This window comes from Halobacteriovorax sp. HFRX-2_2 (assembly GCF_043196705.1).
Classification (GTDB): Bacteria; Bdellovibrionota; Bacteriovoracia; order Bacteriovoracales; family Bacteriovoracaceae; genus Halobacteriovorax_A.
Map to the genome: position 1 here is coordinate 215720 of NZ_JBEBMT010000002.1, position 57258 is coordinate 272977.

At 37.0% G+C, this 57258-nt stretch carries 62 protein-coding genes (1 of these 62 running past the window's edge); 38 read left to right on the forward strand and 24 right to left on the reverse strand.

From position 1 onward, the window contains the following. Nucleotides 1–30: 30 nt before the first annotated feature. Nucleotides 31–2331 carry a hypothetical protein gene (locus ABMA79_RS06190; protein ID WP_393091088.1) on the forward strand — a complete coding sequence of 767 codons (2301 nt, stop codon included), beginning with the start codon at nt 31–33 and terminating at the stop codon, nt 2329–2331. A 31-nt stretch (nt 2332–2362) separates the two neighbouring features. Here ABMA79_RS06190 and coaE read toward each other — a convergent pair whose 3' ends face one another. Then, complete coding sequence (gene coaE / locus ABMA79_RS06195) at nt 2363–3013, reverse strand: dephospho-CoA kinase (RefSeq protein ID WP_393091091.1); 651 nt, start codon at nt 3011–3013, stop codon at nt 2363–2365. Between the two features lie 2 nt (nt 3014–3015). Then, the gene (gene mazG / locus ABMA79_RS06200; RefSeq protein ID WP_392858422.1) at nt 3016–3822 is read right to left on the reverse strand and encodes a nucleoside triphosphate pyrophosphohydrolase; all 807 of its coding nucleotides are present in this window, start codon (nt 3820–3822) and stop codon (nt 3016–3018) included. A gap of 72 nt (nt 3823–3894) precedes the next feature. On the opposite strand from mazG, the gene ybeY reads away from it, so the two are divergent. The 16 genes from ybeY to ABMA79_RS06280 all read left to right on the forward strand — a co-directional run bounded on the left by ybeY (nt 3895) and on the right by ABMA79_RS06280 (nt 21494). Continuing rightward, nucleotides 3895–4443 (forward strand): rRNA maturation RNase YbeY, encoded by a 549-nt coding sequence (ybeY, locus tag ABMA79_RS06205; RefSeq protein ID WP_393091094.1) that lies wholly within the window; start codon nt 3895–3897, stop codon nt 4441–4443. 28 nt (nt 4444–4471) lie between these two features. After that, nucleotides 4472–5585 (forward strand): peptide chain release factor 2 gene (prfB, locus tag ABMA79_RS06210; protein ID WP_392860227.1). Its coding sequence is split into 2 segments (ribosomal slippage): nt 4472–4543 and nt 4545–5585, totalling 1113 coding nucleotides; the frame shifts between segments, so codons are not numbered across the junction. A gap of 1 nt (nt 5586) precedes the next feature. Then, nucleotides 5587–6780 carry an ABC transporter permease gene (locus ABMA79_RS06215; protein ID WP_392858426.1) on the forward strand — a complete coding sequence of 398 codons (1194 nt, stop codon included), beginning with the start codon at nt 5587–5589 and terminating at the stop codon, nt 6778–6780. Further along, nucleotides 6781–7437, forward strand: a complete 657-nt coding sequence (locus ABMA79_RS06220) for an ABC transporter ATP-binding protein (protein WP_393091096.1) — start codon at nt 6781–6783, stop codon at nt 7435–7437. 128 nt (nt 7438–7565) lie between these two features. After that, on the forward strand, nt 7566–9860 hold the full coding sequence (gene bamA, locus ABMA79_RS06225) for an outer membrane protein assembly factor BamA (RefSeq protein WP_393091099.1): 2295 nt from the start codon (nt 7566–7568) through the stop codon (nt 9858–9860). 16 nt (nt 9861–9876) lie between these two features. Continuing rightward, the gene (locus ABMA79_RS06230) at nt 9877–10377 is read left to right on the forward strand and encodes an OmpH family outer membrane protein (protein ID WP_392858433.1); all 501 of its coding nucleotides are present in this window, start codon (nt 9877–9879) and stop codon (nt 10375–10377) included. A 73-nt stretch (nt 10378–10450) separates the two neighbouring features. Next, nucleotides 10451–11467, forward strand: coding sequence for a UDP-3-O-(3-hydroxymyristoyl)glucosamine N-acyltransferase (lpxD, locus tag ABMA79_RS06235; RefSeq protein WP_393091101.1), 1017 nt, complete (start codon nt 10451–10453; stop codon nt 11465–11467). Between the two features lie 15 nt (nt 11468–11482). Then, the gene (locus ABMA79_RS06240) at nt 11483–11962 is read left to right on the forward strand and encodes a 3-hydroxyacyl-ACP dehydratase FabZ family protein (RefSeq protein WP_021268699.1); all 480 of its coding nucleotides are present in this window, start codon (nt 11483–11485) and stop codon (nt 11960–11962) included. A gap of 12 nt (nt 11963–11974) precedes the next feature. Further along, nucleotides 11975–12769: an acyl-ACP--UDP-N-acetylglucosamine O-acyltransferase gene (gene lpxA / locus ABMA79_RS06245; RefSeq protein WP_021268332.1), complete on the forward strand. Its 795-nt coding sequence runs from the start codon at nt 11975–11977 to the stop codon at nt 12767–12769. Nucleotides 12770–12781: 12 nt separating this feature from the next. Then, nucleotides 12782–13729: a Gfo/Idh/MocA family protein gene (locus ABMA79_RS06250; RefSeq protein ID WP_393057222.1), complete on the forward strand. Its 948-nt coding sequence runs from the start codon at nt 12782–12784 to the stop codon at nt 13727–13729. Further along, a complete protein-coding gene (gene lpxB / locus ABMA79_RS06255; RefSeq protein WP_393057224.1) occupies nt 13726–14856 on the forward strand; it encodes a lipid-A-disaccharide synthase in 1131 nt (376 codons plus the stop codon). Before ABMA79_RS06250 ends, lpxB begins: the two co-directional genes overlap by 4 nt. Before the next feature lie 9 nt (nt 14857–14865). Beyond that, a complete protein-coding gene (gene lpxK, locus ABMA79_RS06260; protein WP_392858443.1) occupies nt 14866–15939 on the forward strand; it encodes a tetraacyldisaccharide 4'-kinase in 1074 nt (357 codons plus the stop codon). A 1-nt stretch (nt 15940) separates the two neighbouring features. Next, on the forward strand, nt 15941–17020 hold the full coding sequence (locus tag ABMA79_RS06265) for a DUF3108 domain-containing protein (RefSeq protein WP_393091103.1): 1080 nt from the start codon (nt 15941–15943) through the stop codon (nt 17018–17020). Nucleotides 17021–17025: 5 nt separating this feature from the next. Beyond that, nucleotides 17026–18171, forward strand: a complete 1146-nt coding sequence (locus ABMA79_RS06270; protein ID WP_392858447.1) for a hypothetical protein — start codon at nt 17026–17028, stop codon at nt 18169–18171. Nucleotides 18172–18337: 166 nt separating this feature from the next. Beyond that, nucleotides 18338–20068, forward strand: coding sequence for a 30S ribosomal protein S1 (locus tag ABMA79_RS06275; RefSeq protein ID WP_392858450.1), 1731 nt, complete (start codon nt 18338–18340; stop codon nt 20066–20068). 574 nt (nt 20069–20642) lie between these two features. Beyond that, nucleotides 20643–21494, forward strand: coding sequence for a prepilin-type N-terminal cleavage/methylation domain-containing protein (locus ABMA79_RS06280; RefSeq protein WP_393057228.1), 852 nt, complete (start codon nt 20643–20645; stop codon nt 21492–21494). 7 nt (nt 21495–21501) lie between these two features. On the opposite strand, the gene ABMA79_RS06285 is transcribed toward ABMA79_RS06280, so the two are convergent. Further along, entirely contained in the window at nt 21502–21792 is a 291-nt protein-coding gene (locus ABMA79_RS06285) for a hypothetical protein (protein ID WP_392858454.1), read from the reverse strand. Nucleotides 21793–21843: 51 nt separating this feature from the next. Here ABMA79_RS06285 and ABMA79_RS06290 point away from each other — a divergent pair, with 51 nt between their 5' ends. Continuing rightward, the gene (locus ABMA79_RS06290) at nt 21844–22191 is read left to right on the forward strand and encodes a hypothetical protein (protein WP_392858456.1); all 348 of its coding nucleotides are present in this window, start codon (nt 21844–21846) and stop codon (nt 22189–22191) included. Nucleotides 22192–22290: 99 nt separating this feature from the next. Next, nucleotides 22291–22563, forward strand: coding sequence for a peptidylprolyl isomerase (locus tag ABMA79_RS06295; protein ID WP_392910354.1), 273 nt, complete (start codon nt 22291–22293; stop codon nt 22561–22563). 7 nt (nt 22564–22570) lie between these two features. Here the strand turns inward: ABMA79_RS06295 and ABMA79_RS06300 are convergent, their stop codons facing one another. Genes ABMA79_RS06300 through coaBC form a run of 4 tightly spaced genes read right to left on the reverse strand, consistent with a single transcriptional unit; the run spans nt 22571 to nt 26371 of the window. Continuing rightward, on the reverse strand, nt 22571–22924 hold the full coding sequence (locus ABMA79_RS06300; protein ID WP_392858459.1) for a hypothetical protein: 354 nt from the start codon (nt 22922–22924) through the stop codon (nt 22571–22573). Between the two features lie 42 nt (nt 22925–22966). Beyond that, the gene (hflX, locus tag ABMA79_RS06305; RefSeq protein WP_392858460.1) at nt 22967–24286 is read right to left on the reverse strand and encodes a GTPase HflX; all 1320 of its coding nucleotides are present in this window, start codon (nt 24284–24286) and stop codon (nt 22967–22969) included. Beyond that, nucleotides 24279–25148, reverse strand: coding sequence for a pantoate--beta-alanine ligase (gene panC, locus ABMA79_RS06310; protein WP_393091104.1), 870 nt, complete (start codon nt 25146–25148; stop codon nt 24279–24281). The genes hflX and panC overlap by 8 nt, the downstream gene beginning before the upstream one ends. Further along, entirely contained in the window at nt 25145–26371 is a 1227-nt protein-coding gene (gene coaBC, locus ABMA79_RS06315; RefSeq protein ID WP_393091107.1) for a bifunctional phosphopantothenoylcysteine decarboxylase/phosphopantothenate--cysteine ligase CoaBC, read from the reverse strand. Before coaBC ends, panC begins: the two co-directional genes overlap by 4 nt. Nucleotides 26372–26499: 128 nt before the next feature. Here coaBC and ABMA79_RS06320 point away from each other — a divergent pair, with 128 nt between their 5' ends. Then, nucleotides 26500–26724 (forward strand): hypothetical protein, encoded by a 225-nt coding sequence (locus ABMA79_RS06320; RefSeq protein WP_021268407.1) that lies wholly within the window; start codon nt 26500–26502, stop codon nt 26722–26724. 289 nt (nt 26725–27013) lie between these two features. On the opposite strand, the gene ABMA79_RS06325 is transcribed toward ABMA79_RS06320, so the two are convergent. The 3 genes from ABMA79_RS06325 to ABMA79_RS06335 are packed head-to-tail and all read right to left on the reverse strand — an operon-like array spanning nt 27014 to nt 29379. After that, nucleotides 27014–27652, reverse strand: a complete 639-nt coding sequence (locus ABMA79_RS06325) for a type III pantothenate kinase (RefSeq protein WP_393091110.1) — start codon at nt 27650–27652, stop codon at nt 27014–27016. After that, the gene (gene panB, locus ABMA79_RS06330; RefSeq protein WP_392858467.1) at nt 27633–28439 is read right to left on the reverse strand and encodes a 3-methyl-2-oxobutanoate hydroxymethyltransferase; all 807 of its coding nucleotides are present in this window, start codon (nt 28437–28439) and stop codon (nt 27633–27635) included. The genes ABMA79_RS06325 and panB overlap by 20 nt, the downstream gene beginning before the upstream one ends. Continuing rightward, complete coding sequence (locus tag ABMA79_RS06335) at nt 28411–29379, reverse strand: NAD(P)-binding domain-containing protein (protein WP_393091113.1); 969 nt, start codon at nt 29377–29379, stop codon at nt 28411–28413. Before ABMA79_RS06335 ends, panB begins: the two co-directional genes overlap by 29 nt. Before the next feature lie 39 nt (nt 29380–29418). Here ABMA79_RS06335 and ABMA79_RS06340 point away from each other — a divergent pair, with 39 nt between their 5' ends. From ABMA79_RS06340 to ABMA79_RS06360, 5 genes are all read left to right on the forward strand, one after another. After that, nucleotides 29419–30219, forward strand: a complete 801-nt coding sequence (locus ABMA79_RS06340) for an aminotransferase class IV (RefSeq protein ID WP_393091116.1) — start codon at nt 29419–29421, stop codon at nt 30217–30219. Further along, a complete protein-coding gene (locus ABMA79_RS06345; protein ID WP_392858471.1) occupies nt 30216–30428 on the forward strand; it encodes a DNA gyrase inhibitor YacG in 213 nt (70 codons plus the stop codon). Before ABMA79_RS06340 ends, ABMA79_RS06345 begins: the two co-directional genes overlap by 4 nt. Continuing rightward, nucleotides 30412–31254, forward strand: a complete 843-nt coding sequence (locus ABMA79_RS06350; RefSeq protein ID WP_392858472.1) for an inositol monophosphatase family protein — start codon at nt 30412–30414, stop codon at nt 31252–31254. The genes ABMA79_RS06345 and ABMA79_RS06350 overlap by 17 nt, the downstream gene beginning before the upstream one ends. 115 nt (nt 31255–31369) lie before the next feature. Further along, the gene (locus tag ABMA79_RS06355) at nt 31370–32410 is read left to right on the forward strand and encodes a hypothetical protein (RefSeq protein ID WP_393091119.1); all 1041 of its coding nucleotides are present in this window, start codon (nt 31370–31372) and stop codon (nt 32408–32410) included. 44 nt (nt 32411–32454) lie between these two features. Further along, on the forward strand, nt 32455–33219 hold the full coding sequence (locus ABMA79_RS06360) for a HEAT repeat domain-containing protein (protein WP_393091122.1): 765 nt from the start codon (nt 32455–32457) through the stop codon (nt 33217–33219). On the opposite strand, the gene ABMA79_RS06365 is transcribed toward ABMA79_RS06360, so the two are convergent. From ABMA79_RS06365 to fabF, 6 genes are all read right to left on the reverse strand, one after another. Beyond that, a complete protein-coding gene (locus ABMA79_RS06365; protein ID WP_393091125.1) occupies nt 33216–33614 on the reverse strand; it encodes a hypothetical protein in 399 nt (132 codons plus the stop codon). The two genes, ABMA79_RS06360 and ABMA79_RS06365, sit on opposite strands and share 4 nt — an antisense overlap. A gap of 8 nt (nt 33615–33622) precedes the next feature. Continuing rightward, nucleotides 33623–34102, reverse strand: coding sequence for a transcription antitermination factor NusB (nusB, locus tag ABMA79_RS06370; RefSeq protein ID WP_392858481.1), 480 nt, complete (start codon nt 34100–34102; stop codon nt 33623–33625). Next, on the reverse strand, nt 34077–34631 hold the full coding sequence (nrdR, locus tag ABMA79_RS06375; protein WP_392858482.1) for a transcriptional regulator NrdR: 555 nt from the start codon (nt 34629–34631) through the stop codon (nt 34077–34079). Before nrdR ends, nusB begins: the two co-directional genes overlap by 26 nt. A 25-nt stretch (nt 34632–34656) precedes the next feature. After that, entirely contained in the window at nt 34657–36240 is a 1584-nt protein-coding gene (locus ABMA79_RS06380) for a YiiX/YebB-like N1pC/P60 family cysteine hydrolase (protein WP_393091127.1), read from the reverse strand. A gap of 101 nt (nt 36241–36341) precedes the next feature. After that, nucleotides 36342–37592, reverse strand: a complete 1251-nt coding sequence (gene glyA, locus ABMA79_RS06385; protein WP_392858484.1) for a serine hydroxymethyltransferase — start codon at nt 37590–37592, stop codon at nt 36342–36344. Nucleotides 37593–37595: 3 nt separating this feature from the next. Beyond that, nucleotides 37596–38855, reverse strand: a complete 1260-nt coding sequence (gene fabF, locus ABMA79_RS06390) for a beta-ketoacyl-ACP synthase II (protein WP_392858485.1) — start codon at nt 38853–38855, stop codon at nt 37596–37598. 224 nt (nt 38856–39079) lie between these two features. Between fabF and ABMA79_RS06395 the strand changes: the two genes are divergently transcribed. Together ABMA79_RS06395 and ABMA79_RS06400 are read left to right on the forward strand one after the other, a co-directional pair. Continuing rightward, a complete protein-coding gene (locus ABMA79_RS06395) occupies nt 39080–40669 on the forward strand; it encodes a protein-glutamine glutaminase family protein (protein WP_393091128.1) in 1590 nt (529 codons plus the stop codon). Between the two features lie 11 nt (nt 40670–40680). After that, nucleotides 40681–40938, forward strand: a complete 258-nt coding sequence (locus tag ABMA79_RS06400) for a hypothetical protein (RefSeq protein ID WP_392858489.1) — start codon at nt 40681–40683, stop codon at nt 40936–40938. Nucleotides 40939–40988: 50 nt separating this feature from the next. On the opposite strand, the gene acpP is transcribed toward ABMA79_RS06400, so the two are convergent. From acpP to ABMA79_RS06435, 7 genes are all read right to left on the reverse strand, one after another. Then, nucleotides 40989–41213, reverse strand: a complete 225-nt coding sequence (acpP, locus tag ABMA79_RS06405; RefSeq protein ID WP_021268262.1) for an acyl carrier protein — start codon at nt 41211–41213, stop codon at nt 40989–40991. Nucleotides 41214–41298: 85 nt separating this feature from the next. Beyond that, nucleotides 41299–42063, reverse strand: a complete 765-nt coding sequence (fabG, locus tag ABMA79_RS06410; protein ID WP_392858491.1) for a 3-oxoacyl-ACP reductase FabG — start codon at nt 42061–42063, stop codon at nt 41299–41301. Between the two features lie 8 nt (nt 42064–42071). After that, a complete protein-coding gene (gene fabD, locus ABMA79_RS06415) occupies nt 42072–43025 on the reverse strand; it encodes an ACP S-malonyltransferase (protein ID WP_393091130.1) in 954 nt (317 codons plus the stop codon). 15 nt (nt 43026–43040) lie between these two features. Then, nucleotides 43041–44039 (reverse strand): beta-ketoacyl-ACP synthase III, encoded by a 999-nt coding sequence (locus ABMA79_RS06420; RefSeq protein WP_392858494.1) that lies wholly within the window; start codon nt 44037–44039, stop codon nt 43041–43043. Nucleotides 44040–44182: 143 nt separating this feature from the next. Continuing rightward, a complete protein-coding gene (locus tag ABMA79_RS06425) occupies nt 44183–45493 on the reverse strand; it encodes a cytochrome-c peroxidase (protein WP_393091131.1) in 1311 nt (436 codons plus the stop codon). A gap of 151 nt (nt 45494–45644) precedes the next feature. Continuing rightward, nucleotides 45645–45851, reverse strand: a complete 207-nt coding sequence (gene rpmF / locus ABMA79_RS06430; protein WP_103217831.1) for a 50S ribosomal protein L32 — start codon at nt 45849–45851, stop codon at nt 45645–45647. Between the two features lie 101 nt (nt 45852–45952). Continuing rightward, the gene (locus ABMA79_RS06435; RefSeq protein ID WP_392858499.1) at nt 45953–46540 is read right to left on the reverse strand and encodes a YceD family protein; all 588 of its coding nucleotides are present in this window, start codon (nt 46538–46540) and stop codon (nt 45953–45955) included. An 82-nt stretch (nt 46541–46622) separates the two neighbouring features. On the opposite strand from ABMA79_RS06435, the gene ABMA79_RS06440 reads away from it, so the two are divergent. From ABMA79_RS06440 to ABMA79_RS06485, 10 genes are read left to right on the forward strand one after another with little or no spacing between them, the layout of a single operon-like run. Beyond that, a complete protein-coding gene (locus tag ABMA79_RS06440; protein WP_393091134.1) occupies nt 46623–47129 on the forward strand; it encodes a shikimate kinase in 507 nt (168 codons plus the stop codon). A 59-nt stretch (nt 47130–47188) separates the two neighbouring features. After that, nucleotides 47189–48541 carry a hypothetical protein gene (locus tag ABMA79_RS06445; RefSeq protein ID WP_392858503.1) on the forward strand — a complete coding sequence of 451 codons (1353 nt, stop codon included), beginning with the start codon at nt 47189–47191 and terminating at the stop codon, nt 48539–48541. Continuing rightward, nucleotides 48538–49665 (forward strand): alanine racemase, encoded by a 1128-nt coding sequence (gene alr / locus ABMA79_RS06450; RefSeq protein ID WP_392858505.1) that lies wholly within the window; start codon nt 48538–48540, stop codon nt 49663–49665. Before ABMA79_RS06445 ends, alr begins: the two co-directional genes overlap by 4 nt. Before the next feature lie 37 nt (nt 49666–49702). After that, nucleotides 49703–50503, forward strand: coding sequence for an MlaE family ABC transporter permease (locus ABMA79_RS06455; protein ID WP_392858507.1), 801 nt, complete (start codon nt 49703–49705; stop codon nt 50501–50503). Between the two features lies 1 nt (nt 50504). After that, nucleotides 50505–51257, forward strand: a complete 753-nt coding sequence (locus tag ABMA79_RS06460) for an ABC transporter ATP-binding protein (RefSeq protein ID WP_392858509.1) — start codon at nt 50505–50507, stop codon at nt 51255–51257. A gap of 27 nt (nt 51258–51284) precedes the next feature. After that, nucleotides 51285–52655 (forward strand): MlaD family protein, encoded by a 1371-nt coding sequence (locus tag ABMA79_RS06465; RefSeq protein WP_392858510.1) that lies wholly within the window; start codon nt 51285–51287, stop codon nt 52653–52655. A 14-nt stretch (nt 52656–52669) separates the two neighbouring features. After that, nucleotides 52670–53776 (forward strand): hypothetical protein, encoded by a 1107-nt coding sequence (locus tag ABMA79_RS06470; RefSeq protein ID WP_393091137.1) that lies wholly within the window; start codon nt 52670–52672, stop codon nt 53774–53776. 29 nt (nt 53777–53805) lie between these two features. Then, complete coding sequence (locus ABMA79_RS06475; protein WP_393091139.1) at nt 53806–54867, forward strand: hypothetical protein; 1062 nt, start codon at nt 53806–53808, stop codon at nt 54865–54867. Further along, entirely contained in the window at nt 54864–55451 is a 588-nt protein-coding gene (locus ABMA79_RS06480; protein WP_392858517.1) for an L-threonylcarbamoyladenylate synthase, read from the forward strand. Before ABMA79_RS06475 ends, ABMA79_RS06480 begins: the two co-directional genes overlap by 4 nt. Then, nucleotides 55435–56058, forward strand: coding sequence for a methyltransferase (locus ABMA79_RS06485; protein ID WP_393091142.1), 624 nt, complete (start codon nt 55435–55437; stop codon nt 56056–56058). The genes ABMA79_RS06480 and ABMA79_RS06485 overlap by 17 nt, the downstream gene beginning before the upstream one ends. On the opposite strand, the gene ABMA79_RS06490 is transcribed toward ABMA79_RS06485, so the two are convergent. Beyond that, nucleotides 56041–56571, reverse strand: a complete 531-nt coding sequence (locus ABMA79_RS06490; protein ID WP_198011897.1) for a DUF721 domain-containing protein — start codon at nt 56569–56571, stop codon at nt 56041–56043. The genes ABMA79_RS06485 and ABMA79_RS06490 overlap by 18 nt on opposite strands. Before the next feature lie 77 nt (nt 56572–56648). On the opposite strand from ABMA79_RS06490, the gene ABMA79_RS06495 reads away from it, so the two are divergent. After that, nucleotides 56649–57258 carry the 5' portion of a hypothetical protein gene (locus ABMA79_RS06495; protein ID WP_392858522.1) on the forward strand. Its footprint extends 50 nt past the window's final position, so 610 of the gene's 660 nt are visible here — the first part of the coding sequence; the start codon lies at nt 56649–56651; its stop codon lies off the right edge, out of view.

Below are 57258 nucleotides of genomic sequence, written 5' to 3' on the forward strand. Positions count from 1 at the left end.
TTTCCCATTCCGACATTTAGGAGACCTATAATGAAGCTTCGTTTCAGTAAGCCGTTGTTTATCTATTTCTCTGTTTCTCTTATTCTAACGACAGCACTTATTTCCTTCGGTGTTTGGTCCTTTTGGAAGAATGGCCCTGCTAATTTTGATCGCATGACAATGGTCTACGAATCAACTTCTAAATTTGAAGAGGTGAAGAATTCCAATACTCTTGAAGATATTAAAGAGTTGGTAAGAGTTGATCGTACAAAAGAGGCGACATCTGAATTTGAAAGATTTGAAACTTCAATCAAAGAACTAAATGAAATCGTAAGTATTACAGAATATGAAGCTCTAGATAATAACTTTTCTGAGCTTAGAAAGAAGTTAGATGACATTACAACTTCTGCAAACAAATCAACACTTATTAATGTTCTTAGAACGAAGATGATTGGTTTCCAAAACTTTGTTGTTCATAATCAGTGGAGAACACTAACTAGAATTTCTAATAAAATTAAAACTAAAATTTCAGTTGGTACAACTAAGAGTTCTAATTTTTATAGTTACGGGAATTTAAAGCGCCTACATGCTTCGATAGCAGGTGATGTAGACTATATGGAAAAAGTAACAATGAGATCAGTTCTTTCTGATGAAGATAAGAATCTTATTGTTGTTCGTCTTGGAACTTTAAGAACTGAATTAAATCTTTTAGAAAAGTCTCTTAATACACTTCGTGACTTTGATAGTATTTGGAAGACGACAAATAAGAGCTATCTTGCATGGAGTGAGAAGTTTGGGCCAAAACTTACTTATCAAAAAATTGAGTTAAACCAAACTTCTCAAACGACTCTTTATGGACTTGTCGCAATTATTGGAATTTTAGTTACAATCTTTGCTGGTGGGCTTTTTATGTTTGCTTACTCTGAAAAAAGAGCAAAGAAAATGCTTGAAGCAACTTCACTTGATCTTATTAAGGATGGAGTAATACCAGTAAAAGCATCTCTTAAAGGAGATTGGTCACATCCGTTTAAAGAAGAGATTGAAAAATATCGTGGCTATATTCACAAGAGAATGAGTTTTGGTTCGATCTTTCAAGATGCAATGCCTTTCTCATCACTACTTCTTGATTCAAATCTTAATGCTGTTTGGGCAAACTCTTTATTCTATGAGCACTGGAGAATCGATAGTGCTAAAAAAGATATGAGTATTACTTGGGATTACTTAAGTACTTTTACAAACCTCGGTGAAAACGATCCTGTAATAAGTGCTGTAAGAGACGGTGTAGCAGGGATTTATCAGATTCAAGTTAAAACAGAAAACTCTAGCGAGGCAGCACCATTTGAAATGTATGTTTCTCCAGTAGAGTACGCAGATCAAAAACGTATTATGGTTATTTTCTATCCATTAAGAAGCTTAGAAGAGACACTTTCTAATCAAATGAAGTCAGTTGTTTCTCCTGTATGTAAATCTCTAGATGCTCTAATTGAGGATAAATTCAATGGTGAGTTTAGAGAAAAGCTGCAACAAGATTTTTCTGCAGCAGGAATTGATAATGTCTATGAAAAATTCACAAAGGTTAATGATCACTTCTTAATGCAGAAAGCTTCATTCTTAAAAGAAATTGAACTTCTGGAAAATAACTTATTTGAACAATACAAGATTATTGATGACGTTAGAATTATTTTTGAAGGTCAAAAAGATTTACAAAAAGATGCCATTAATAAATTCAAAGTAGCAAAAGATAAAATTGTATCAGTTGTCGAGATGAGAGCTAAGTTTGAAGAAATGAATCGTTATATGATCGAAATGACAAATCGTTTATTTGATGAAGAAATTGAATTAGCGACTCGCTCAGGTGAGATTGTCGAAATTATTAATGAGAATAAGGCCGCTTACGCAGGACTTGTAAGATCTCGTGATCAATTTAAATCGCTAAAGTCACAGGTTGAATTATTTAGAGCAAGAAGTTCTCAAATCATCGATCAAATCCAACGTGGAGTTGCAAGTGACGCAACGGTAGGGAAGTTTGCTGGTGAACTTAAAGAATTTAACTCGACACTGGGAAGTTTTTCAAAAGTTTCAACACAGCTAGATGTTGGGCTTTCTAAAGTTCAAATCATTATGGATAGTAAAGAAGTACCTGATGTTGGTGCTATTAAAGATACTTTCAAAGCAATTAGAAATGAGATTAATGATGTTGCTACACAAACTCAGCATCTATCACGTTTTGCTCAGGAAGAAGATGAGCAGCTTATCTCATCTCTTCGAGGACTATATGGCAGTTTCCAAAACCTTCGTAGTCAAAATGGTGAAATCGAACACACTGTCGCTGACAGTAATCCAATACTATGAAAAAAGGCTCCGTAAGGAGCCTTTTTTATTTCTATAAATTAAAATGATCAAGAAACATATTTAAATTCAAATCTTCAGGTTGACCTGAATTATCGATAACAGTATCAGCAAGCTTTGCTTTTTCTTCGATATCAATTTGCTTTGCTAGAATTTTACAGGCCAGGTCTTTTTCAATTCCGTCACGGGCCATAAGGCGCTCAACTTGCTTTGCACGTGGGCAGTAAACAACGGCCTTGTGATCGATAAAAGAGTCGAGATTCTTTTCAAATAAAAGAGGAACATCGTAGATCACAACTTTTGGAGAACCAAGGTCTTTAAAAGCTTTTAAGAAAGCTTCCGGTAGCTGACGGTAGATTAAGCTTTCAATATCATTTTGAATTTGAATGTCTTGGAAAAAGTATTCGCGTAGTAATTTAAAGTTGATTGTGCCATCTTCTTCGATAACTCTTGGGTAATAATTTTGTAAGTGCTCAAGAGACTCTTGTGTTTTATATACTTCTTTTACAAGAGCATCTGCATCGATGATAGGGAAGCCTTTATCACGTAATACCTTAGATACCGTCGACTTTCCTGTTGCAATGCCACCAGTTAGTCCAACAACAGGACAAGGCATTTGATAAAGACGCTTATCTTTTTTTAGAGTGATAAATTCTTTTTTTAGCTTAATAGGTGATGCTTTCATAACTAGTTACTTTTTTCGATTTCTTTAACGCGAGACCAGAGAGTTTCAAGTTCGTCCTGAGAGCTTTCACGAATAACAATGCCTTCTTCTCTGGCAATGTCTTCAAGTTGATTAAAGCGTCTTTTAAATTTTAAGTTTGCTTCTCGCAATGTGATTTCTGGATCAAGATCGAGATGTCTTGCAAGTTGTGCAACTGAAAATAAAAGATCTCCCATTTCTTCTTGGACTCTTTCTTTATTGAGCTCGCGCCCAGGAGTGAGTTCTTCTTTTAGCTCCTGCCACTCCTCTTCGACTTTATACATTACTTGCGTGTAATCTTCCCAGTCAAAGTTTATTTTATTCGTTTTCTTTCCAATTTTTGCAGCACTTGTAAGGGCCGGAAAAGAGAGGAGTTCATTACAAATTTCATATTTCTTAAGGCTTTCTTCGTTTGCTTTTTCGGCTTTCTTAATTTCTTCCCAGCGTTGCTTAATTTCTGCAACATCCTTGGCCTTATTGTCTGTAAAGACATGTGGATGGCGTCTTACCATTTTATCAGCGATTGTCTTGGCAACAGAGTTAAGATCAAACTTAGACTCTTCGCTTGCTAATTGAGAGTGAAGGACTACCTGGAGAAGAACATCACCTAATTCGTCTTCCATTTTTTTGTAGTTACCATCTTCAACTGCATGCATGAACTCATAAGACTCTTCCATTAAATATTTTAAAAGGGACTTGTGAGTTTGTTCGAGATCCCATGGACAACCATCTTTAGGGTCTCTTAACTTTGCAACAACTTCTCTTAATCTTTCCATTTCGCTTAGTGACATAACTTTGCCTTGGTAATATAATCTATGTAACCTAAGACAGAATAATACACCCTTAAAAAGAGATTGGAAATAATGGCCCATAGCGCAACTATTCAAGTGAACAAATCAAGACTTATTGTTAACTTAGCTGACAATTCTAGAAGTGATTGGGGACTTAAGGCCTGTGAAAATATGCTAAAAGACTCACTTGTTGTCTTAAGCAATTTTCTTTACTCAAAGAACACTTGTTTAGACAAGAAAGTTCACGAAGAGATAGAAGTGGATCTTCACTTTTGCGGCGACTCTCGTATGAGGCAAATTAATCGCGATCATCGAGGTAAGGATAAAACGACAGATGTTCTTTCTTTTCCTATGTATGAGAGCTTGCGTCCAGACAGTACGGATTTCGTTCTTCCTGGACCAGTAATGCTTGGTGATATTATCATCAGCCGCAATGTAGCAGCAAAGCAAGCAAAAGAGTTTGACCTTGAACTTGAGCAAGAGGTTATTCACTTATTTTGTCACGGACTTCTTCATTTGTTAGGATATGATCACGAAATCTCGCAAGAGGAAGAAGAAATCATGGAAGCTCTTGAAAAAGAGATTCTAACTAAAATTAAAAAATCTAGGCAGAAGAAATAGGAAAGTAGAGATGGAAGAAAGTACTCGCATAGCCCTTGGTGAGAAGAAATCACTAATGGCAAGTTACGATGATAAGCTTGCTAGTCTAAGGAGGTCACTTTGATGTTGACCAAAAGTCAGCACGCATAAGTGAAATTCAAGATATGGAGGCCATGCCTGGCTTCTGGGACGACAATCAGAACGCTGCCAAAGTTCAAAAAGAAAAAAACCTTTTAGAAGATGTCGTTAATACTTATACAAAATTAAAAGACTTATATGATGAATTCGAAATTTTAATTGAGTATGCAGCTGAGGGAGATGAAGACTCTGCAACTGGTGCGATTGAAATTTCTGATGAATTTGTCGATGAATTCAATAAGGCAGAACTGAAGGTACTTCTTTCTGACGATGCCGATTCAAATAATGCTATCGTTAGTATCAATGCTGGTGCCGGTGGGACAGAATCATGTGACTGGGCAAGTATGCTCTTTAGAATGGTTAATCGCTGGGCCGAACATAAGAATTTTAAAGTTCAGGTTCTTGATGTACAAGATGGTGATAGTGCAGGAATTAAATCTGCCACGATGCTGATTGAAGGTAATTACGCCTACGGAAATCTAAAATCGGAAACAGGTGTTCATCGTCTTGTTCGTATTTCTCCATTTGATTCAGCAAATCGTCGCCATACTTCATTTGCTTCAATCTTTGTCTCTCCAGAAGTGGATGACGATATTGAAATTGAAGTTGCTGATAAAGATATTCGAATCGATGTTTACCGCTCAGGTGGAGCAGGGGGACAGTCGGTTAACACAACTGACTCTGCTGTTAGGATTACACACTATCCAACTGGTTTAGTTGTTACTTGTCAGAATGAAAGATCACAGCTGCAAAATAAAATTCAGGCAATGAAAGTTCTTAAGTCTCGTTTATATGAGTTAGAGCTAGAAAAGCAAAGAGCAGCAGCTGCCGAAGAAGAAGCTAATAAGAAAGAAATTGGATGGGGAGCGCAGATTCGCTCTTATGTTTTACACCCGTATAAGATGGTTAAGGACCACAGAACTAATTTTGAATCATCACAAGCTGAAAAAGTTTTAGATGGTGATATCGATGGTTTTATGGATGCCTACTTAAGATGGTCAGTTGATGGGATGAAGGAAGAGTAAATTGAGTTTTTTCTATCTGTTTAAAGATTTTCAATTACTTTTCTTTCGTGATCGATCTTCACGCTACTTTATAACGGCCACAATACTCGGCCTAATGTTTTCTTTAGCTGTTATTCTTTGTAGTTTGGCACTCATGGACGGCTTTGGAGTTACTCTTAAAAAGTCTCTTAATGCAGGAAGTGGCGAAATTATTCTTACGGCCACAAATGGTTTTTTTGAGTTAAACGAAAACGAACAAAAAGATCTTAATAATTTTCCAATCGAAACAAAGATACCAATGCTTCGTACTCAATCGTTTGTTAATAAAGACGAAAAGGGAAAGGCCGTCTTTGTTGTTGGTGTTAATGAACAAATCAATCAATTAGACAATGGCCTTGTTGAGCCACAAGAGAATGAAGTTATTATCGGTGATCTTCTTGCAGAGGATTTAAAAGTTAATGTCGGTGATACTCTGAAGTTTAGTTTTTCAGCAGGGAAATTAGGTGAGCGATACTTACCAACAAATGCCGTCTTAAAGATTAAAGATATTAAGACTTTTAAAATTCACGAATATCGAAGTCGTTTCGTCTACGTGAACTTAAAAAAGATTCAAACTCTACTTGGGGTTAAGGATCGAATCAATTTAATGAGTCTAAGGCTAAAGCCTGAGTACCGAAGTCTTGCTAAGATTAATGAAGTGGTAGCTGATATGAAGAGTGTCTTCTATTATGAATACAGCATCGCTCCGTATTGGAGTGACTTTGCAACATTCCTAAAAGCAGTTGAATTTGAAAAGTATATGATCTCAATTGTCTTCTCAATTGTGGTTGTTTTGGCCATCTTTAATTGTCTCGCTTTTATTATTTTCTCTAAGGAAAGACGTTCGCAAGAAATATTCTTACTCTACGCAATTGGACTTTCTCCTAAGAAGTTTAGAACTCTATGGTTAGTTCAAAATATTGGGATCTGGTTTCTTGCCTTTATGGGCTCGCTTATTTGTGTTGAAATCTTTGACTATCTTTTAGGGACACTTGATATCTTCTCACTGCCAACAGATGTCTACCACCTAAATCGCATTGAGCTATTCTTGTCATTAAGAGATATTTTTATTGTTGGATTTATTTCATTTATCTTTATTATATTTTTAACTTTTATAGTACTTAAAAGACTAGATTCAAAATCAATGGCCCAAGGTCTAAGAGAGGAGTTTTCGTAAATGGCAGTTTTAAATGTATCGAATGTTTACAAAGACTTTGGAAACTCACATATCCTAAAGGGTGTTGATCTCGAACTATCTCAGGGTGAACAATGTGTTATCAAAGGTTCATCTGGTTGTGGGAAGTCGACTCTTTTATATTTGATTGGTGGCCTAGAGAATATTACTTCCGGTCAAATTACTGTCGATAACTTAAATATTGGCCAAATGAATGATGCGAAGCTAGCAAATTATCGCAATTCCAAAATAGGATTTGTTTTCCAATTTCACTTTTTACTTTCATCCCTTACTTGTTTAGAAAATATACTTCTACCGGCACGCTTAGGGGGACATGACGTGTCAAAGGTGAAGAAGTATATTCTTTCACTGGCTAAGACCTTAGGGGTCGTTGAGTGCCTGAAGCGTTACCCATATGAAATCTCTGGTGGGCAACAGCAGCGTATCAATCTGATTCGCGCACTATCATTGCGTCCTAAGCTTTTATTGTGCGATGAGCCTACAGGGAATCTCGATTCGAAGAATTCTAAAATTGTGGCCGACCTTATTTTTGAGCTCTCAAGAGAGCTTGGAACAACTCTTCTTGTGGTCACTCATGATGAGGAAATGTCTCGAAAGTTTAGTCGTGTTCATACGATGATCGATGGGATTCTGCATTAATTCGTCACTTTTTTGTGCAGGATGTTCGTTTTTCTTTTTGTAACTTTGTAAGATTATTGATATTTTTTTACTCAAGTATTTTTTGTCTGCACACACACATGACAAGATCGCTGGATCATGGAGACTAGATGATTAACTCTTGGAAGAGTTTTATATATATAATTGTTTTTTCAATTACTTTAAGTATTCAAGCAAGTGAAATTGGACCACGTGTACGTCTATTTAAGATTTCAAGTGTTGAAGTTCAAGGTTTAAAGAAAGTAGAGAAGGAAGCTGTACTCGATAAGCTACGTTCTCGTGCGGGCCTTACTCTTACGAATGAAACACTCTTTGATGATATCAAGACGATCTATAATCTAAAGTACTTCGAATCTGTAGAAGCACATCAAGATGGAAATAAGCTAATCTTTAAAGTCGTGGAAAAACCTATTATCGCTAAGATTGTTTTTAGAGGTAATGATGAGGTTGATAAGGACGATTTAAGCGAGGGTCTTAAAACGAGAGAATATTCTATTCTTGATATTAACTCGATTCAGGCCGATGTTCGCCAGATGGAGAAGACTTACGAAGAAAAGGGCTTCTACCTAGCTAATGTTTCATATGAAATTAGACAAGTTGATAAAGAAAATGTTCACCTTGTTTATAATATTAGTGAATACGATAAGGTTCGAGTTAAAAAAGTTACATTCCTAGGATTAACTGCTTTTGCTGAAGAAGAAGTGAAATCAATTATGGAAACTAGAGAGGAGAGTCTATTCTCATTCCTTTCTGGTTCAGGAAACTTCAAAGAACTTAATTTCAAAACAGATATCGAAAGAATTAAATACTTCTATTCAACGAAAGGTTACTTACAAGTAAACGTGGCCGTTCCTGAAGTTACTGTTTCTGAAGATAAGAAATGGGTTTTCATTACTGTTAAAATTAAAGAAGGTCCAAAATTTGATGTACGTGATGTGTACTTTCAAGGTGAGCTTCTTTTTACAGAAGATGAGCTAAGAGAGAAGACTAAGCTTAAGGCCGGTGAAGTTTATTCAGAAGAGCTTTTAAGACGTGATATTCAAACACTTACAGAGTCATACCAAGACCTTGGTTATGCCTTTGCCAACGTTATTAGAAATATCCAATTAGTTCCTGGTGAGAATAGAGTTGATATCCAATACTCATTTGAAAAAGGGAAACTAGCTAAGTTTGGACGTATCTCGGTAACTGGGAATACAAAAACTCGTGATAAGGTAATCCGCCGTGAACTTAAGATTCATGAAGGTGGAAAATATTCTGGTTCAGGTCTTCGTGAGTCAAAAGAGAATGTTAATCGTCTAGGTTTCTTTGAGCCAGGAAGTGTTATCTTTAATACGGTTTCTTCTCCTGGACAAGATGACGTTCTCGATGTGGAGATCAGTGTTAAAGAAAAGAGTACAGGACAGATCTCTCTTGGTGCTGGTTATTCAACGGCAACAGGTGGATTCTTTCAGGCTTCGATTTCTCAGAATAACTTTAGAGGTTTAGGACAACAATTATCGTTCTCAACTAATATCGCAAAAGAACAACAAAACTTCTCTCTTTCATTTACGGAACCATACTTTATGGATTCAAAATGGACTCTTGGTGGAGAGGTGTTTAGAACTGTTGATACTCAGCTAGACTCATATGATTATAAGAAGCATGGTTTTGCTGCTCGTATTGGTTATCCAATCTTCGATTACACAAGACTTTATACAACTTATAAACTTGAAGAAACTGAGTTAACAGATATTAAAGATCCAACAGTTGATGAGAATGAAGATGGTGTTACATCTTCAGTTCGTCTTGCTGTTGTAAAAGATAAGAGAAATAACCGCTTTGAGCCTACAGACGGATACTACTGGAACCTTGCAACTGAGTATGCTGGTTTAGGTGGAGATAAGAAATGGTGGAAGAACGAAATTGATTTACGCTACTTCTACCCAGTATGGAAAGAGCTAGTATTTAGAAGCCGTTTCTACACTGGTAAAATTGAAGAAAAGCAAGGGATTCCAGTTCCTAGAAATGAGAAGTTCTCTCTTGGTGGTGCTAGAAACCTACGTGGTTACGATATTGAAGATATTGGGCCTAAAGAGTCTGTAACATATGATCACGATAATGATCCAGGAACTCCAGATAAAACAGAGTCATTTAATATCGGTGCTCCATTTACTGCTTTTACAACTCTTGAGCTTGAGCACCCTCTTGCAAAAGAAGCAGGTCTTAAATTTGTTACTTTCTTCGATGCTGGTACAGCAAAGAGACTAGAAGATATCGATAAGATATATATGGATTATGGTTTTGGTTTCCGTTGGTTCTCACCAATTGGTGTTCTAAGATTTGAGTGGGGGGTTCCTATCAACCCTGACCCAGACATGAATAGCGGGACTAAATTCCACTTTGATATAGGACAATTATTCTAATTCGTAAGGAGACGATATGAAAAATTTATTAGTGATTGGATTACTTTTCTCTTCATTAACTGCATCGGCAATGAATATTGGTCGTGTTGATGTTCAAAAAGTTCTTTTAACAGTTAAAGAATCTAAAAAGATCAAAGATAAACTGCAAAAAGAAATTGATAAGAAGCAGGCTGAGCTTAAGAAAGAAGAAGAAGCTCTAGTAAAAGAAAAAGAGAAGTTTGAAAAACAAGCTCTTGTTATGAATGAAAAAACTAAGCAACAAAAAGGTCAAGAACTACAAAAGAAGTTCTTCGGTTTCCAACAAAAGATGCAACAGTACCAAGGTGAGCTTGCAAAAATGGAACAAACTGCAAAGGGACCAATTTTAAATAAAATTAAAGGTGTTGTCGAAGAAGTATCAAAAAGCAAAGGTCTAGATTGGACTTATGAAACTTCAACAACTCCAATTCTTTACATCAAAAAAGTAACTGACATTACTGAAGATGTAATTAAAGCTTACGATAAAAAACATAAGTAACTTGCTAATAAAAAAAGACTCATGAAGGGAATACGTAGGTATTCCCTTTTGTCGTTTTAAAGGAGGGGATAAAATGTCCATTCTGATTAAAAATATTATCGAAAACGATAGCGATATGAGTTTTCTATCTGGAAATTCTGATTACGAAGTAACGGGAATTTCTTCGATGGAAGAGATTATTGAAGGAAGAATACTCTTTATTGGTGCGAAGAAATTCTTGGTCAAGTATCAAGAAGCCAAAGCTAGCGACAATCTTGCATTAATTGTCGATGCAAAACTCTTTGACTCATTAGAGGATTCTCAAAAAAAAGAACTTGAAGATAACTCGAAGGTATTAATTTCTTCAACGAATATTCCTATCTCAATTACAAAAGCATCTAAAATATTTTTCGACAATAAACTTGGTTCACTTAGCTATGATCTAGATGGCCGAAAAAGTGGCATGGCCACTATCCATCCTTCTGTAAAAATAGCTGAGAACGCTTTTATTGGAGAAGGTGTCGAAATTGCTGCTGATTGCACAATCATGCCTGGTTGTGTGATTTTACCAAATGTTAAAATTGCCGAAAATTGTACAATTTATCCTAACGTGACAATTTATCCTCAAACTGTCATTGGAAAGAATTGTCGAATCCACTCAGGTACGACTATAGGTAGTGATGGATTCGGTTATAACTTTCATCAAGGTGTTCATCATAAGATTTGGCACTTCGGTGGAGTTATTATTGGTGATGATGTTGAAATTGGTTCAAATACTAGTATTGACCAAGGAACATTTTCACCGACACGTATTGGCAATGGCGCTAAAATTGATAACCTAGTGCAAGTTGCACACAATGTTCAAATTGGTAATGGAGTTATTCTCTGTGGACAAGCTGGACTTGGTGGAAGCACAAAGATTGGAGATTACGCTGTTCTTGGAGGAAAGGCCGCTGTCGCTGACAATTTAGAAGTCGGGATGGCCGCACAACTTGCTGGAGGTAGTGTCGCTATTGGAAACGTGAAACCGAAGGAAATCGTTGGTGGATACCCGGCAAGACCTATGCGTGAATTTTTACGAGGAATTGCTTTTTTACGAAAGAATATTTAACACGGAAGGTAACGTATGCAATTAAACAAAGAACAAGTAATGCAAATTCTCCCTCATCGCGAACCATTTTTATTCGTGGATGAGATTACAAGTGTAGAAGCTGTAGGTGAAGTGAACGAGTTAAAAGATCTCGTAGGTGCAGTTGTGAAAGGAAATTATACAACTCGTGAAGATCACCCAATCTTCGCAGGACACTTTCCTGGAAATCCTATTCTTCCTGGCGTTGTACAGGTCGAAATGATGGCACAATTCACTTCATTTCAATTAAAGCTTTATTACAAAAATTTAGAAGAAGGTGAATTCGAAGTTGCGCTATTATCAATTGAGGGCGCAAAGTTTAGAAAACCAGTTCACCCTGGTATGAAATTAGATATTGAAACTGTATGTACAAAAATGCGTACTGGTTTCTTACAAAACGATTGCAAAATCTTTCATGAAGGCGACCTAGTAAGCCAGTGTCAGGTTCTTGCATCTTTTAAAGTAAAAGAAAATTAAGAAGGAGCCTCCATGAGCGAGAGATTTCACCCAACTGCAATTATTCACGAGTCTGCTGAAATTGGAGAAGGAACAACTGTTGGTGCATACTGTATCATCGGTCCAAAAGTTAAAATTGGAAAAAACTGTGACATTCGTAACCACGTAATCATTAATGGTATTACAAGAATTGGTGACAATAATAAAATCTATCAATTCTGCTCAATTGGTGAAGAACCACAAGACTTAACTTATAGTGAAGATCCAACAGAAGTTGAGATTGGTGATAACAACGTTCTTCGTGAATATGTATCAATTCACAGAGGAACAATGAAGGATCGTCAAAAAACGACTCTTGGAAATAACTGCCTTCTAATGGCAAAGGTTCACTTAGGACATGATGTTGTTGTTGGTGATCGTGTTATCATGGCAAACTCGACAAACCTTGCTGGTCACGTAAAAGTTGGTAATAAAGTTATCATCGGTGGTGGAACTAATATTTCTCAATTTGTAAAAGTTGCAGAAGGTGCTTATATCGGTGGTGCTTCAGCTATCGATAAGGATATTCCACTTTATTGTACTGCTTATGGTAACCGTGCAAAACTTCGTGGAATCAATATTATCGGTCTACGTCGTGCAGGTGTTGAAAGAAATGCTATTTCTGAAATTGTTGATTTCTTCCGTGATATGGAAGCTTCAACTTACTCACCACGTACATTCGTTGAAACTGAAGAGCTAATGAAGCCATATGCAAATAATGAAATTATCGCGCGCATTAAAGAGCATATTGTAACGACTAAAATGGGAATTGCGCCGTTTTTAAGCTAATAGGAATTAATTATGTCTAAAGTAAAAGTTGCTTCAATTGGTTATGGACACTTAGGTCAATGGCATGCTCAAAAAGCATATAACCTAGATAATTGTGAATTAATTGCAATTGTTGAACCATTTGCCGCTAACCAAGAAAAAGCAAAAGAAAAATACCCTGACATCAAGATTGTCTCTGATATTAAAGAAGTCATTGGAGAGATTGATGCCGCTGTGATTGCAACACCAACAAGTTTTCACTTCGAAATTGCCAAATTCTTACTTGAAGAAGGTAAGCATGTTTTTTGTGAAAAACCAGTTACTGTTACAGTAGAAGAAGCAAGGGATCTAAAGTCAATTGCTACTGAAAAGGGTGTTAAGTTACAAGTTGGACATAGTGAGAGATGCCACCAAGTTTGGGAGCGTCTGGAAGAGTTTAAAGACATTACTGCAAATTCTAGTGTTGCTACAATTGTTAGGAATTCACCGTTTAAGGGAAGGGCCGCTGATGTTGGTGTTGTGGAAGATCTTATGATTCACGACCTGGATCTGGCCCTTATGCTTTTTGGAAAACCTAAGAGTATCAGAGCTTATGGGATGAAGGTTCTTACAGATAAATTTGATCATGTGAAGGCGCTGCTAAGTTATGGCGATCGTCTTGTGACAATTGAAAACTCAAGAAACGATGTAAAAACTGAAAGAAGTGTGCAAATTAACTCGGCGAAGGGAATTCTTAGAGTTGATCTATTAAATAATAAAGCTTCTTACTCAACAGATATTAAAGCTGGTGAGGAGCAAGTTATTAATGAATTTGATTACGAAAAACGTGATCACTTACTAATCGAACAAGAGCGTTTCTATAATGCCATCTTAAATGACACAAAAGAGTTTGTAACAATTGATGATGGAATTGCAGCAATGGAATTAATTGCGGCCGTTAATGAATCGCTTGAAAAAAATATTGAGGTAGAACTTAATTGAAAAGCTGCTTAATAATTGCTGGTGAAAAATCTGGTGAAGAACATGCAATGACATTCCTTGAGACTCTTACAAAGGGAGCTCCTGATACTCAATTCTACGGAGTAGGGGGAGAGCTTATGAAAGAGCAAGGAGTTGAATTACTTTATGATCTAAAAGATTTTTCTACTTGGGGAATAACTGAGGCAGTTAAAAAAGTTCCTTTTTACTATGGTGCTTATAATCGCATTATCGATGAAGTAAAGAAGCGTGGAACGAAAGTTGCTATCTTAATTGATTTCCAAACATTTAATCTTAAATTGGCCATGAAGCTTGAAAAGCTTGGGGTCAAGGTTCTTTACTATGTGGCACCACAAGCTTGGGTTTGGAAAGAGTGGCGTACAAAATACCTTCAGGCTTCTGTTGATACACTCTTTTGTATTCTTCCATTTGAAAAAAAGTGGTTCATGGATCGTGGTGTAAGCAAGGCCATTACGATTGAACACCCTCTACTTAAAAAAACGAAGCCTCTTCTTGAGGGATTTCAAAGACATGAAGTTGATTTTAAGAATGGAGAATTTAATATTCTTCTTCTGCCTGGAAGTCGACGCTTTGAGATTGAATTCATGTTACCTCAGTTTATTAGGGCCTGCCGAAAGCTTAAAGAAAATTATAATTTCAAGCTTTCCATTGTTAAGGCCAGCTCTGTTGATGAGGAGCTATTTTCTCGCTTTGAAGGTGAGTTTGATAGGATTTATGAGGATCGTGAATTAGATACGGCCCTTAAGGAAGCAGACTTTTCATTTGCAACAAGTGGAACTGTTAACCTTTCATTGGCCTTATATAGTGTTCCTAGTGTGATTGCGTATGATCTAAACCTGTTCAATATGTTTATCGCAGAAAATATCGTTAAGTATAAGGGCTTTGTTTCAATTCCAAATTTAATTCTTGGCCATGAAGTTTATCCGGAATTATTAGGAGAAGGTTTTAGTGAATATAATCTTGTTCGTAAGGCCAAAGACTTATTTGAAAACAAAGAACGCTACGGTTTTGTTCTTAGTGAACTTCAGAAGCTAAGAGACTTAACAGAAGGTGAGGATATCGAAGTTTCTCAATATCTTCTCGAAAAAATTAAAAGTGCTTATTTATAATGAGGAATCATGAATAATATTAATATAAAACTCATTAACTTTTTTTCTGTGGCCCTGACTCCAATTAGTTTTCTATGGGAGTGGATCTATCGCCTAAGAAGATTTGCATTTAAGATGGGTATTTTGAAATCGTCATCATTTGAAGTTCCTATCATTAGTATTGGAAACCTCTCTCTTGGTGGTACGGGTAAGACTCCTTTTACTCTTTGGATCGGAAATTATTTGAATGATATTCTAAATAAGAAGACGATGGTTTTAACAAGAGGATACAAAGGTGAGCTTGAGAAATCGAGTGGAATAATTAAAACAGGTAAGAAGATCAGCGAGAATCCATTTGTCTTCGGTGATGAAGCCTTGGTTCTGAGCCGTAACTTAAAGAATGCAAGTGTTGTCGTTGGTGCAGATCGAAGTGATAACTTAAGAAGATACTATGAAGAAGAAAAGGCGGATGTTGTTCTTTTAGATGATGGCTTTCAACATTTAAAGATTAACCGCAATCTAAATATTGTACTCTTTGATTCTCTTCTACCAATGTCAAAGTATCACTGTCCTCCTAGAGGATATTTAAGAGAAGGTGTAAGTGCATTAAGAGAAGCTGATATCGTTTTATTCGGTAGGGCCGATCTTGTTAGCGAAGAAAAACTTGATACTCTTGAGTCATATATTTTAGATAATTGTAAAGCAAATACACCAAGTGGATTTTTTAAATATGCACCTAGTGCAATTAAGAATCTTCTTCACGAAGAAGACTATGCTTTGACTGACCTAAAGGGAAAAAGTGTAATCTGTGTTTCTGGACTTGCTTCTCCTGAAGCATTCTTAAAATTAGTTAAGCAACTTGATGCAAATATAGTTGACGATTTTAATTTCCCTGACCACCACCTCTATAAAGTTAGTGAGTTAGATGGACTTGTCGAATTAGCACAAGAAAAGGATGCCATCATTCTTACAACTGAGAAAGATATTGTTAAAATGAAGAGGTGTTCAAGTAGTGATAAAATTCACTACCTACAAATTGGTATCGAATTTATAAAAGGCGAGCAATTTGTAAAAGATAAAATCAACTCGGTTGTTAGAGGTTAGAGTGAAAAATATTTTTTCTTTAAGTCTTATTGCCTTACTCCTTTTCGGTTGTGCAGGTGCACTCATGAAAAGTGATAGTGACGATGTGGATCTTGTGGAGATCTTCTCTTCTGAAGAAAGTGAGACCCTAGATAAATTTAAAACTACCGAAGCTGAAGAGGTGAAGCCTGCGCCACCTCCATTTTCTTCTTCCATTGAAGAGAAGAAAATAGAGAGAGTTGCAAAGAAAAAAGAAAAGGTCGTTAAAGCTAAGCCTATAGTCAAAGAGATTCCAAAGAAAAAGGTTAACCCTCAAGAAAGTGAAGACTACCCAACAGTTTTTTTAAATTTCGATAAAGAATCTAAAAAGTACTGGGACACTTACCAGCCTATCTTCTTTGTCGGTGAAGAATTTAAATATGAAATTAGTTGGTCAATCTTTAAGGCCGGTATTGCGACAATTAGTACGCAACCAATGGCAAAGATTGGTGATAAAGATGTTCTTCATGTAAATGCACTTTTAGAATCTGCTGAATATTTTGAAGGAATTTATAAACTTAAAGATACTCTTGATGTCTATGTTGATGCTGATAAGGGGAAGTTTTCTTCTTTGAAATATGAGATGAAGCAACGCGAGTCTGGTCAAATTGTTGATGATCTTCAGCTATTTGATCACGATGAATTAAAGACGTATTTCTTCTATAACCGATTAAAGAAAGGGAAGACTAAAAAAGTAAAAAAAGTTGAGTATCTACCACGTTACTTTACTGATTCTTTTTCGGCCCTTTATTTTATTCGTGGTATTCCTATGGAAATTGGAACAAGTTTTGACTTTCCAATTATCACAAGAGGTAAGGCCTGGCTTCTTAAGGCAACTGTTGACGAGATCGAAAATATTACAGTGATGGGAAAATCATATAAGGCTTATAAGATTACGGCACAAACTGAATTTCCTGGTGTTTTAAAGAAGTCGGGAGATATTAACTTTTGGATCTCAACAGATGAAAGTAGAACTGTACTTAAGTTCTCTGCAAAGGTTAAAATTGGAACAGTTAAAGGAGAGCTAATCTCTCATAAAGCAGGAAAGGATACTGGTAAGTAAAATTAATGGTTAATATTTTTAGAAAACAACAGAATATTCTCTACGTTTCTCCAACCTATAGTTCAGGTTCGAAGGAGCGTATGCTTTTAAGAGATAGTATTTTGTTAAAAGAAATAGGCCATAATATCTTTATCTACTGCCTAAAGGATTCATTCCTTCATCGTGAATGTAAGAAGGCCGGTATCGATTGTATCTTTCATACAGGGACAACCAAGCTTCGTGTATGGAATTGGTACAAGCTTTCAAAGCTTAGAGGCATAATAAAGCGTTACGATATTAATATCGTACACTGCTACCAACTTAATTTCTTATGGCCTCTGGCTTCTTTTTTAAGAAAGAGAAACCTAACTGCGCTCTTTTTCACTATCAACTTTGAAGTTAGCAAATTCTACAAGCAATTTTGGTATCGCCGTCTGATAGGAAGGATTGATCTCATCTTCATTCCTTTTAGAGAGATGATCGACTCTATCAACACCCATATGGATGTTCCTATTCGCAAGATTTATTCTTCAGGACTTGGTGTGGATAAGATTAATTTTGAAAAAAAATATACTTTTGATGAAGAGAATCTCATTCACCTTTCTTGTTGGGTAAACGATCATGAAGTTGAATTAAACGACCTCTCTGTATGCTTAGAATCTTTATGGGCGCTAAATCTAGATAATGAGCTACCAAAGAGATTTAAGCTGCATATTTTCTCAAATCGAAAGTGGGAGAGAAATATCCTCTATAATCCTATTAAGGATAGAATTGCTGAGTACAAACTTGAAAACTATGTTGAATTTCATGAGCACGACAATATTTATGAAGTTCGCTCTGATATTTGGATTTCATACACATCAAAGTCGCCAATTGAGGATTATGCACTTCTTGCAATCTTAAAGGGAATTCCTACGGCCGTGCCAAGAAATGCCACAACCGAAGAGTTACACCGTATCTATCATGGCTCACTTGCTACCTATCGCCAGGGTGACGCCAGAGAGCTAAGGGCCAAGGTTAAGGATATTGTCCAAAACAATGCTAAGTACAAGGAATCATGTCTAAAGTCTCGTGATGAGCTTTGGAATGAGCACGGTATCGATGGTTATAAATATAACCTATTTAAACTGTACGAGAAACACCTGAATAAACGCCTAAGGTTCTATAATTAATAAGTTTTTATTGTTGACGTAGGGCCCCGTAAATAATAAGATGCGCAAAATCATTTTAAAGTAAATTGTCTTCAGTAGAAGAGATTTACACTAAAGGCCTTGCCTTTAGATATCAAAAATTAAGGCACTGATTGGACACTTTCAGTTGTCTGCCGTGAGGTAAATTATGACAGATTTAAACAATCTAAAACAATCTTGGATGCAAGGTTACGAAGTTGTTCTTGGCGAAGACGTTGAGACAAGAGATGAAACAGAGTTTTCGAAGCTATTAGATTCGACAGAAACTCCAACATTTACAGAAGGTGAAGTTTTCAAAGGTAAAATTGTAAACATCTCACCTGATTACGTACTTGTTGACATTGGATACAAGCAAGAAGGTCTTGTTCCAAAAAGAGAATTCACTAACTACGATGGTTCTCTAAAAGTTGCACTTGGTGACGAAATTGAAGTTTATCTTGATAAACTAGAGTCTCACCTAGGTAACCTAGTTCTTTCAATGGACAAAGCTCAAATCCTTAAAGCTTGGGATAAAATTTCTGAAGCATGTGAAGACGGTACTCCAGTTACTGGTACAGTTGTAGCAAAAGTTAAGGGTGGTCTTTCTGTTGATATCGGTGTTAAGGCATTCTTACCTGGTTCACAAATTGATGTTAGACCAACTAGAAACCTTGATAAGTTCATCGGTAAAAAGATGGAATTCAAAGTTATCAAATTCAACAAGAAACGTGGAAACATCGTTCTTTCTAGAAGAGCTATTCTTCAAGAAGAAAGAGGTAAACTACGTGGTGAAGTTCTTTCTCAAATTGAAGAAGGAATGGTTGTTAAAGGTATCGTTAAAAACATCACTGATTACGGTGCATTCATCGATCTAGGTGGAATTGACGGTCTTCTACACATCACTGATATGTCATGGGGACGTGTTAAGCACCCATCAAATATCCTTACTCTTGGTGACGAAATCGAAGTTAAGATCCTTAAGTTTGATAAAGAAAAAGAAAGAGTATCTCTTGGTCTTAAGCAAGTTCAAGAAAACCCTTGGGAAGCTGCACACGAGAAGTATGTTGCTGGTACAAAAGTTAAAGGTGAAATCGTATCTGTTAAAGATTACGGTATCTTCATTGAACTTGATGACGGAATCGAAGGTCTAATCCACGTTTCTGAAATGTCTTGGACAAACTCTATCAAGAACCCAACGAAGCACTTCACTGTAGGTGAAATCGTTGAAGCTCAAGTACTAGAAGTTGACGTAGAAAACAAGAGAATCTCTCTTGGTATCAAGCAACTTCAAGAAAACCCATGGGATGCTCTAGAAGCTAAGTTCCCTGTAGGTTCAAAAGTTACTGGTAAAGTTAAATCAATCGTAGAATTTGGTATCTTCGTTGACCTTGGTGAAGAAGTTGATGCTCTAATTCACGTATCTGATTTCTCTTGGACTAAGAAAAATATCAACCTAAACGACGATTATAAAGTTGGTGACGAGATTGAAGCTGCTGTAGTTTCAGTTGATAAAGAAAACCAAAAATTCTGTCTAGGTGTTAAACAACTTAAAGAAGATCCTTGGAAGAAAATTGAAACAAGACTTCCAGTTGGTACAATCGTTGAAGCTCAAATCGTTAGAGTAACTGATTTTGGTGCTTTCGTTGAACTTGAAACTGGTATCGAAGGTCTAGTTCACATTTCTGAACTATCTGAAGATAGAGTTGAGAAGCCAGAAGACGTAGTTAAGAAAGGTGACGTAGTTAAAGCTATGGTTATCTCTCTAGATAAAGATGCGAAGAAAATCGCTCTTTCTATGAAGTCTGCTCTAAACTCTGATACTCAGGGAATGCAACAAGAAGTAGTTAAGTCTGCAACTCTTGGTGATGTTCTTAAGGGCTTCAACCTAGGTAAAGAATAGCGTCATTGTTTGCCCACAGGCAAACTATTGGACGCTATGCTAGCTCCCCATCTCTTTAGCTAGAGATTGGTGTCGAGAGCGAGGGTTCAGGCCCGAGCGGTTCGCAACAGGAGCACGGCAATCACGAAGTGATTGCAAAAAGAATATCTTCATAAAAAAGATATATAAGGCTACCGAAAGGTAGCCTTTTTTGTTTGTGGTAAATAACCAAAAGCCGCGCCATTCGGCTAGCTTTCTTGAGTCACATTCATCTCTGCTTCAAAACTGCCCTTTGGGGCACTTTTGCCGCAGGATGTGCAAAAAGAATATCTTCATAAAAAAAGATATACAGGGCCACTCGAAAGAGTGGCCTTTTTTATTTGTGGTAAATAACCCGCGTAGGCGCAGCCGATCGCGGTAAGCAACTCTCAAAAATAACCCGCGTAGGCGAAGCCGATCGCGGAAACTTCCGAAAGAAGGCACAGATCAACGAACCGAACCCGGTCGTGGATACGCCAACCCCTCGAAAACACACGCCCAATACGGACTAATATTCATTCTTCCATTAAATCCGGTATTCCCCTAAAATATATTTATGCATAAATTAACTAAAAATAACTCTGGTTTTACCCTGCTTGAAATTGTTATGGCCGCAGGCCTCTTGGCCATCATTGCCCTTGGTTTCGCACGTTTCATGAAGACTCAAATGAAGTCGACAAAAACAGCAATTAATCAAACAGAGTTAAATAATTATGCCAATGCTATTAAGGCCTATATGGGAAAACCTGGGACCTGTAAGAGGTCTCTAGCTAAGCTAGGTAAGTTAGAGAATGACCTTATCTTGGATGAGATTGTAAGACCTGATGGTAAGGCCAAGTACACAATAGGGGATAAGATTAGCTCAACGAGTTTCGTTCTTTCTTCAATGTATATTACAAATTTCTATGTGAATAAAGTTGAGGGACAAGACTTCCATCGTGCAGAGCTTAAGTTAAATCTTGAACTTAGTCGTATGAGTGATAATGCATATGGTGGGAAGACTATCATTAAACGCTTTGAAGTTGACCTCTTTGTTAATGACTCAAATCGAGTTGAAGACTGTGGAGTTCTTGGAGGGTTATATCTTCCTAAGATTCCATTTATGAATACCTCTTCAAGCTCTTCTGAAACAGCTAGTTCTAATTCCACTTCAGGTTCTAATAATGATGGTTCTAAAGAGACCAGCTCAGAGTCCGTAAATAATGAATTGTCGACGAAGAGTGATTACAATAAAGCGTTTGAAGACTCAGTTAATGAGGCCGCTCAAAAAACAGGGCAGGCAATATCACAAGAAGATATTAACAAGGCCGTGGATAATAATCCTGAGCTAAAAAAGGCAATGGAATCTCTTAAGTCTCTGCAAGAGAGCACAAAGAAGATGGAAGCGCTTCTAAACGAAGAATTTTAGACGATCTTTATTGGTGGATCTTTCCATCGGGAAGACAAATTGAACAACCACCATCTTCTTCGTTGATATGAGAGGCAATTTCTTCATCCATCATTTCTTTTAATTTCTCAATTGTTTCACTTGAGGCGCCAAGGGATTCGATAAGAGTCTGTGATACAGAAGGGATAACTAGCTTGATATCAAGCCCCATCTCTTCTAGCTCTTCAGATTTTTGATAAGCACGATCTGCGTCTTCCATTGAAAACTCATATAAGGTAGAATTGGATAGGTTATCAATAATTTTAATGCGGCTAGACATGTGGACTCCCATTACTCTTATTGATTAAATGTAACATATGAAGGCTTAATCGTGAAAATTAAAAAACTATTCTTTTTGTCTAATAACCAAATGATGATCACAGCTATCGAGGCGTTAGGTAAGGAAGTTGGCGGAGATTTCTTCACTCTTTCTAATGAAGAAGAGGCCTTTCACTTTATTAGAGATATTGTGCCTGAAGTCATTCTCGTGGATCTTTCAACTATTACGGCCGATACAATAGGGAAAATCGAATCAGAATTCTGTCAGAATATTCCTGTGGTTCAGCTTGTGACAAAAGGAGAAGAGGGAGCTCAGCGTGTTATTGAGGCACCTCTCGATATTGCAAATCTTCTTTCAAATCTTGATCGAATTTGTGGAGACTTTAATGGAGAGGGATGAGTTATACATGTATCTTGGCCTGGCCATCATACTTCTCGTAATCATAGGAACATACTATTGGCGATTTCATTCTTAAAAAATATATTCAAAGGAAAAACTATGTCTAAGATTCGTTGTGCTCACATTCTTGTTGATCAAGAGTATGAAGCGAAAGATTTATTAAAGAAGTTAGAAGATGGAAAAACTTTTGAAGAGCTTGCAAAAGACTTTTCTAATTGTCCTTCAGGTCAGCAGGGTGGAGATCTTGGTGAATTCGGTAAGGGGATGATGGTGGCACCATTTGAAAAGGCTGCATTTGCTCTAGAAGTAGGAGAGCTTTCTCCAGTCGTTCGCACGCAATTTGGTTACCACCTAATTAAGAGAATTTCTTAAGCGTCTTCTATTTTTGTTCTGGGCACTTGTTGTCCAGAACAACAATTTGCCCTTCCTTATCATTTAATACCAAACAAGACTTTTTCTCATTTTTGATATTCTTAATAATTTCATTATGAATGGCCATGCAATGCCCATAACCTGGAAGTGTAAAAATATCATGTCCGCGAGAGCTATAAAGATTTAGCCCATTGATAAAACCCTGACAGTCGAGAATAACTTTATCGTAACTCTTATTTTTAATGGAAAACATGAAGTCCATATCTGTTTTAAAGTAAGCTTCAACGTCGATCGTTTTTACTCCAGCAAGAGCAGACCAAGATAACATAGATAGAATTAGTGCGAGTATGATTTTGTTCATACTCGCTCTTCGGAATAGTAAAATTTATATTTAATTTTTTACTTAGACTTCGTCTAGAAGGGGATCGTGAGGTCCTAGTTCGAATTTTTGTAACCCTAATGGGTTATAAATAAAGTCAGGTACTCTTACTTGATAGTAGATCCCTTTTTCGTGATTACTTGTTCTAATGACGTTAGTTTTTGAAACGACAATTGAGTGGGCCGCTCCTGCATCATATGGAATAAAGAGATCGTAGTTATTTTGCTTTTCAAGGAAGAAGTTAACGATATATTCACGTAATTCATCGATCTCTTCTGTATTAAAGCTTGAGATCACAAAGCTATTTGGATGCTTTCTCTTAATAATCGTTTCTGTGATTTTATCGTTTAATTTATCTTTCTTATTAAAGACAATGAAACGTTCTTTATCACTTAGGCCTAGTTCATCAAGTACGTTATTTGTTACTTCAAGATGCTTTTCGTAATTAGGGTCACTGATATCACAAGTGATAATAAGTAGATCCGCCTCAAGTGCTGATTCAAGAGTTGTCTTGAAACCATCAATAAGAGTGTTTGGAAGGTTTGATAAGAAACCTACCGTATCGATAAGGATCATTGGTGGCTTCGTATCTGGGTTTAGCATTCTAAATGTTGAATCAAGAGTGGCAAATAACTTATCTTCTTCAAGTACATTTACACGGCATAGACGATTCATAAGAGACGACTTTCCAGCATTGGTATAACCAACGAGGGCCGTTGTAATTGCCTTCTTTGAGCGTTTTTTCTTTTGCTCAATACGAGACTTTTCAACTTCCTTAAGTTCTTTCTTGTAGAACTCAATGCGCTCGCGAATGATACGACGGTCAAGCTCAATCTGTTGCTCACCCTCACCACCGCGAACACCAATACCACCTTTTTGACGGCCAAGGTGAGACCAGAAACCAGCAAGGCGTGGAAGAATATATTGGAGACGTGAGATTTCAATTTGAATACGAGCTTCTTTCGTTCGTGCATGTTCAGAGAAAATTTCAAGAATAATATGGCAACGATCAACTACTGACATTCCAGTTAGCTTCTTAATATTTCTAATTTGAGATGAAGTTAATTCGCAGTCAAAAACGAGTAGCGTTGAGCCTTCTGCCTTTGCATCCATTGCGATTTCTTCAAGTTTACCTGTTCCAAGGATTGTTCCAGGATCAACAGTCTTCTTATTTTGAATATACTGTTCACCAGTTTCAATATCCAGTGTACGCATTAGTTCTCTAAGCTCTCCAAGTGAGCGGAGAGTATCTTTTTCTGTCGCATGTTCTTTGAACTTTGGACAAACTAATGAGACGAGAGAGGCCTTTGCCTCACGTGAAATAAAAAATTCATTATCAAGCATAAGTAATTTCCACTAATCTGTTATCGATGAGACGTGTTGGTTTACTTCCTACAAAGTAAGCACCTGCGATAACAACTTCTTTTGTATTTGATTCAACATCTTCTAGATTGGCGCTATCGAGAACTTCAAGATAGTCCCATTTAGAATCCTTTAGTGTTTCTTCAAGGATTTCATTTAACTGAGCTTGAGCATCGACCCAAGTTGTTCTCATTAGAAGATTTTCTAATTCATCAAGTTTATTAGGAAGAAGAAGGGCGTATTCTTTTTCTTCTTTTGTTAAGTAACCATTACGAGATGAAAGGGCGAGGCCACTTACTTCACGCTTAATTGGTACGGTTTTAATATCAATTTCAAGGTTTAAGTCATGGGCCATTTTTCTAATGACACAAACTTGTTGGTAATCTTTTTGCCCAAAGAAGGCCTGGCTTGGTTTTATTAAAGTGAAGAGTTGGTAAACAACAGTCGTTACGCCACTAAAGTGAGTAGGGCGACTTTGTCCACAAAGCTTCTGGGTAATTCCTTCAACAGTTACAGTCGTATTAAAACCTGTTGGATAAACTTCACTATTATCTTTTGGAAGAAAAACCATGATGTCGTTAACACGATCGCCAGCAGTTTCTCTAATCAGTTCAAGGTCTTGTTCTGGGGTACGAGGGTAGCTATCGAGGTCTTCGTTTTCTCCAAATTGCTTTGGGTTAACAAAGATTGTCACAACAACTTTTTCACAAGTTTCAAGAGCATTTGTCAGGAGGCTCATATGGCCTGCATGGAGGTTACCCATTGTCGCAACAAGGCCAAGTGAATCGTGAGACACTTCCTTCATTGTTGCTATTAAATCTGATCGTGTTTGAATTAACTTCAAGCTTTAATCCTTTTAAATATTTCTTTTGCTAACTCGATTTTTGATAGCTCACCAGTAAAGGCAATTTCACCATCGTTAAGGATTGTGTAGTTAGCTTCATTATTTCCGAAGCCTTTTCTTGCGCTTTTACAAAGGCCACTATTTACATGTGTACCCACTAAGAGCTTTGTTGGCTTGCGATTATACTTTGATTCTAAAATTTCTTTTGAAAGATCTGTCTCTGCGGCAAACCCTACGATCGTTTGGTGATCCTCTTTATTGGCAACAACATGTGCAAGAATGTCCTGGGCCTTTTCAAACTCGAGACTTGAAGAGAGTGCCTCTTTCTTAAGCTTACCTTCTGCTGTTTTAAATTTAAGGTCACTAATGGCCGCTGTAGAGATATAAGTATCAAATTGATTCTCAAGAGCAAGAACTGCTTCATACATTTCATCTGTTGTACGAACAGAGATAATCTTAACTCCTGGTAGACTTCTTAGGTATTGAAACTCCGGACAAGAGTTTTGCCCAAGTAAGATTGTGGTTTGATATCCTAAGCGAAGGGATTCTTTCGCAATCTCATATCCTGTTTTTCCAGAGGAAGGATTTGTCACAAAACGAACTGGATCAATTGGTGCAACTGTTGCACCAGCTGTAATCACTACGTGTTTTGATTCTTGATTAATTGAAGGGTTGATAGCATCAAAATTTGCTAAGACCTCTTCAACTGCTGGAATCTTTCCTGCACCGACATCACCGCAAGCAAGTTCACCTGAAGCTGGCGGGTAGATAAAGATATTGCTTTGCTTATTTAGTCTTTCTAGTAGATCAATATTTTCTTGTGTGATTGGATTGGTCCACATCGACGTATTCATTGCTGGATAAATTACAGTTTGAAACTTATCCCATCCAGCTAAGAAAACAGATGTTAGTAGATCATCGGCTTTTCCCATGGCAAGGTTTGCAATGGTGTTGGCACTTGCAGGGTAGATATGAAGTGAGTCGGCCCATTTTGCCAATTCAATATGAAGCACTGACTTTGTTTCCACACTGGCGCTAAAGTCAGACTGAGCACTATAAACTTCATTTGCACCTAAGTAAGTATAGAGGTCTGCCTGAACAAATTTCGTTGCTCCGCCTGTTAAGATAACCTTTACCTCGTGGCCTTTCTTTACCAGTCCTCTTACAAATTCAATTGACTTGTAAGCGGAAACTGAGCCACATACACCTACTAATATTTTCATATATTTAACTTTCTGGTTGTTAATACTATGTGTCTATCTTATATATGTTTTTAAGGATTTAGGCCATTGAATTTGAAATATCTGAAGGTATTCGGAAGGCCTGTGTAATAAGTAACAAAGGTAAGTTTATGAAATTTGGTAAGTTCTCAATCATCTCACAACGTGACGTTCAAGCACTAGGTGATACACTAGAACTAATCTACATAAATTACGATCATATCGTGTCAATGAAGCCTATTAATATCGTTATGGATGGTGACGTTAAGGAAGGTTATTGGCTACGTCTATCTAATGGCAAGAAGTATCGTGCCATCGAAATTCCAGCAAATTTTAAAAAGAATTTTGTGGGGTAATTTAAGCTGAAATTTAGCTTCGATTTATGCTAAAATTCATAAGGTGGGACGATGATGGCGTCATCGCCCCCAAAGATCACTTTGACCAACTTAGAATTAGAATCACAAATTCTAATACAAGTATGATCAAGGTAATCACCCTTATGAAGTCCTCCATAACTTCTCTCCTTGTGGTAAGGGTCTCCTTCAGTGGAGACAAAGAGAAATAGGGGACTTCATTTGTCTATTTCAAAATGATTCGTATTGATACTTTAACATTTAATTTTTAAGAGATATTTCGATTACGAAATTATAGATTTATTAGAGCATCGTGAATGAGGTTTTCTTGAAATTCACCAAGCTCTTTGAAGTGATAACCATCACCACCAGTAACTAGAATACGGTGATCAGAGAATTTTTTGATTTCACTTACAATCATATTTAAATAAGAGTCATAAGCATATGAGATCGCCTGCCTAGTATTTGTAAGGGCCTTCGTATCGATGGCCCCGGTAATGTCTGGAAGATTTGCAGAAAATTGTGGATAGGCTTTAAGGTAATTTCCAAGACCTAAGAAAATTGGCCCACCTTTGTGAAGCCCATGGTCGATTTCATCAAATGTAATAAAACTTCCAGCATCAACAAGTAGGATCTTTTCTTGTGGATAATATTTTTGCAGGTAGCGGGAGATGATCTTGCGATCTGCTCCTATTTTTTTTGAGTCATAAGTTGAGTTAAATTCAGTTATTAAGCTTAATGCATTAATTGCATCTTTAGGAAGAAATTCTTTAATTTCTTTTGAGACATTTGAATAAATAATTGCCGCGCCTTCTTCAAAATTAAAGTTGAAGTTCGCAATTTCTAATTTTTCAATACTCGTAAGTAGACGACCTTTGAAAATACCAATCTTGATGAATGTATTACCACTATCAATGGTGTAGGTCAGCATCGTCTGTATTATCCGCGTTCTTATTCTTTAAAATATATTCACTTATTAGCTTAAGCTTTTGATCAAAGAAATTAGCAATAGGTGTACAGAAGTTTGGATATTTTCCAGGCCCCATCTTCAGAAGGTCATTGATAACTAGAACTTGTCCATCAGTATTCTTTCCTGCACCAATTCCAATTGTCGGGATTGAAAGCTCTCTTGTAATGATTGTGGCAATCTCATCTGTGACACATTCTAGAACGATCGAGAAGCAGCCGGCTTCTTCTAAAAGCTTTGCTTCTGCTAATAGCCTTGCTTTATCTGAGTCATCTTTGCCATGAGTATAGTAACCACCTTGCTCGTGAACACTTTGAGGAGTCAGACCAATATGTCCCATGACTGGAATTCCAGATTGAGTTAATCTTTTGATGATATCAAGTTGATGAGGGTAGGCTCCTTCAAGTTTAAGGGCCTCGGCCTGAGTGTCTTGGAAGAGCTTAGTCGCATTCTCAAGGGCCTTGTCAAAAGTTGTATAAGTACCAAAAGGCATATCAACAATCACAAATTTATTTGGTGCACCTCTTCTTACTGCTGCTCCAAAGATGGCCATCTCTGTTAGGCTAACTTGAACTGTCGTATCGTAACCAAGAACAACGTTACCAAGGCTGTCGCCAACAAGAATCATATCAAGTTGTGTTTCATTTAACATTTGAGCAGTTTGATAATCGTAACAAGTAAGAACTTGAAGTGACTTTCTTGTTTCAGAAAGTTTTGATTTTCTAATTTTTCGAGTTGTTAGCTTCTTCATTCCCATGAACCAATTTCTTTCCAAAGCTATTGTAAACTTTGGTGATATCTAAGTTATTCCACTCACTTATAACCTGAGAGAGCTGCTTTTGGAAATCAGTATGAAGAATTTCACGTGCGAATGAGCCATTTTCAATATTTTCATAGATTTTATTGAGCTTGTTCTGATACTCGTCATCAAATATCAATGACTTGGCCATTTCACCACCCATGAAGGCATTTGGAGAGATTAGTTTCATAAACTCTGTAGGTCCAAATTTAATCATGGCATCGGCAATGAGTTTAACTTCATGCCAGCATTCAATATAGGCAATCTCTGGCGAATGGCCTTTATCTACAAGAGTCTCAAAAGACAGTCTTGCGGCCTGTGGAATAACCGAGCATAGAATTGATTGCTCAGAGAAGAGATCACAGATTGTTTCTTCTTCAAAACTACTCACGATTGGGCCAACAGTAATCCCTAGATCCTTTGCAAGATCTAAGAGGCTCTCATCATCACAATTTACAACTGCTGTTAGAGGGGCCTTCGTTTCATAACCAAATCTTAGTTCACTTGCAATGGCCTTTGGGGCCAAAAGAAAGTGCTCATGTGTAGGAAGCTTTGATCGTAGGCCTTGGTACATAACACTATAGCCGTGACCGTAAACCAATCTTTGCTTAAAATTCGTATCAGAGAATTGAAGAGAAGTTAAGATTTCTTCATGGGTATCATCTGGTGTAAGGATGATGATAAATTTGAAATTAGCAATTTTGCTATTTGTAATATCAATTGTTGGTAGGCCCATTTTATTTGCTAAAGAAATTGAGCTACTATTTTGGCGTAGGCCGATAGTAACTTCTCTACCAGAGTCTCTAAGGTTTAATGACCAAGACTTTGCTTGAGAGCCAAAACCAATAATTAAAATATCATTAGAAATATTATCGCTACTATTTTTCATCATAAAAATTAGATATCATGGATTGAAACAATAAGGGAAGTTATGGAACAGGAAGTAATCTATTTTTCTAAGAAAGGTTTAACTGCACGTGATGCATTAATTAATGAGGGAAATCTTTGGGGGAATTCTTTCTTTACGACAATTCTTGTTAAAGGTGGCAAGGCGATTTTTTGGGATCAGCATCGTCAAAGACTGGAAAAGTCATTTCAATATTGTTGGCCTAAAGATTTTGATAGCTCAATTATTGATGAAGTTCAGCTTGCCACGGCAAAAATACTTGGAGACTTCAGTTCAATCCCTTATGCCTACTTAAGGATTACTTTCTATCGAGAGCTTTCTGGAGCAATACAGTTTTGGATATGGGCTGTTGAAAAGGATCAGCTTAAAAGTTCATTAAAGTTGAATTCCCATTGCTATTATCCAGATCAAAACTTTCCCGACTTTTTAAAACGCAGTAATTATCAATACCAATTTCAGTTAAGAAGGGAGAGTCTTGCACAAGGCTATGATGATGTCCTCTTGCTTGATCCTGAGTCTTATATCTTGGAACTTCCGACGGCCAATATCGTTCTCAAGAAAGGGGATGATTATATAACTCCAATTGCAGAGTTTGGTGTACTTGATGGAATCTCTCTTGAGAGGGTAAAATTTATGCTAGAAAAGCTAGGACGCCCCCTTAAAGAGATGCGTGTTCATGCGGCCGAGTTACATGAGTTTGATAGTTGTTTCACTACAAGTTCATTTAATGGCATTAGGCATATTTCAACTATCAACGAAGTAGCATATACTGAAGATATAGAGATTAAAAAATTAGTTAATGAGTTTTACGGAGAAATTTGGTGACAAAAGTTTTAAAGGTTAAATGTCCTGAATGCTCAAAAGAGTTTGATTATTATTCAAGTGAGTTCCGCCCATTTTGTAGTGAAAAATGTAAGATGGTTGATTTAGGAATGTGGCTTACAGAAAATTATACCGTTGCTAGTCAGGAGCCTCTTTCTGAGTCTGACTTAGAGGCCGTCATTAAAAAGAGACAGGATGAAGAAGATTACTAAGAGTGAACTTATTGCCATTGAAGGCGAATTAATAAAAATTGCACGTGGTGCCGGAAGAATTTTAAAACCTTTTCAAAAAGATCTTTCAAATCTTTCGATTAGCTACAAAGATGCTCAAGGAGCAGTCTCAGCAGCTGATCATGCGTCAGAAGGCTATATTATTAATCAACTCTATAAACTTCGAGCAGATATTCCTGTGCTGGCCGAAGAAGACTTCTACCATAAGTACCAAGGTGATTATAAGCACCTTAAAGAATATCAAGATAGTGACTACCTTTGGGTTATTGATCCACTAGATGGAACAAATAATTTTGTCCATGGATTAGAGCACTACTGTGTATGCCTTTCTCTAACTTACAAGTTACAACCTGTTGTTGGTGTCATCTATATTCCTGAAAAAGGGGAGTTCTACTGTGCAACAAAGGGCAATGGAGCTTATCTCATTAAAGGGAAAGAAAAAACCCGACTTAAGAAAACTCGTTCGAGAGATCGTGGCTTCCTCTTAGCAACAGGCTTTGCTACCGAAAAGGGAAAGCCATTCAATGATGAGTTCAAAAAATTTAAAAAAGTCATGGTTAATATCTCTGCTGTTCGTAGACTAGGTTCGGCGGCGATTGATCTGTGCTATGTCGCTCGTGGGGTTTTTGATGGCTTCTGGGAAAAGGGACTTGCTCCTTGGGATGTTGCTGCAGGAAAAATCATTTGTTCAGAAGCAGGTGCTAAAGTAACTGAGTATAATGGTCATGATCATAATATCTTCTCAAAGACAATTATTGTGGGCAGAAATCCACTTTATGAGAAGCTAAATGAAATGGTTTCCGACTAAAAGACTCTATTTATTTCCTACATTATAGGTTCATTTTTGCTATTTTTTCATATCTTTTAAATGGCGCTGATTATGTTAAAATAATCAAAGGTTTATATATTAAAAGGATTAAAAAGTGACGAATTCTATCACGAGATTATCAAGAGAAATGATGTACGTTAGTGACAACGTTTTTTATATTTTATTCTCTATTCTTATACTTTTAATTTGTGTCATCGTCGTTTATTGGTTTTATACAAGAAAACGTATGCAGGAATTACAACATCAAATTCCAGCGAATGTTTTAAAAAGCTATCTCGACTCAGTTATTCAAAACTCTAATGCATTAAAGTCTTCTCTGTTTAGAGGTGGTGGACTTGAGACAGGAGAGGGGATTCCTTCTGTTGTTCCTGGTGGAAGCCTACCAACTGGTAATGTTGATGGTGCTCAGTTAGCAAGTAAGAATGCTGAAATCGCTGCACTAAATGGACAGATCGCAAATAAAGATTCTCTTATTAGAGATCTTGAAGCACAACTAGGTGCGGTTGAGCAATCGGGAGATAATTCTGATTCTGCTCAGATCATAACGAATCTAAATTCTGAAATTGCCCAACTTAAGTCGCAAGTTGATACATTAAAAGCTGCAAGTGCATCTGCAGGTGATAGTAGTGCAGAATTATCTGCTCTTTCATCTGAAAGAGATGAGCTACAGGCAAGACTTAAAGAATATGAAATGATTGAAGGTGATCTTGCTGACCTAAGAAAGTTTAAGCAAGAAAACGAACAACTTAAGGCACAATTAGCAGAAGGTGGAGGAACTCCATCGACGCCAGCTCCTGAAGTTGACTTAACTCCTGATGCTGAACCTGAAGTCGATCTTTCTCCTGAACCAGAAGAAGTTGTTGCTCCTGATGAAGCACCAGTTGAAGCTCCTGAGCCTGTTGAGGTTCCAGAACCTGCGCCTGAAAATTTAATGGACGAAGCTCCTGAGTTCTTTGAAGAGCCAATTGAAGAAGCGACAATGGAAGCTGCTCCTGAGCCAATTGAAGAAGCAGAGGCTCCTGCTCCTGCACCGGCCGCAGCTGAAGTTGCAGGGGAGAAAGCTCCTGAAAATGAAGCGGCAGAGCAAAAGTCGGCAGAAGAGCTATTGAGCGAATTTGAAAAAATGCTTGGTTAAAATTAATCTTTAAAAAAATAGAATAACTTAGACAAGGATGTCTTTTGAAAAAACTACTTCTTATTGCAACATTAATTGTTAGTTTTAACTCGTTCTCTGCTGTTAACCATAAGGCCCATCAAGCGGTGCTAACGCAGAAACTCGAAAGACAATTCAAATACAATTTAAAATCAGCTGATATGGACAAGCTTAAGAAGCAAGTTCTAAAGCTTAAAGGTAAGTCTGTTGCTGCCCTAATCAATGTAATGAAAGACGAAAAATATCCAGAGAAGAATCGTTGGATGGCCACTTTCTTACTTGGTAGAGTTATGGGCAAGAAGTCAGCACCTTTTATTTCTAAGTTTGCAAAGCATCCTAATTGGGTCATGAGAATGGCCGCATTAAAGTCACTTCTAGCATTAAACCAAACTGACTATAAAGATGTGTACAAGCAGTCTTTAAAAGATAATTCTCTAATCGTTCGCTATCAAGCACTTGAGAATGTGAAGAGAATGAACCTTACTGATCTTGCTCCAAATATTTGGGCAATGTTATATGATAAGAGAAATTATCATATTAATGAAAAGCTTAAATCGACTAAGAGGGCCCATATTGTAAAAGAGATTATTACGACAATAGGGGATTTAAAATTTGAAAAAGCTAAGAAGCCTCTTTTATCAATGATTCAAAAAGATAAGTATTCTGATATTCACAGAGAAATTTCTGAAACTCTAGAGAAGATTACTGGCCGAAAAGCACCAAATGGTAACCTTAAAGAAAAGAAGCGTTTCTGGTCTAAGGTCTCTCAAGCGACAGTTGTTATTCGCTAGTATTCAAAATGATTTACTTGAAATGATGGGTGATGAAACTTAAAGGCGTGTCCTTTTGGTTTTATCACGACAATCTCTTTTTCCTCAATATGAGTTTTTTTCTGAGCATCTAACACGCTGATAAATTGCTTTAACTCGTTTTGAGATGGAGTGTTAGGGATTGAGCTAAAGATGATATTGAGTTGCTCACCATAGTTCTTTGAAAAGAAGAAGTGACTTGCCCCGTCTTTAATTAGGTCTTTATTCTTTGATTTTAAGATTCTTTCTTCTAGTGTGCCATCAACGAGGTGATTCATGGCCTCAAGGACTTGGGACGAACTCTCTCGTTGTTGATCATAAAGGCAAATGACTGCGCCAATCCTTTCATTTATCAATGTGAAGAGTTCGTGTTTCAATGCCATTGTTATTGCGCTTTACTGATCTTATCTAGGATACCGTTAACAAAGCTCTTTGATTCTTCTTTCCCGTAACTCTTAACAAGATTGATATACTCATTAATTGCTACGTTATTTGGAGTTTCTTCAAATTTGATTTCGTAAGTACCAAGGCAAAGAATAGCTCTTTCAATAGCATCAACAGAGTCAAAGCTTCTTTTTAGAATATAAGTTGAAGCAGTTTCCTTGATCTCTGGAAAGTTTTTAATAACACCAGTGATAAGTTTGTTACCAAAGTTTTGAACACTTGGGTTGATATCATTGTCATGGTGTTCTTCATCTTCTTTCATATAAGATTCTTCAAACATTTCAATATCGGCTTTCAGTTTTCCAATATCATTTTTGTACTCTTCAAGCTCTGCTTTGAAGTCCTTTAAAAATAATTTATAGATAAATTTAAAAGCAAAACGACGTGCTGCTGACTTATTGTTGAATGCTTGGTTTTTCACTAGTTGAATCCTTATTTAATAAAAACTTTTCTTTTAAATTTCCAAATTGACCGATGCTCTTTTGTAAACTCTCAATGAATCCATCAATATCTTTGAAGTTCCAATAGAAAGAAGCATATCTAACGTAGGCAACAGGGTCTAACTCATAGAGTTTTTCCATAACAACTTCACCAACGATCTTAGCAGGAACTTCAATATTGTTCATTTGCGAAAGAGTCATTTCGACATCGTCAATTAATCGGTTGATTTGCGCCGTAGTTAAAGGTCTTTTTTGACAGGCCTTGTTGATCCCTTTCGAAATTTTTTCGCGGTTATAAGGCTCACGTCTTTTATCGTTCTTTACAAGTGCCGGTACTTGAAGCTGGAGCTTCTCATAAGTCGTATAACGAAAGTCACAGTTAAGACATGCTCTACGACGACGAACTGCCAGTCCATCGGAAAGGTGTCTCGAGTCAATAACTTTTGTGTTTGGTGTTTGGCAACTTGGGCAATACATATCTATTTCTAGCATATTATGAATGCATTGCATATTCTCATTTTAGAGGTGTGAATAATTACTGCAGGGAAGAGATCTGCCTAAAGTTATCTTCAAGATCTTCTAGTACCTCGATACCGTCGCGATACAACATAACAGTGAAGAAGTCTTGATTCTCTCCTGTGCGCTGTGTAATTTTATATGGAGAAACAGCTTCTTGTTTATAGGCATGAGACTTATCCCATTTAATCTGTGGAAAGGACTCAAAGACGAGCTGCGCAAAAGAGACGCGACTTGTATCTGCTGGATTCATCTTGTAGTCATATGGCTTGCCAATATTACTCAGGGCCAAAACAATACCTTGTGTTGTTTCCTGATAAGAGAGCTTTCTCTTTCTGATTACTGCAAGGTCATCTTGGTTATACATTGAATCGATGCTTTTAAGTTTAATGCCTTCTCGTGTTGTCGTAATAAAATTAAGCTTCTTAGATTGAATCTCTTTTCGATATTTGATGACGAGGGGATGTTTAGATAGGCCAAGCTTTACAATTTCATCCCAAGAGCCAATCCAAATACCAACATTATCCCAAAATCGATCTACAACAGCGTTATTAAAGCTATTCTTATTATGGGTAAAGACAATATCCATTGGTCGCAGCTGATAGGCCAAGTGTTCCTTCTCTGTTTTTCCAATGTAAGTTACCTGGCCACCTTTTAAATTCTCAAATTTAATGGCCTTGTTAAAATAACCCACATAGTAGCTCTTATCTTTTAGGGCCATTGAAGAAATTGTGTTTTGGATTGAAGGTTGTATTTCATTCCATCTCTTCTTTTTATTATAGGCCTTAATCAATTCATTATAGACAAGTGTTTCTTCAATAAGCGGATTGATATAATAAGAAATTCTCGTTTTATTTTTTACTTCTTCAAAAATTTTAATATCTCGATAAATTGTTGCAAGTCTAGCAAGCCTTTTATGAGAAGGGGACTTAACAAGCTTTTGAACGAGACGCTTATGATAATCACCTAATTCTTTATGTAATGTTATATCTTTTTCGTTTTTAAGTGTTTCACGAATTTTATTTTTTAAAAGAAGATGATTTTCATAGATTGCAATATTAGCAATATAACCAACTTTTAAGGCCTTGATGATCTCACTCCCTTTAAGGTCGTAAGGGTTAACAATGGCATAGTCCACATCGCGTTCACGTCTTTTTAGTTTACGATTTCCTGTGAAATAAATTTCACGACGTTGCTCAACTTGAGTCATTTGATTTGTACGAATCTCAAAGCGAGTTGTAGGATCAGTTACCCATGAAATATTTTTTAAAAATGTATTAAGTTCAGCAGTGATCTTTTGATTTGAATCGAAGTATGGAGAGATAAATTTTAAGGAGTTCTGCCCTTTCTTCTTCTCGGCCTTAGCAAATTCCATACGCCACACGAGATTCTTTTCAACAGATTCTTGTAGCTTGTACAAGTTGTCTTTGTTGATTTCAAACTTAGATGGATTGTAATCTGTTGTCGTTGAAGCGATATAGCGAGAAACTGCGGCAGAGTATTGATCGTACGCCATTTCAATTTGATCGACTGTTGAAGCACAAGACGACAAAAGAGTTGAAACTAAAATGGCCGAAATAAATTTTGAATGAAACTTTCTCACAATATCCCCATATACTAAATCACATTTAGTTATCGGAAGATTAGTAAGATTTTTTTAATATAGGAGGATAGCAGGAAACTACCCTCCATAAAGTATTGAAATTAGTAAACAGGAAACTCTTTACAAAGTTTTTCAACTTGGCCTTTGATGTCTTTTAGGGCAGCTTCATTTTCTGCATTTTTAAGTGCCTCAACAATCCAAGTTCCAATTTGTTTCATTTGTTCTACACCCATTCCACGAGTTGTAAGAGCTGGTGTTCCAAGACGAATACCACTTGTTACAAATGGAGATCTCTTGTCACCTGGAATCATGTTCTTATTACAAGTAATCCCAGCTTCTTCTAGGGCCTTTTCAGCAACCTTACCAGTTACACCGGCAGGGTCTGTCTTCATTAGGATTAGGTGGTTGTCAGTACCGCCAGAAACAATCTCCATTCCAAGATCAGTAAGTTGCTTTGCTAGTGCTTGAGCATTAGTAATAACTTGCTTTTGGTAATCCTTATATTGTGGATCAAGTGCTTCTTTGAATGAAACTGCTTTTGCTGCAATAACATGCTCAAGAGGTCCACCTTGAATTCCTGGGAATACATTAAAGTTAATCTTCTTTGCAAGTTCTTCATCATTTGTCAGGATGATCCCACCACGTGGTCCACGTAATGTTTTGTGAGTTGTTGATGTCACAATATGGGCATGTGGAAATGGTGAAGGGTGAAGGCCAGCAGCAACAAGTCCTGCAATGTGTGCCATATCGACCATTAGGTATGCTCCAACTTCATCTGCAATTTCTCTAAACTTAGCGAAGTCAATTGTTCTTGGGTATGCTGATGCACCAGCAACGATTACTTTTGGTTGATGCTCTTTAGCAGCTCTTCTTACGTCATCGTAATCGATCATTTCTGTTTCAGGATTTAATCCATAAAACTTCACGTCAAAATATTTTCCTGAGAAGTTAACAGGTGAGCCATGAGTTAAGTGGCCACCTTCAGAAAGATCCATTCCAAGAATTTTATCTCCTGGCGCAATGATTGAAAAATATGCGGCCATATTCGCACTAGAACCAGAGTGTGGTTGTACGTTGGCAAACTTACATCCAAATAACTCACAAAGGCGATTAATTGCAAGTTGCTCAACAGAGTCAACAACTTCACAACCACCGTAGTAGCGCTTATTTGGTAAACCTTCAGCATACTTATTTGTTAGCACAGAACCTTGTGCTTCCATGACAGCTTTTGATGTATAGTTTTCAGAAGCGATTAACTCTAATCCTTCTTCTTGTCTTGCTAATTCTTTATTTGTTAATGAGAAAATTTCCTCATCCATTTTTTCTAAGCTATTGGCGTTTTTATGAAACATTTATTAATCCTCAATTTTCTTCAGAACTAGTGAAGAGTTAGTCGACCCAAAACCGAATGAGTTATTTAGGGCGTATTTAATATCTTTCTTAACTGCAGTGTTTGCAGTGTAGTTAAGATCACATTTTGGATCTTGATTGTCTAAGTTAATTGTTGGAGGGATGATCCCATGGTGAAGGGCAAGAGCTGTAAAAACAGTTTCAACACCACCTGCTGCACCAAGAAGGTGACCAGTCATTGACTTAGTTGAAGAGACGTTAATTTTTTTAGCGTGTTCTTCTCCAAGAACTCTTTTAATTGCACCAGTTTCAGCAACATCTCCAAGTGGAGTCGAAGTTCCGTGTGCATTTACGTAATCAATATCTTCTGGTCTTATCCCAGCGTCTTCGATTGCTTTTTTCATACAACCATAAGCACCGTCTCCCTCTGGATGTGGAGCTGTAATATGGTGAGCATCAGAAGTTGCACCATGACCTACGATCTCAGCATAGATCTTAGCACCACGTTTAACGGCACTATCATAGTCTTCAAGAATTAGAACACCAGCACCTTCACCCATAACAAAACCATCACGATCTATATCAAATGGACGAGAAGCTTTTGTTGGCTCGTCTGTACGCTTTGAGAAAGCTTTCATATTAATGAAGCCACCCATTCCAAGGTTACAGATAACAGCCTCAGTACCACCTGTAATCATCAGGTCGTGACGTCCTGAGCGAATCTCCTCAACTGCATTTGAAATAGCGTGACATGAAGATGCACATGCTGAAGAAACTGTGTAGTTAACTCCCATAAAGCCGTGTCTAATACTTAGAACACCTGATGCCATATTTGGAATAATTGCTGGAATGAAGAAAGGTGAGATACGACGTGGGCCGCGCTCAACAAATGTCTTCGCTGTTTCTTCTGTGATTGGGAAACCACCAATACCAACACCTAGGATCGCACCAACTTTGTACTTATCAAAATCTTCTAGGTTTGCACCTGAGTCTTTTAGCGCTTCTTCTGTGGCATGAAGTGCAAAGTGAATGAAGCGGTCATATTTCTTTGCCTCACGAGCTTCCATGATGCTTTCATCTAATTCGAAGTTCTTAACTTCACCGGCAATCTTGATTGCAAGATCTGGAATAGGGAAGCTTTCAGCTTCTGAGATTCCTGACTTACCTTCGATTAAACCATTCCAAACTTCTTGCGTGTTTTGACCTAAACCACAAATTGTTCCAAGGCCTGTGATAACAACACGTTTATTACTTCTGTTACTCATATATATTCCTTTATCTTCCTTTATTTTTTATTCAATTCTTCTAAGTTTTTTTCCTAGTATTTGATAATTTTGCAGGCATTTTGACAAGGCGTAGAGGGTCTTAATTTTTACGCTTTTCAAGGATTACTGTTTAATATTTAACGCAATTTCAATAGGTTGAACGCTATATCTATTTTTATCATTAATAACTTAATATTTTTAACGACTTATACGATAAGACTGCCATGAAAAAGATTAACCTATTAATTTTATCAATTTTATCTGTTTACACTTTTGGAGCAAAGGTTTCTGTTGAGTTTGCCAATGATATGCGCTTTGACAGCTGTAATGCTCCCACAGAGGTTCCCGTTGTCATTTGTGAAGACGGTGACTCGCAGGTCGTTCTTCAGCGAAATCAAAGTGGCCACCTATTTGGGATCTATCGCAATGGAAGCACCAAGGAAACTGAGCTTTTTCCTGTTAGGACGATTAGCGATGGAAAAGAAATTATTTTTCATAATGCCAATAGTAAGCAATTTGTTTCTCAAAGAGCAGTACAAGAATTTGATACACCGGCCGCTCGTATCCAAGCAATGGATGAGGCCCAAAAATCTATCTTCGCACTTATTAGAAATATTGATCCTTCCCAAGAAGAAATTAGGGATAGCCTACAGAATATCTTAGAAGGTGTTGAAGACGATATTGAAAATCAAAATGAAAAGGTGACTCAAGCATACACAAAGATGTGGGTCCAAGATAATAATAACAAAAATCATCAGTGTGAGATGGCCACTAAGTGTACTATTAAAAAGTGTGGCGATAATCACTACATAATCTTTGATCCAGCTCGTAATGTGTATATGCCTATCAATTACTCTCGCGATACGAGAGGTAATGCTCAGTTCACTAAGAACGATAGTTATATCAAGTATGCTCGTACTCTTGGTGGTGCTGTTATTGAGAGAAATGAAGAGTATGAGAAGTCACGTCTTACTGTTCAAAGAAAGGCACCTGAAGCGATGGGGCACAACTCCACAACTTTCTTCAGCATGCAGGATGCTGGATTTAGCGACTACCTAAAAACAGTTCTTCCTCATTGTCCAAAAGCTATTCAGGGAGATATTATCGGCCTTGGAAGGCAATCGGTGCGCGAAAGAGATAATTTAGACTTCGTTCATCTTGTTGATGTCGTAAACGGAAATATCAATAGCCAGTATATCAATCGCCAGTTCTTACCAAAGAATAGCTGTCGCGATGGTGATAGTTACTATGCTGCTGATTCATATGAAAAAGTTCAAGACTATCGTCCACGTGCTAGTGGTGTTATCTCGATTCAAAAAGCAAATGAGCTTTTTAAGAAGGCCCGTGCAATGGAAGGGATGGCCTGGCAGTACGTACAAGACGGATGCTATGCTCGTTCAGAACTTATGGTTAATATGTTTGAAGAAGAAGGTGTTATCGCAGATAAGGCCTGGGCATCAGGAAAACTTAAAATTCCTAATCAGCAATATCCTTACTGGAGTTATCATACGGCACCTGTTGTTTATGTTGATAATGGAAGAGGCGGAGTTTCAAAGATGATCATTGATCCTGCTATTGCTTCAAAACCGATTCATGTTAATGAGTGGCTAGAGACAATGGGAGCTGATGCTTCTAAGGTCGATCATGTGGGCTTTCCTCCAAGTTTAGATGCTGTGAGTGTAGGTAAGACTGCTTTTGGAATTGCTAGTAGGGAGTCATATCACCCACAAACTGCGGCCAATATGATGAGCCGTGAAGCAAGATCAAAGGCAGCTAAGGAACTACTAGCAAATTATGAGAAGAGAATTCTTTAGGAATAAGTAAAATGAAAAAAATAATTCTTTGTACATTACTAAGCTTTGTATCTACTTATGCGGCCAATCTGGCCACATCACAATACCATGTCTCAACTTTTAAGTTAGAGAAAGATGAAATTACTGTTAGCTTCGTGGAGAGTGCTCCCTTTTACCGAGCGAGTAAAAAAGATGCGAAGTGCTTTCAAAAGGCAATTAAGTCAAAAGAGAAGGTTGAGATTAAGTACGATTACAAAACTTTTCAGATTAAAAGTTGTAAAAATTTATAAAAAGAAAGCCTGCATATTGCAGGCTTTTTTATCTAAGAATTAATTTTTGATTATTGCTTAGACTCTAGGTACTTAACAACGTCTTGAACAGACTTAAGACCTTCTGCATCTTCTTCTGGAATTTGAATATCAAATTCGTCTTCCATTTTCATCATAAGTTCAACGATGTCTAGTGAGTCTAGGTTTAGATCGTCTACGAATGAAGTTGTAGCATTGATTTTTGCGATATCGATTTTTGTTTGATCCGCTACTAGTTGAATTACTTTTTGTTCCATATTTGTCTCCTAATAAATATATTAAGTTATAAACTCAATTTCTCTCTCTTATATAAAAATTTAATTTTAGTATATTAATATTTTTCTAGATATAAAGTCCACCGTCAATTTTAATAACTTCACCAGTAATATATCCTGACGCTTGGCTAAGTAGAAAGCACACAAGATTTGATACATCTTCAGTTGACCCAAAGCGTGAAGTTGGAATCGAAGCAATATAGGCTTCTTTCGCCTTTTCTTCAAGGGCATCAGTCATATCAGTTTGAATAAAACCTGGACAGATTGCGTTACAACGAATGTTGCGGCTAGCTAATTCTTTCGCAATTGACTTCGTTGCGCCAATTAAACCTGCCTTAGATGCTGCATAGGCCGTTTGAGAAACATTTCCCATAAGACCAACAACTGAGCTCATATTAACAATCGATACATTTTCAGCTTTTAAGAATCCACGTGAACAGATACTTGTTAGCATGATTGCACCCTTAAGGTTCGTATCAATTACTGCGTCAAGATCTGCTTTTCTTGTTCTTAGAAGAAGAGTGTCTTTTGAAACACCAGCGTTGTTTACAAGACCTTCAACTGGACCAAACTCTTTTACGAAGTCATTTACGGCAGTTTTCATTTGTTCTTCATTATTAAGATCAAACATTAGTCCCGTTACATTTGAAGCACCAAGCTCTTTAAGTTGAGACTCTACTTCTTTAGCTACATCTTCTTTCCCTTCACGGTAGTTGAAGATAACGTGTGCACCTTGGGCAGCTAGTGATTTTGCAATATCTAGCCCGATACCACGGCTTGCGCCAGTTACTAATACTCTTTTATTTTTTAAATCATTATAAGTTGCAATCATATTTGCTCCTATGAGTTTAAAGCTTCCTTAAGCTCATCAAAAGCACCTTCTTTATCAAGTGAGATAACTTTGATGTTACGGTTAATCTTTCTTGCTAGTCCCATTAGAACTCGTCCTGGCCCAACCTCAACACAAAGAGTGTCATCATCTAGGCTTGCAAAACTTTGAGTCCAAAGAACTGAACCATCAATTTGTTTGATCAGGTTCTCTTTTACAACTTCACCGTCTGTACCAATTTGATACTTTTTGGCGTCAATATTGGCAATATAAGGAATTGTCGTTTTATTAAAAGTTACGTCATTAAAAAATGCTGCCATATTCTCTCTGGCCGGCTTCATTAGGCTAGAGTGAAATGGTGCACTAACTTTTAATTCAACTGTCTTATGTGGGTCTGAGAAGTTTTCTGAGATCCAAGCAACGGCCTTGTCACAGGCATCTGCATGTCCTGAAATAACGATTTGCCCTGGCTCATTAAAGTTGGCAGGCATAACTTCGTTACCTTCTGTTGAAACTTCTTTGCATGCCTTTTCAACGATTTCAGCAGGAACTCTCATAACGGCATACATTTTTCCCATTCCCGTAGGAACAGCTTCTTGCATGTATTTTCCACGATTGTGAACAGATCTTAGAGCATCTTCAAAGCTTAGCGCACCTGCTGCAACAAGAGCAGGGTACTCACCAACAGAGTGTCCAAGTACACATGAAACCTCAACGCCAGCTTCATCTAAAATCTCTTTAGCTTTTTGAAAAAGACCAATTGAGTAAGTTAGGATTGCTGGTTGTGTATTTTGAGTAAGTGTAAGCTCTTCTTCAGGGCCTTCAAGCATAATCTTTGAAAGATTGTAGCCAAGAGCACTGTTTGCTTTTTCAAGTAATTCAAATGATGGGTGTCCTTCAAGACTCTTTCCCATTCCTACGTATTGTGATCCCTGACCAGGGAAAATCAAAACAACTTTTTTCATAATATAAAACCTTAATTAATACCTAAGTAGAGTTGCTCCACTAGTTAAACCTGCACCAAATGCATCTAGCAATAATAGCTGACCACGCTTGATTCTTCCATCAACAATTGCTTCGTGCATTGCGATTGGAACAGTTGCAGCTGATGTATTTGCATATTTATCAATATTAACAATAACTTTTTCAGGATTAATTCCTAGAAGCTTTCCAGTTGTTTCGATAATTCTCACGTTTGCTTGGTGAGGAATTAACCAATCAACTTCTTCAAGGTCTTTACCTGCTTTTTCTAAAACTTTCTTTGCATTTTCGGCAAGAGTTCTCGTTGCTACACGGAACATTTCTTTACCTTTCATTTGCATATAGTGAGTTCTCTCGTTTAAGTGTTGAGCTGTGATTGGATCAACTGCTCCACCAACTGGTTGGTCAAAGAATTCTTTCCCTGCACCATCTGCACCTAGTTCAAGTGATAGGATATCTGAATCATCACCATCTTCATTTGCACCAACAATAGCAACACCACAACCATCTCCAAAAAGAATACAAGTGTTACGATCTTCCCAGTTAACTTCTCTTGATAGCATTTCAGAGCCAACAACAAGTGCATTCTTAATTGCACCCATGCGAATCAGTCCTGTTACCATATTTAAACCGTAAACAAACCCAGAACAAGCTGCTGCGATATCAATGGCCGCACACTTATTTGTGATTCCTAGTTTTTGTTGAAGAATACAAGCTGTATTTGGAAGTTTATAATCTGGAGTAACTGAAGCGAAGATAATCATATCAATATCATTCGGTTCAAGGTTTGCTGCTTTTAGTGCATCTTGAGTTGCATGGTAGGCCATATCACTTGGCCACTCGCCACCTTCTGTTGAGCAAATATGACGTTGACGAATTCCCGTTCTTTCATAAATCCATTCATCACTTGTTTCGACCATACTTTCTAGATCGACATTTGTTCTAACTTCTTTTGGAGCGTAGATTCCAGTTCCTTTAATCTTTACTTTAATATCCATTTAAATTCCTAATCTTGGTAATAAAAAATTGCGCCTATTTTATTGAGTATAACAATGATGGGGAAGGGCAGGGGCGTTATTATTTGACACTGTGTGTTTTTCGGTCAATTTTACAAAAAAAGGCCACGTTTGTGGCCCTATGTTCATTTTAAAAGTTTAGAAGCTTCTTCAAGCCTTTGTAGACGGCGTGAAGACAATCCTGTCTTTAGGAATTGAACAAGATCTGCCTTCTCATCCTCCGTTAGCTGTAGAGGACGCCTAATATCGTCATCGCTTATTAACTGATATCGCAATTTATTGTTAATAAAATTTTCATCTTTAATGATTTTTTCTTCGTAATGACCTTGAGTTACTTCGTTAACAATATAGTTTTTTATTGCTGGGCGAGTGTGATTATAGTGATCAACAACCTCTTCTAGGGTCTCGTAAACACCGTTGTGCATATATGGAGCAGATAAGTGTATATTTCTAAGGGGTGGTGTCCTGAAATTATATTGATCCGCTTTATTGCCTGTTACTTCAAATCGTCCTTTGTCATTTAGAGTGGACGTTGCGCTAATTGGCCCAATCTGAGGCAACCCAATTGATTTATAATCCCAGTCTGTTAAATGCTGGCCACTGTGGCAATTGATACAAGCGCCTTTGTCTAAGAAAGTTTTAAGCCCTCTTTTTTCAGAATCATTTAATGCACTAAGATCACCATTTAAGTATTCATCATAAGGCGTATCAACAAGATTGAAGTTTCTTGTGATGAAGGCCGCAAGTGCGTTGGCGACGTGTGAGATATCAATTTTACCGGCCTTGAAGTCTTTCGGATATGCTCTCTTAAAAAGGTTTTGGTACATGGCATTCTTAGAGCCATTTAAAAGACGATCAACATATGCATCCCATTTAGCAAGGTCACCTTTTTGAGAAGCGATTTCATTATTCTTTCCTAACATCTCTTCAACTGAAAGAAGTGGAAAGATAACTTGCGCGGCCAGGGCATTGCGAATTTTCTTATTTAATTCTGTCTTAGCATTAAGTTCCTTACTTGGAGTTTTGAATTCTCCCTTAGTCCAGTCAACATGAACTCTTCCATCCCAAAACATATCTGTGATTTCATCGTAGCCAAGATTGATTAATGCTGGTGCATGGCGCTTGATAATGAGGCCTTTACCGTCTTGAATGCGACTTTTTCCAAGTCCTGCACCACCTGTACCAATCGAGAATGGAATATTGTCTCCTGTTCCCAGCATTGGATGATGACAATGCATGCATGTAATATCTTTATTTCCACTAAGGCGAACCTCTGCAAATAATCTTGAACCTAGAATCACTTCATTTTGATTTTGTAATTGTGATTCAGGTAGGGCAGTTAAGTTGTGTTTTTTGATGAGCTTGGAAAGTGCTTCATCTAGAGGTGATAGTGCAAATGTATTAAAAACGAATGCAATTGTTAAAAGTAATCTCATGTGTCTCTCTCTTAGTTTGTGTAGTTAGTTTATACTAAAAGAAAGTTTGATGGGTCAAACTGATTTTCGTTATGTTTTTATTTAAATCAGTTAAAACGCAAAAAGCCCACTCGACGAGTGGGCTTTCTTATATGAAAAATAATAAATTATCTTATTCTTCTACTTCTTCTCTATCTGCTTTCGTAGCGAAGACTTTCTTACCTTTCCAATAACCAGATGGAGAGATACATCCTTTCTTCGTTAGTTCACCAGTTGTTGAATCAGCTACAACTACATTGTTCGCGTAAAGCTTGTGTGTTTGTCCAGCTCTTCTTAGGCCTTTTCTTGAAACACTTGTCTTCTTCTTAGGTACTGCCATTTTCTACTCCGTTATATTCAACTTCAATTTTTAACTACAATTATGAGCTTACTTTATTACCTTACTCACTTCATTATTACAAGCCTAAAAGTTAGGCCAAATTAATTGCTATGTCCGCAACTGTCTGTATTTAGGTCGACTCCACAAGTTTGGCAAAGACCTTTGCAATCTGCGTCATGAACTGGGTAGTGATTTATGGCCAAAAAGCAGTTTTCAGCTACTGCTTCTCTTAAATCTGCCTTACCTCTGTCATGAAAAAACATATCGGCCGTTTCATCTGAAATATAAATTTCGTCGATTTCTTCATACTCTGGGTCGTCTTCATATCTCTTATTAATGAAAGCACATGTAAATTCAGTTTCAAACTCTTGTGGAGTGTCTAGTAAACAGCGAACACAAGTTGCTGTATAGGCTCCAGAAGCTTTTCCTTTTACAATAAGGTGCTCTCCAAAAGTATAGTCACGAGCATTCTTTAGTTGAAGCTCAACATTTAAGTGCTCAAAGCCTTCAGGCTTAACTTCCGGATCGAAGTCCTTTGTGATGCCATCAAGAATTGATTTTACCCATTCATTATTCTTATCAGTTAGTTGGTAAGTTTCAAACTCGTCACCAACACGAGAGATAAGAATCGTTGAGTCTTTCAAGAATGTATTATCTTTATTTACGATTTGCATTTTATCCTCTGTCATTTGAACTCTCTGTTTATATTGCGAAGGGCCAAAAGGCAAGAAAATTAGGACATTATGAACGTAATCGTGTACTTTTTTACTTATGAGAATCTTTCTAACGGGCTTTTCTGGAGCCGGCAAAACAACATTTGGTGAGAAATTATCTAAGGATGATCAATTTCAAGTATTTGACTTAGATGAGGAAATCTTTAATCGCATGGGGACTGGGTATGACTCACTAGCTGAGTATATCCAAGACATTGGAATCGATGAATTTCGCAAAGACGAAATTGATATGATTAAGCTTCTTCACCAGAATATGAAAGATGACTACCTTATCTCACTAGGGGCCGGTGCACTTGATGAGCAAGATGTTGTTGATTTTATCTCTGAAATTGGCGGAAAACTTGTTTATATTCAAAGTACTTTTGAAGAGTGCTGGGAGAGGCTTAAAAAAGATGGTAATCGCCCATTGGCAAAGAATGGTATGGATTTCATGAAGGATCTTTATGAAAAACGAGTTCCACGCTATGAAAAAAGTGATCTATTTCTAACTCAGGCCCAAATTCAAGAAATAAATACAGTAGAAGAGCTCTTAAAATTGCTATAACTCTTGTATTTTGATACGATTTTAGACGATGTTATGTCCTTAGAAGGAGTTTTTGCGCCATGACAATGATTAGTCCAAAAGTAGCCATTCTTTCTTCAATGATTGAAGATTGTAAGGGATTTTCTAAAATCTTTAAAAATATTAATATTCTTATCGATTCATTTGATGATGCTAATGCATTTCTAATATCTCATATTCAAAGAGAATATGACTTAGTTTTAGTGCGCGCTCAAGATGTGGACTATGAAGGCCAATCTCTATTTGATCGCCCAGAGCTAAAGAAAGTTCAAAGGGTGTTCATCGTAGCCTCAAATTCTGACCTTAAGTCTGTTGCAAAAATTGAAAGTCTTGGCTCAATTTTTACAGAACTCGATCTGCTTGTTCAGGTTCGTGGTGTTCTCGATCAATACAATCGCAAAACAGCACTAATGAGACAGGTGAGTCAATTTGAAACTTTCCACGATAAGTATCGTCATAAGCAAGAAGCATTAGTTGCTAGTCTTGAAAGTGAAAGAACAAAGACTCTATACGGAAAGGACTTTTTTGAAGTTTGTGATTCGATAAACTTTAATAAGGATAATAGTGACTTTAAATCATTAGTTGCAAATGTATTTGAACCACAAGAATTCGTAACAAGCATTACGGTCTTTGATCTTAATCGTAAAACAAATAAATTATGTGCTGTTAAGTACGATGGGATGAAAAATATTAATGTCCCAGATATTTGGCTAGGTCATATTAAACTAAACGGTGTTAATGAGAATGGAATGAATATGGTTAAGAATATTGTTTCTAACCTTGTTCATAATCCTGTTGTCACTCTTGCAATGTCAGCTAACGCTGAAGATATTACAACTGTTGTCGCACTTGAAGTGGACCGCGATTATTTATTTAATTTTAACTGGCAAGTGGTGGAGTCTCTGTTAAGTGGCGTTTATTCTCAGCTCGTGAATGCAAATACTCACTCGGCAGCAGTCGCAAGTGCTCAAGGGCCATTTGAGCTATTAGGGCAAATTTCTCAAACAACTCATGGGAGAAACTTAATTGCAGTCGATACGTCTGAAATTACAGACCTTCTAGAATTAAGATCTGACTTTGATTTTGATTGGGAAACATTTTGGCGCGATATGAAGATTAACTTATCGCAGGTAACTAATTTATCAAATATTTATAATATCTCTTTTGAATCAATTATTTTAGATGTTGAAAATGACTTCTTTGATGAGAGCTTTGCGGCAACGAAGGATCTTTGTAAGAATATCCGTTTAGCAAAGTATTTCTCAGGTAAGGATAAGAGCTTAATTCTTTCAATGTCTTTAAATGTTTTTGAAGTTCCATATTCTCAATACTCAATGGTAACAACTGCAAGAAAATTGAAAACTAAGAGATCGTTTCAAGAAAGCACGTTATGAGAATAAAAAGTTGCATGGAGATTAACGTCTCAAATCTTGCAAGTAACTATCAACTACTAAAAGAAATTTGTCCAAGTAATGAGGCCCTTTTTATGGTTAAGGCAAATGCCTATGGCCACGGAATGGTTCCTATCGTTAAATTTGCATACTTTGAATTGGGAATAAAAGAATTTGGTTGTGCTAGTATTGGTGAAGCCTTAAGGCTTCGTGAAGAAATACCAAACGGAGAGTTTGAAGTTTACGTCTTCTCTGACGTGAATCTCGATCTTCAAGAAGCAGCTGATATATATCTCAATAACCGCATCATTCCAGTTTTATCTAATGAATCAAACTTGAAGTACTTCTTAGAGCAGGAAGACTTTAGATACTTTCCACTGTGTTTAAAATTTAACACGGGAATGAATCGTCTTGGTTTAAGGCTTGATCGAGTTGATGAAGTGGTTAAACTAATTAAAGCATCCGGAAGAAAAAGTATTTATCATTTAATGTCTCACTTCTCGAGTTCAAGTTTATCAATGATAAAGAATAAGAGAAATCTTGCGCAGAAGGAAAATTGGCGAGAATTAAAATCTCAATTAACTGCCGCAGGAATTGAAATCGATAAGTCCTCACTAGCAAACTCTGGTGCAATCGAGCAGAAAGTAGGTCTAGAAGAAACTCATGTAAGACCAGGGCTTATGATGTATGGGCCAACTTCACTTCTTCCTCAATATAGTCATTTAAGCTGTTGGCAAGGAAAGTTAATTTCAAGGCTCGAAACAACTTTTATTAATAGCTTTAAAGTTGATCGTGGAACCCCAATAGGCTATGGAGCAACTCCATGTCCAACGGATGGGGTCGTCGGAATATTTGCCCTCGGTTATGGTGATGGGTTCTCAACTCGTTATCAAAATGTTCACCTAAGACACGGCAGTGAAGTCGGCCAGATTGTGGGACGAGTGAATATGGATATGGGACAAATTTTGTTTAATAATCAAGACCTCGAAATAAAAAATGGGGAGAGGTTTGTGGTTTGGGATCAGGAAGGTGAGAACTTTTCTAATATTTGCCTTGAGTCTAAGACAATTCCTTATGAAGTGTTCATTCACTTAACAGAAAGAATTCCCAAAATTTATCGACAGTAAGTAGCAGTTTCACTCTTTTTCCTTTAAAATTTCAGTAATGAATTATTTACTTAGAAGTTTTGTAATCTTTAATGAAAACTTAGGTCGCATCTTTATTAAAAATATTGCGGGCCTTGGTACGATAATGAATTTTATCGTTAGCTTTTTCTATTGGGCAACAAGAAGGCCTTATCGCTTTAAATTATTTTTTGAGCAGATGGACTTCATTGGCAATAAAAGTTTATTCATTATTTTCTTGGCCGGATCATTTACAGGAATGGTTATGGCCTACCAGACCTATTTCGGTTTCAAGTTAATTAATGTTGATTCATTAGTTGGGCCGGTTGTTGCTATTACTTTAGCAAAAGAGCTTGCACCTGTTTTAACAGGACTCATCGTTGCAGGTCGTGCTGGAGCTGCTATGGCCGCACAGATTGGAACGATGAAGGTAACAGAACAAATTGATGCTCTTGAAGTTATGGGAATTAGTAGTGTTCAATTTCTTGCGGTTCCAAGAATCGTTGCAGGAACACTTTCTCTTCCGCTTCTTTCGATTTTCTTTTTACTCGTTGGAAATATTGGTTCTTATATCGTCGGAACAATTGCGCTAAAAATTGATGATGCAATTTATCTCTCAAAGCTTGGTCAGTTCATGTATGTCTCAGACATTTTCCAAGGAGTTATTAAAGCAACTGTATTTGGTTTTGTTATTTCTGTTATTGGAACATACTTTGGCTTCTCTGTTACGAAAGGGGCCCAAGGTGTAGGTAAGGGAACAAACTTAGCTGTTGTTTGGGGAATGATCTCCGTACTCGTTCTTGACTATTTCTTAACGAGCTTTTTAGTGCAGGTGATGTAGAATGTTACACTTTAAAGATTCGTCAGTAAAAATATCTAACTTAACTAAGACTTTTGGTAAACATACAGTTTTAAATGATCTTAGCTTTGATATTGAAAGAGGAAGTATTACAACAATTCTGGGATTCTCAGGAGCTGGTAAGTCGACTCTTTTAAAACATATCCTAGGACTCCATCATCCAACTTCTGGAAAGATTGAAGTTTTAGGTAAAGACCTTTCTCTTTTAGAAGAAGATGAGCTCAGAAAGTTTCGCCAAAATTATGGAATGCTTTTTCAATATGCGGCCTTATTTGATTCTAAGACTACTTATGAAAATGTAGCCTTTCCATTAGAAGAGTTCACAAAAATGAGTCCTAAGGAAATTGAAGAGAAGGTATTTGGTTTACTTAAATCAGTCGGTCTTCAAGAAATTTCATTTGATAAATTACCAAGTGAACTTTCAGGTGGGATGAGAAAAAGGGTTGGTCTTGCAAGAGCACTTGCCTTGAGTCCACAAGTAATGCTCTATGATGAACCAACTACTGGTCTGGATCCAATTACGACAAAAATGGTCAACGACTTAATCGTCGATACAAGCCATAAACATAAAGATATAGGATTAACGTCAATTATTATTTCTCACGATGTAAAAGCAACGCTGGAAATTTCCGACTACGTTGCCTTCCTAAATCGTGGTAATATTGTTGAGTACTTACCTGCAAAAGAGTTTAGAAATTCAAAGCACCCACTCGTGCAAGAGTTTATTAATCTGTAAGTACTAAGCCTAGGGAAGAGGGTTAAAATGAATGAATTTAAAGTAGGGCTGATGGCCCTAACTGCCATGATAGCAGTTGTTGTCATGTCACTTGTTGTAACTTCAAATCAATCAGGATTTGGAACATATAATGAGTACTACACAACAGTTAGCGATGCATCTGGTATTTTTCCAAAAACACCAATTAAGGTTGCCGGTATCAATGCCGGTCGTATCAAGGATATCCGCCTTATTGGAAATAAAGCGGAAATTACTTTTGAAGTTCTTTCAAGAGTAGGGATTACAAGAGGATCTAAGCTTAAGATTCGTTCTGTAGGTTTCCTTGGTGATAAGTATCTAGAGATTTATATTGAAAACTCAAAAGAAATACTTCCAGATGGTTCAGAGATTATTGCAGAAGAAAAAGCGGGGATTGAAACTCTCTTAAAAGATGCAACTGAAGTTATGCATGATGTGAAGACTCTTGTTGGTAGTATTAAAGAGTCATTTGTTCCTGAGGGTGGCGAGCCGGCCATGAAGAAGATCATTCGCGATGTTCAACTTACTCTAGAAAATACTCGTGAGATGACGGCCAAGCTAAATGATATCGTTGGACGCAATAATGAAAAAATTCAAAATATTGTTAATAACTTAGAAGCCTTCTCTGATCAGATTGCTTTTCAAACAGATGCTAATGAGCCAGAAAGTGCTGTAGCAGACGTGAAGGAAATCTTAAAGAAAACAGATCGCATGATGGCCGACCTCCAAGATCTTGTAAGAGATATTAAAGATGGAAAGGGGACTGTTGGTAAGCTCTTAGTTGAAGAAGAGATTGCTGATGAAGTTAAAACAACTCTAGCAAGTGTTCAAAAAGTTATTGGACGTGTTGATAGTATCCGCACTCAATTCTCTGTTTACACTGGTGCAAATACAGGGACAGGGCAAACTGACACAACTGCTGAACTTAGAATCTTTCCTTCACCTGGTCGCTTCTACTTACTTGGTGTAACAACGGCTGAGTTTGGGCCAGAGAGAAGAAAAGTTACGGAAACAACAGTTGGTGGAACAACAACTACCGTTGATGAGAAGAAGAGAAAGTATAATGATGTTCTTCTTAACCTTCAGCTTGGACGTCGAATTGATAATTGGACGTTCCGTGGTGGTCTAATTGAATCTTATGGTGGATTTGCTGTGGATTATAATTTTGATGATTATGGTCTGGTATCGACACTAGAAGTTTTTGATTATCGTGAAGATGTAGGGCCAAATATTCGTGTCGGTCTAGATTTACAACTTTGGAACGTACTTTATGGTAAAATCGAAGGTGAGGATTTAATTAATGACCCACATGCGGTTTACAGTCTTGGGCTTAAGTTTAATGACGAGGACTTAAAAGGATTCATAGGAATTTTTCTATAGGATGTAGTAAATAGATGATGATGGACAATAGAAATTGGCTAATTCGCACAAAATCAAATAAGATTCTTGGCCCACTTTCGAAACAAAAAGTTATCGAATTTGTTCAAGACGGAACACTTACAGACGAAGATGAAATCTGTAGTGGGAATGGTTATTGGTTTTGGATTAAAGAAGACGACTTATTGAATCGTTACTTATTTGGCGAAGAAGAGCAGAATTTCAATCCAGTTTCTGAAGCAAAGACGAAAGTGGCCTCTAGTGTAACAAAGCTAGTAAAGACCACTGGTATCGTTGATAAAATGAAAGACTCAGAAGAGGTAATTCCAACGACTCCTTCAACTCCAGAAGTTGAAACTTCAGCGAGTGGAATAATTTCAATTAATACAAATGAAGATGGTGAAGAGATTGTATTACCTGAAGATGGTGATCTCGATTTTCCTGAGCCAATTGATTATAGCAATAACACTCTTCCACAGCATGACGTTCCTGCAGCTCCTGCAAGCACAAGTCCTCTAAAGGATATGGACACTGGCGTAAGTATGTCAGAGGTCGCCCAGGCCATGAATGTTGAAGAGGAAGAAGAAATTGTTCTACCAAGTGATGATGATCTCGATTTTCCTGATATTGGTAGCACTCAATCTACAATTTCTCTTGTTAAAGAAGAGGCTTCAACTGGTAGCCAAATTGATCTTTTAGTAGCGGAAGCTGAAGCAGAGGCCAGTGCGCAGAAAGATTCTGAAGTTAAGTCGGACCTAGATGATATTGCTGAAGATGCTAGACTTGCTCTTGAGAGCGAAAAACTGGCCGAACTACCTAAGTCAGCACCCGTTTTAAATGAAGAAGAGGACGATATACAGCCAATGAAGGCCGTTGAAATGCCTCGACCTAAGAAAAAGAAAACTAAGAAAAAATCAGGTAAATCCAAAAAGAAGAAAAGAAAAAGTGACTATAGCTTCGTTTATGTGGCCATTGGTGTTCTTATTATTTTACTTTTCTTTATCTCAAAATTTTATTCGAAATTAGTAGGGAAAGATCTTTTCTCTCAGATGCAATTCAAGATGCCAACAACAACAGTTTTGGCACAAGAGTTTCAAGCAGATAAAAAAAAAAGATATTTTTAAACTACGTTAATATTTCTTACAACTTATCTTTGAGTGGTGTTGAATATAAACCGGAGTTTGTAAAATCACCGCCAGCTAATTGTTCAAATATCTCAAAGTTTGAATTCAATTTAATCTATGCCTTTACAACATCTGGTCAGTCTTCAAATCAGTGGATTGAGTTTCAGGCCAAATGTCAGGAGTTATTCTATTCTGATATTATTATGCAGAATAAGAGCGAGGTCCGCTCAATTAAGCAGGTCGAAGAGTTAGAAAAGGCCCTCAAAATTAAATTTAATAGCAAGAATATTGCTCATCAAAAGTTTTTAAAAAAATTAGAAAGAAGTAATTTTCATCAGCTTGTGCTAGAGATTGTAATAGCGTCTTCTCTTAATAAGGGAGAGTGGCTCACTGGAGTCATCATTGACCTCCTAAAGAGGAATATTGAACTTTACCCTGTATGGATCAATGATAATATTCCAAAGCAGGTCAGAGCTCGTTATGAGGCCGCTCTGATGAGAGTGTTTGATATTGTAAATAGCTCAAGTATAGATGAAGTTTATAAATTAATGCTTTTTAAAAAATTTACTCATATCTCGACAGGAGATAGTCGATTAAAGTTAACACAGCTTCTTAATCAAACATTTGGATCTGCTCTGGAGTTTGATCTATCAAGTTATAAATTTGGAATTAAGCTCGCTCCATTTTGGGTTCAAGAGCTTGACGACTTTAAGATGAAGCAGAAGCTTGTTGAGCGTTATTTTAATACACCAGCTATTCAAGGCTTCGATGATTATGGGATTATTCTTTTTGAATATAATATTCCTAATATTGGTAAGAAGAGAGATGATTTAATTAATAAAGTCGCAACTTCATATAAGTCCTATAATTTTGAGAAGATGATGGCGTTAATGGTGGGACTAAGAAATCCTGTTTTTAAAAGAGAGCTTGTTAAGAAAGATTCATTTTTTGAAAGGCCAATCTTTAGCATTGAAAGAACATATTTGGCCAATAGGCTAAGTGAAAAAAATAGTAGCTGGATTGCGTTTCATTTACTATATCTAGGTCAAAGGGACGAAAATATAATTAAGAATATAATGGTCGATCTATGAAAAATATCTTTATCTATCCCACTGATACAGTATGGGGAATTGGTGGAAACCCATTTGAAATTGAGACTTATGAGCTAATCGCTAAAATTAAGGGAACTTCAATAAATAAGCCCTTAAGTATCTTAACAAATGATATACAGAACCTAGTTGAAAGCTTTAGCGGATCTGAAAGCTTAGATGAATTATTTGACGAGCTTTTTAAGTATCAAATTACGGTAGGTATTCCTAAGGCCAGTTTGAAGATTAGTTTTCCATCAGGCCCATTTGATGAAACAAATTATATATGTTTTCGAGTAATTCAAAATGAAATCATAGATGAATGCATAAAGGATTTTCCCGGCTTTATTACTTCTACGAGTTTAAATCTAACTGGAGAAGATCCGATTAGTGATACTGATGAGGCAAATCTTTTTTGGCAAAAACATTGTCCCGAAACTAATTTCATTAGTTCAGAGTTTTTAGTTCCAAGTGGTAAATCTTCAACAATCGTATTTATCTCCGGCCTTAGTGCAAAGATTATTCGTGAAGGTGAGGATATTCAAAGTATTCTCGAAACTTTAGATAGGCATGGAATTAATTACTAATTATTCTCAACCTGAATTCTATCGTTTTTCACGTGATTCAATTGAACTAGCAAATCTCGTCGTTAACTATCTTATTGATAACTCTATTAGTCCTAGAAAAGTTGCAGACCTATGCTGTGGAAGTGGTGTTATCTCTCTTGAGATTATTCAAAAATTAATGGATGACCCTTCTCTCAAGGTGAGCTCTATTGATTTCTATGAACTACAAGAGGACTACAGAAAGCACCTTGAAAATAATATTGGCCAAGTAAGTGAATACTTTCCTAAGACAGATTTCAATATCAATATTTGTAACATTCTAAAAGACTTAGAACAGTCTCAAGATCGATATGATCTAATTGTAATGAATCCTCCATACTTTCATCACGCCAGTGGCCGTTCACCAAAAGATGAAAGAACAAGAATTTGTCGAGAGTATAAAGATGGACAACTAAATGGCCTTCTGAATAGAGGTGTTGAGCTTTTATCTGCTAATGGAAGGTTCTTCTTTGTTTGCCGTGAGGATAAAGACAGCATCAGAGTTATTGAAGAGCTTTCACTTAAGTATCGAGTTGAGAAGGTAAGTGAGGCCAGTGCCTTTTCAATCTACTTACTTCTTCGTTCGTAATTGAAAGTATAAAGACTTTAGTGATTCTTTAAGATCCTTATCACCAATATCTCTAAACTCATTCTCTGCTGCCTGCATAATGGCCTTGTATTCGGGCGATTGAGGGTGAAGTCTATTTTCAACTTCTTTCTTTACTTGCTCTTTCTTTACAACGGCAGACTTCTTCTTTGTGAAATATTGATTATCAACTTGGAAGAATACTTTTGTGATATGGCCTTTTGTTTGTGGCAGAACATTACCAATCGATTTGATAATTTCTGTTTCCATATATTTTAGTTGTTGAGCATAGACAGGGTGAGAAGTTAAAATTGTCAGTGACTTGTGCTTAAGCTTTAGTGGAATTGTAAATTGTGAAAGCCTTGGACCAACAATTTTATCCCATGAATTTGAAAGATCGAGGAAGTCAAAAAGATCCACACTTCCAAGTCCTTTTTTCTTTGGAGCATAGTTCTTGTAACGTGCTAATTGCCCGTCAGTATCAATATCTTTGAGGATGTCTTTGAGGTTTTTCACAGCATGCATCATATATTAAATAGGCTCTTACAGTCAAAGTAATAGACGATTCCATTAATCCTAGGCATATTAGTAATATGAAGTTTCTTATACTTATCAGCGTCGTTTTATTGAGCTCTTGTGCGGGGTATCGTTTTAGTGACTCAAGTAATCCGTTTGAGGCACAAGGTGTTCACAGTGTAACAGTTTTTGTTGTTAAGAATCACACGGGAATTACTGGCCTTTCGCAAATCTATACCGATCAAATCGTTGAAACATTATCTTCATTTAGTAACTTAAGAGTTCGTACCGGAAAGAATTATCGCAGTGATGCTATTTTACTTGCGGAAATTACAAGTAAGAAAATGGCCGGTAAGGAAGTAAGAGAGCAGGGTGATACCCTGATGAGTGATGATCAAAAGAATCAACTTGGTGGAAATAGGAATGCCTTCTATCTTTCAACGGAAGGTGCTTATAATTTTGAAGTTGAAGTTAGTGTCTTTAAAAAACCAAATTTTGAAGAAATTAAATTCTATGAATCATTTTATAAATTAGATCATTCTCAATTTCCACGTAGTATCTTCTCAAAGAAGTTCTCTATCAATAGTTCATATATCATTGAAAACACTGTTGGAGGAATCGATAGTTCTGCGCCTTTAAGAAGTGTTAAGAATAGAGGAACATTTAAAAAGTCTCTAGCAGATGATG

Excerpts from the sequence above, each read along its gene's own strand:
- ABMA79_RS06320 (WP_021268407.1), top strand. The coding sequence starts at position 26,500 with ATGAAATTTGGTAAGTTCTCAATCATCTCACAACGTGACGTTCAAGCA.
- fabD (WP_393091130.1), bottom strand. The coding sequence starts at position 43,025 with ATGAAAAAAGTTGTTTTGATTTTCCCTGGTCAGGGATCACAATACGTA.
- bamA (WP_393091099.1), top strand. The coding sequence starts at position 7,566 with ATGATTAACTCTTGGAAGAGTTTTATATATATAATTGTTTTTTCAATT.
- ABMA79_RS06455 (WP_392858507.1), top strand. The coding sequence starts at position 49,703 with ATGAATTATTTACTTAGAAGTTTTGTAATCTTTAATGAAAACTTAGGT.
- rpmF (WP_103217831.1), bottom strand. The coding sequence starts at position 45,851 with ATGGCAGTACCTAAGAAGAAGACAAGTGTTTCAAGAAAAGGCCTAAGA.
- ABMA79_RS06295 (WP_392910354.1), top strand. The coding sequence starts at position 22,291 with ATGTCTAAGATTCGTTGTGCTCACATTCTTGTTGATCAAGAGTATGAA.
- ABMA79_RS06285 (WP_392858454.1), bottom strand. The coding sequence starts at position 21,792 with ATGTCTAGCCGCATTAAAATTATTGATAACCTATCCAATTCTACCTTA.
- ABMA79_RS06270 (WP_392858447.1), top strand. The coding sequence starts at position 17,026 with ATGGTTAATATTTTTAGAAAACAACAGAATATTCTCTACGTTTCTCCA.
- ABMA79_RS06400 (WP_392858489.1), top strand. The coding sequence starts at position 40,681 with ATGAAAAAAATAATTCTTTGTACATTACTAAGCTTTGTATCTACTTAT.
- ABMA79_RS06420 (WP_392858494.1), bottom strand. The coding sequence starts at position 44,039 with ATGGATATTAAAGTAAAGATTAAAGGAACTGGAATCTACGCTCCAAAA.
- fabG (WP_392858491.1), bottom strand. The coding sequence starts at position 42,063 with ATGATTGCAACTTATAATGATTTAAAAAATAAAAGAGTATTAGTAACT.
- lpxA (WP_021268332.1), top strand. The coding sequence starts at position 11,975 with ATGAGCGAGAGATTTCACCCAACTGCAATTATTCACGAGTCTGCTGAA.
- ABMA79_RS06425 (WP_393091131.1), bottom strand. The coding sequence starts at position 45,493 with ATGAGATTACTTTTAACAATTGCATTCGTTTTTAATACATTTGCACTA.
- ABMA79_RS06435 (WP_392858499.1), bottom strand. The coding sequence starts at position 46,540 with ATGACAGAGGATAAAATGCAAATCGTAAATAAAGATAATACATTCTTG.
- ABMA79_RS06350 (WP_392858472.1), top strand. The coding sequence starts at position 30,412 with ATGAAGAAGATTACTAAGAGTGAACTTATTGCCATTGAAGGCGAATTA.
- lpxD (WP_393091101.1), top strand. The coding sequence starts at position 10,451 with ATGTCCATTCTGATTAAAAATATTATCGAAAACGATAGCGATATGAGT.
- ABMA79_RS06280 (WP_393057228.1), top strand. The coding sequence starts at position 20,643 with ATGCATAAATTAACTAAAAATAACTCTGGTTTTACCCTGCTTGAAATT.
- ABMA79_RS06395 (WP_393091128.1), top strand. The coding sequence starts at position 39,080 with ATGAAAAAGATTAACCTATTAATTTTATCAATTTTATCTGTTTACACT.
- ABMA79_RS06190 (WP_393091088.1), top strand. The coding sequence starts at position 31 with ATGAAGCTTCGTTTCAGTAAGCCGTTGTTTATCTATTTCTCTGTTTCT.
- ABMA79_RS06470 (WP_393091137.1), top strand. The coding sequence starts at position 52,670 with ATGATGATGGACAATAGAAATTGGCTAATTCGCACAAAATCAAATAAG.
- coaE (WP_393091091.1), bottom strand. The coding sequence starts at position 3,013 with ATGAAAGCATCACCTATTAAGCTAAAAAAAGAATTTATCACTCTAAAA.
- ABMA79_RS06230 (WP_392858433.1), top strand. The coding sequence starts at position 9,877 with ATGAAAAATTTATTAGTGATTGGATTACTTTTCTCTTCATTAACTGCA.
- coaBC (WP_393091107.1), bottom strand. The coding sequence starts at position 26,371 with ATGAAAATATTAGTAGGTGTATGTGGCTCAGTTTCCGCTTACAAGTCA.
- ABMA79_RS06325 (WP_393091110.1), bottom strand. The coding sequence starts at position 27,652 with ATGCTGACCTACACCATTGATAGTGGTAATACATTCATCAAGATTGGT.
- ABMA79_RS06340 (WP_393091116.1), top strand. The coding sequence starts at position 29,419 with ATGGAACAGGAAGTAATCTATTTTTCTAAGAAAGGTTTAACTGCACGT.
- ABMA79_RS06440 (WP_393091134.1), top strand. The coding sequence starts at position 46,623 with ATGAGAATCTTTCTAACGGGCTTTTCTGGAGCCGGCAAAACAACATTT.
- ABMA79_RS06250 (WP_393057222.1), top strand. The coding sequence starts at position 12,782 with ATGTCTAAAGTAAAAGTTGCTTCAATTGGTTATGGACACTTAGGTCAA.
- ABMA79_RS06485 (WP_393091142.1), top strand. The coding sequence starts at position 55,435 with ATGGAATTAATTACTAATTATTCTCAACCTGAATTCTATCGTTTTTCA.
- panB (WP_392858467.1), bottom strand. The coding sequence starts at position 28,439 with ATGAAGAAGCTAACAACTCGAAAAATTAGAAAATCAAAACTTTCTGAA.
- nrdR (WP_392858482.1), bottom strand. The coding sequence starts at position 34,631 with ATGCAATGCATTCATAATATGCTAGAAATAGATATGTATTGCCCAAGT.
- acpP (WP_021268262.1), bottom strand. The coding sequence starts at position 41,213 with ATGGAACAAAAAGTAATTCAACTAGTAGCGGATCAAACAAAAATCGAT.
- mazG (WP_392858422.1), bottom strand. The coding sequence starts at position 3,822 with ATGTCACTAAGCGAAATGGAAAGATTAAGAGAAGTTGTTGCAAAGTTA.
- ABMA79_RS06445 (WP_392858503.1), top strand. The coding sequence starts at position 47,189 with ATGACAATGATTAGTCCAAAAGTAGCCATTCTTTCTTCAATGATTGAA.
- alr (WP_392858505.1), top strand. The coding sequence starts at position 48,538 with ATGAGAATAAAAAGTTGCATGGAGATTAACGTCTCAAATCTTGCAAGT.
- ABMA79_RS06275 (WP_392858450.1), top strand. The coding sequence starts at position 18,338 with ATGACAGATTTAAACAATCTAAAACAATCTTGGATGCAAGGTTACGAA.
- glyA (WP_392858484.1), bottom strand. The coding sequence starts at position 37,592 with ATGTTTCATAAAAACGCCAATAGCTTAGAAAAAATGGATGAGGAAATT.
- hflX (WP_392858460.1), bottom strand. The coding sequence starts at position 24,286 with ATGCTTGATAATGAATTTTTTATTTCACGTGAGGCAAAGGCCTCTCTC.
- ABMA79_RS06240 (WP_021268699.1), top strand. The coding sequence starts at position 11,483 with ATGCAATTAAACAAAGAACAAGTAATGCAAATTCTCCCTCATCGCGAA.
- ABMA79_RS06480 (WP_392858517.1), top strand. The coding sequence starts at position 54,864 with ATGAAAAATATCTTTATCTATCCCACTGATACAGTATGGGGAATTGGT.
- ABMA79_RS06335 (WP_393091113.1), bottom strand. The coding sequence starts at position 29,379 with ATGATGAAAAATAGTAGCGATAATATTTCTAATGATATTTTAATTATT.
- ybeY (WP_393091094.1), top strand. The coding sequence starts at position 3,895 with ATGGCCCATAGCGCAACTATTCAAGTGAACAAATCAAGACTTATTGTT.
- lpxK (WP_392858443.1), top strand. The coding sequence starts at position 14,866 with ATGAATAATATTAATATAAAACTCATTAACTTTTTTTCTGTGGCCCTG.
- ABMA79_RS06300 (WP_392858459.1), bottom strand. The coding sequence starts at position 22,924 with ATGAACAAAATCATACTCGCACTAATTCTATCTATGTTATCTTGGTCT.
- ABMA79_RS06465 (WP_392858510.1), top strand. The coding sequence starts at position 51,285 with ATGAATGAATTTAAAGTAGGGCTGATGGCCCTAACTGCCATGATAGCA.
- ABMA79_RS06220 (WP_393091096.1), top strand. The coding sequence starts at position 6,781 with ATGGCAGTTTTAAATGTATCGAATGTTTACAAAGACTTTGGAAACTCA.
- ABMA79_RS06460 (WP_392858509.1), top strand. The coding sequence starts at position 50,505 with ATGTTACACTTTAAAGATTCGTCAGTAAAAATATCTAACTTAACTAAG.
- fabF (WP_392858485.1), bottom strand. The coding sequence starts at position 38,855 with ATGAGTAACAGAAGTAATAAACGTGTTGTTATCACAGGCCTTGGAACA.